Annotated in this window: 49 protein-coding genes and 1 CRISPR repeat array (1 of these 50 running past the window's edge); of the genes, 40 read left to right on the top strand and 9 right to left on the bottom strand. The window is 59.0% G+C overall.

Translation table 11 applies throughout. The annotated features are described in order from the left end of the window. The 17 genes from dksA to lpxC all read left to right on the top strand — a co-directional run. Positions 1-707 carry the 3' portion of an RNA polymerase-binding protein DksA gene (dksA, locus tag ABWQ00_RS11575; RefSeq protein ID WP_353238828.1) on the top strand. Its footprint begins 478 nt before the window's first position, so only the last 707 of its 1,185 coding nucleotides appear in the window; its start codon lies off the left edge, out of view; its stop codon occupies positions 705-707. A gap of 361 nt (positions 708-1,068) precedes the next feature. Continuing rightward, positions 1,069-1,497, top strand: coding sequence for a division/cell wall cluster transcriptional repressor MraZ (gene mraZ, locus ABWQ00_RS11570; RefSeq protein ID WP_353238827.1), 429 nt, complete (start codon positions 1,069-1,071; stop codon positions 1,495-1,497). Between the two features lie 5 nt (positions 1,498-1,502). Further along, on the top strand, positions 1,503-2,432 hold the full coding sequence (rsmH, locus tag ABWQ00_RS11565) for a 16S rRNA (cytosine(1402)-N(4))-methyltransferase RsmH (RefSeq protein ID WP_353238826.1): 930 nt from the start codon (positions 1,503-1,505) through the stop codon (positions 2,430-2,432). Further along, positions 2,429-2,755: a cell division protein FtsL gene (ftsL, locus tag ABWQ00_RS11560; RefSeq protein ID WP_353238825.1), complete on the top strand. Its 327-nt coding sequence runs from the start codon at positions 2,429-2,431 to the stop codon at positions 2,753-2,755. Before rsmH ends, ftsL begins: the two co-directional genes overlap by 4 nt. Further along, positions 2,752-4,491, top strand: coding sequence for a peptidoglycan D,D-transpeptidase FtsI family protein (locus ABWQ00_RS11555; RefSeq protein WP_353238824.1), 1,740 nt, complete (start codon positions 2,752-2,754; stop codon positions 4,489-4,491). The genes ftsL and ABWQ00_RS11555 overlap by 4 nt, the downstream gene beginning before the upstream one ends. Next, positions 4,491-6,035, top strand: a complete 1,545-nt coding sequence (locus tag ABWQ00_RS11550) for a UDP-N-acetylmuramoyl-L-alanyl-D-glutamate--2,6-diaminopimelate ligase (RefSeq protein WP_353238823.1) — start codon at positions 4,491-4,493, stop codon at positions 6,033-6,035. Before ABWQ00_RS11555 ends, ABWQ00_RS11550 begins: the two co-directional genes overlap by 1 nt. Further along, on the top strand, positions 6,032-7,480 hold the full coding sequence (locus tag ABWQ00_RS11545) for a UDP-N-acetylmuramoyl-tripeptide--D-alanyl-D-alanine ligase (RefSeq protein WP_353238822.1): 1,449 nt from the start codon (positions 6,032-6,034) through the stop codon (positions 7,478-7,480). Before ABWQ00_RS11550 ends, ABWQ00_RS11545 begins: the two co-directional genes overlap by 4 nt. Then, positions 7,470-8,648 carry a phospho-N-acetylmuramoyl-pentapeptide-transferase gene (gene mraY, locus ABWQ00_RS11540; protein WP_353238821.1) on the top strand — a complete coding sequence of 393 codons (1,179 nt, stop codon included), beginning with the start codon at positions 7,470-7,472 and terminating at the stop codon, positions 8,646-8,648. The genes ABWQ00_RS11545 and mraY overlap by 11 nt, the downstream gene beginning before the upstream one ends. A gap of 3 nt (positions 8,649-8,651) precedes the next feature. After that, on the top strand, positions 8,652-10,298 hold the full coding sequence (gene murD / locus ABWQ00_RS11535; RefSeq protein WP_353238820.1) for a UDP-N-acetylmuramoyl-L-alanine--D-glutamate ligase: 1,647 nt from the start codon (positions 8,652-8,654) through the stop codon (positions 10,296-10,298). Between the two features lie 8 nt (positions 10,299-10,306). After that, positions 10,307-11,596 carry a putative lipid II flippase FtsW gene (gene ftsW, locus ABWQ00_RS11530; RefSeq protein ID WP_353238819.1) on the top strand — a complete coding sequence of 430 codons (1,290 nt, stop codon included), beginning with the start codon at positions 10,307-10,309 and terminating at the stop codon, positions 11,594-11,596. Beyond that, positions 11,593-12,663 carry an undecaprenyldiphospho-muramoylpentapeptide beta-N-acetylglucosaminyltransferase gene (murG, locus tag ABWQ00_RS11525; protein ID WP_353238818.1) on the top strand — a complete coding sequence of 357 codons (1,071 nt, stop codon included), beginning with the start codon at positions 11,593-11,595 and terminating at the stop codon, positions 12,661-12,663. The genes ftsW and murG overlap by 4 nt, the downstream gene beginning before the upstream one ends. Beyond that, positions 12,660-14,090 (top strand): UDP-N-acetylmuramate--L-alanine ligase, encoded by a 1,431-nt coding sequence (gene murC / locus ABWQ00_RS11520; RefSeq protein ID WP_353238817.1) that lies wholly within the window; start codon positions 12,660-12,662, stop codon positions 14,088-14,090. Before murG ends, murC begins: the two co-directional genes overlap by 4 nt. Then, positions 14,087-15,067, top strand: a complete 981-nt coding sequence (locus tag ABWQ00_RS11515; RefSeq protein ID WP_353238816.1) for a D-alanine--D-alanine ligase — start codon at positions 14,087-14,089, stop codon at positions 15,065-15,067. Before murC ends, ABWQ00_RS11515 begins: the two co-directional genes overlap by 4 nt. Continuing rightward, entirely contained in the window at positions 15,064-15,867 is an 804-nt protein-coding gene (locus ABWQ00_RS11510) for a cell division protein FtsQ/DivIB (RefSeq protein ID WP_353238815.1), read from the top strand. The genes ABWQ00_RS11515 and ABWQ00_RS11510 overlap by 4 nt, the downstream gene beginning before the upstream one ends. 24 nt (positions 15,868-15,891) lie before the next feature. After that, entirely contained in the window at positions 15,892-17,121 is a 1,230-nt protein-coding gene (gene ftsA / locus ABWQ00_RS11505; protein WP_353238814.1) for a cell division protein FtsA, read from the top strand. 145 nt (positions 17,122-17,266) lie between these two features. Next, entirely contained in the window at positions 17,267-18,475 is a 1,209-nt protein-coding gene (gene ftsZ / locus ABWQ00_RS11500; RefSeq protein ID WP_353238813.1) for a cell division protein FtsZ, read from the top strand. A 77-nt stretch (positions 18,476-18,552) separates the two neighbouring features. After that, positions 18,553-19,476 (top strand): UDP-3-O-acyl-N-acetylglucosamine deacetylase, encoded by a 924-nt coding sequence (gene lpxC / locus ABWQ00_RS11495; RefSeq protein ID WP_353238812.1) that lies wholly within the window; start codon positions 18,553-18,555, stop codon positions 19,474-19,476. A 43-nt stretch (positions 19,477-19,519) separates the two neighbouring features. On the opposite strand, the gene ABWQ00_RS11490 is transcribed toward lpxC, so the two are convergent. Beyond that, positions 19,520-20,422: a DMT family transporter gene (locus ABWQ00_RS11490; RefSeq protein WP_353238811.1), complete on the bottom strand. Its 903-nt coding sequence runs from the start codon at positions 20,420-20,422 to the stop codon at positions 19,520-19,522. A gap of 77 nt (positions 20,423-20,499) precedes the next feature. Between ABWQ00_RS11490 and pyrF the strand changes: the two genes are divergently transcribed. After that, positions 20,500-21,342, top strand: a complete 843-nt coding sequence (pyrF, locus tag ABWQ00_RS11485) for an orotidine-5'-phosphate decarboxylase (protein ID WP_353238810.1) — start codon at positions 20,500-20,502, stop codon at positions 21,340-21,342. A 7-nt stretch (positions 21,343-21,349) separates the two neighbouring features. Then, positions 21,350-22,708 carry an MFS transporter gene (locus ABWQ00_RS11480; protein WP_353238809.1) on the top strand — a complete coding sequence of 453 codons (1,359 nt, stop codon included), beginning with the start codon at positions 21,350-21,352 and terminating at the stop codon, positions 22,706-22,708. Between the two features lie 356 nt (positions 22,709-23,064). Here ABWQ00_RS11480 and ABWQ00_RS11475 read toward each other — a convergent pair whose 3' ends face one another. Further along, positions 23,065-24,231, bottom strand: a complete 1,167-nt coding sequence (locus tag ABWQ00_RS11475) for an IS4 family transposase (RefSeq protein ID WP_353238808.1) — start codon at positions 24,229-24,231, stop codon at positions 23,065-23,067. Here ABWQ00_RS11475 and ABWQ00_RS11470 point away from each other — a divergent pair. The 9 genes from ABWQ00_RS11470 to cas2e all read left to right on the top strand — a co-directional run bounded on the left by ABWQ00_RS11470 (position 24,130) and on the right by cas2e (position 33,157). Then, positions 24,130-24,351, top strand: a complete 222-nt coding sequence (locus tag ABWQ00_RS11470) for a hypothetical protein (RefSeq protein ID WP_353238839.1) — start codon at positions 24,130-24,132, stop codon at positions 24,349-24,351. The genes ABWQ00_RS11475 and ABWQ00_RS11470 overlap by 102 nt on opposite strands. A 101-nt stretch (positions 24,352-24,452) precedes the next feature. Further along, a complete protein-coding gene (cas3, locus tag ABWQ00_RS11465; RefSeq protein ID WP_353238807.1) occupies positions 24,453-27,113 on the top strand; it encodes a CRISPR-associated helicase Cas3' in 2,661 nt (886 codons plus the stop codon). Continuing rightward, complete coding sequence (locus tag ABWQ00_RS11460; protein ID WP_353238806.1) at positions 27,110-28,759, top strand: type I-E CRISPR-associated protein Cse1/CasA; 1,650 nt, start codon at positions 27,110-27,112, stop codon at positions 28,757-28,759. Before cas3 ends, ABWQ00_RS11460 begins: the two co-directional genes overlap by 4 nt. Next, a complete protein-coding gene (gene casB / locus ABWQ00_RS11455) occupies positions 28,746-29,291 on the top strand; it encodes a type I-E CRISPR-associated protein Cse2/CasB (protein WP_353238805.1) in 546 nt (181 codons plus the stop codon). Before ABWQ00_RS11460 ends, casB begins: the two co-directional genes overlap by 14 nt. Before the next feature lie 35 nt (positions 29,292-29,326). Beyond that, positions 29,327-30,526, top strand: coding sequence for a type I-E CRISPR-associated protein Cas7/Cse4/CasC (gene cas7e, locus ABWQ00_RS11450; RefSeq protein ID WP_353238804.1), 1,200 nt, complete (start codon positions 29,327-29,329; stop codon positions 30,524-30,526). A 1-nt stretch (position 30,527) separates the two neighbouring features. After that, complete coding sequence (cas5e, locus tag ABWQ00_RS11445; protein ID WP_353238803.1) at positions 30,528-31,262, top strand: type I-E CRISPR-associated protein Cas5/CasD; 735 nt, start codon at positions 30,528-30,530, stop codon at positions 31,260-31,262. Next, a complete protein-coding gene (gene cas6e, locus ABWQ00_RS11440) occupies positions 31,259-31,993 on the top strand; it encodes a type I-E CRISPR-associated protein Cas6/Cse3/CasE (protein ID WP_353238802.1) in 735 nt (244 codons plus the stop codon). Before cas5e ends, cas6e begins: the two co-directional genes overlap by 4 nt. Before the next feature lie 2 nt (positions 31,994-31,995). Then, on the top strand, positions 31,996-32,889 hold the full coding sequence (gene cas1e / locus ABWQ00_RS11435) for a type I-E CRISPR-associated endonuclease Cas1e (protein ID WP_353238837.1): 894 nt from the start codon (positions 31,996-31,998) through the stop codon (positions 32,887-32,889). After that, positions 32,861-33,157, top strand: a complete 297-nt coding sequence (gene cas2e / locus ABWQ00_RS11430) for a type I-E CRISPR-associated endoribonuclease Cas2e (RefSeq protein ID WP_353238801.1) — start codon at positions 32,861-32,863, stop codon at positions 33,155-33,157. The genes cas1e and cas2e overlap by 29 nt, the downstream gene beginning before the upstream one ends. A 68-nt stretch (positions 33,158-33,225) precedes the next feature. After that, positions 33,226-36,183: a CRISPR direct-repeat array (repeat unit 29 nt; unit sequence GGTTCCCCCGCGCATGCGGGGATAGGCCC). Between the two features lie 265 nt (positions 36,184-36,448). On the opposite strand, the gene ABWQ00_RS11425 is transcribed toward cas2e, so the two are convergent. Further along, a complete protein-coding gene (locus ABWQ00_RS11425) occupies positions 36,449-37,627 on the bottom strand; it encodes an acyl-CoA dehydrogenase family protein (RefSeq protein WP_353238800.1) in 1,179 nt (392 codons plus the stop codon). Between the two features lie 229 nt (positions 37,628-37,856). Between ABWQ00_RS11425 and ABWQ00_RS11420 the strand changes: the two genes are divergently transcribed. Then, positions 37,857-38,477 carry a glutathione S-transferase family protein gene (locus tag ABWQ00_RS11420; RefSeq protein WP_353238799.1) on the top strand — a complete coding sequence of 207 codons (621 nt, stop codon included), beginning with the start codon at positions 37,857-37,859 and terminating at the stop codon, positions 38,475-38,477. A 14-nt stretch (positions 38,478-38,491) separates the two neighbouring features. Here the strand turns inward: ABWQ00_RS11420 and ABWQ00_RS11415 are convergent, their stop codons facing one another. Both ABWQ00_RS11415 and ABWQ00_RS11410 read right to left on the bottom strand, forming a co-directional pair. Continuing rightward, a complete protein-coding gene (locus ABWQ00_RS11415) occupies positions 38,492-40,111 on the bottom strand; it encodes a long-chain-fatty-acid--CoA ligase (RefSeq protein WP_353238798.1) in 1,620 nt (539 codons plus the stop codon). A gap of 27 nt (positions 40,112-40,138) precedes the next feature. Continuing rightward, positions 40,139-41,314 carry a serine hydrolase domain-containing protein gene (locus ABWQ00_RS11410; RefSeq protein WP_353238797.1) on the bottom strand — a complete coding sequence of 392 codons (1,176 nt, stop codon included), beginning with the start codon at positions 41,312-41,314 and terminating at the stop codon, positions 40,139-40,141. Between the two features lie 141 nt (positions 41,315-41,455). Here ABWQ00_RS11410 and ABWQ00_RS11405 point away from each other — a divergent pair, with 141 nt between their 5' ends. Both ABWQ00_RS11405 and ABWQ00_RS11400 read left to right on the top strand, forming a co-directional pair. Next, positions 41,456-41,815 carry a MerR family transcriptional regulator gene (locus tag ABWQ00_RS11405; RefSeq protein WP_353238796.1) on the top strand — a complete coding sequence of 120 codons (360 nt, stop codon included), beginning with the start codon at positions 41,456-41,458 and terminating at the stop codon, positions 41,813-41,815. Further along, positions 41,812-42,219, top strand: coding sequence for a PaaI family thioesterase (locus tag ABWQ00_RS11400; protein WP_353238795.1), 408 nt, complete (start codon positions 41,812-41,814; stop codon positions 42,217-42,219). Before ABWQ00_RS11405 ends, ABWQ00_RS11400 begins: the two co-directional genes overlap by 4 nt. Before the next feature lie 24 nt (positions 42,220-42,243). On the opposite strand, the gene ABWQ00_RS11395 is transcribed toward ABWQ00_RS11400, so the two are convergent. Beyond that, positions 42,244-42,642: a glutaredoxin family protein gene (locus tag ABWQ00_RS11395; protein ID WP_353238794.1), complete on the bottom strand. Its 399-nt coding sequence runs from the start codon at positions 42,640-42,642 to the stop codon at positions 42,244-42,246. A gap of 51 nt (positions 42,643-42,693) precedes the next feature. Continuing rightward, entirely contained in the window at positions 42,694-45,633 is a 2,940-nt protein-coding gene (uvrA, locus tag ABWQ00_RS11390) for an excinuclease ABC subunit UvrA (protein WP_353238793.1), read from the bottom strand. Positions 45,634-45,792: 159 nt separating this feature from the next. On the opposite strand from uvrA, the gene ABWQ00_RS11385 reads away from it, so the two are divergent. The 4 genes from ABWQ00_RS11385 (at position 45,793) to ABWQ00_RS11370 (ending at position 50,029) form a co-directional block, all read left to right on the top strand. After that, complete coding sequence (locus tag ABWQ00_RS11385) at positions 45,793-46,980, top strand: MFS transporter (RefSeq protein ID WP_353238836.1); 1,188 nt, start codon at positions 45,793-45,795, stop codon at positions 46,978-46,980. Between the two features lie 67 nt (positions 46,981-47,047). Then, positions 47,048-47,545 carry a single-stranded DNA-binding protein gene (ssb, locus tag ABWQ00_RS11380; RefSeq protein WP_353238792.1) on the top strand — a complete coding sequence of 166 codons (498 nt, stop codon included), beginning with the start codon at positions 47,048-47,050 and terminating at the stop codon, positions 47,543-47,545. A 149-nt stretch (positions 47,546-47,694) separates the two neighbouring features. After that, positions 47,695-49,029: a DUF3422 family protein gene (locus tag ABWQ00_RS11375; RefSeq protein ID WP_353238791.1), complete on the top strand. Its 1,335-nt coding sequence runs from the start codon at positions 47,695-47,697 to the stop codon at positions 49,027-49,029. 4 nt (positions 49,030-49,033) lie between these two features. Continuing rightward, positions 49,034-50,029, top strand: coding sequence for a LysR substrate-binding domain-containing protein (locus ABWQ00_RS11370; RefSeq protein WP_353238790.1), 996 nt, complete (start codon positions 49,034-49,036; stop codon positions 50,027-50,029). Here ABWQ00_RS11370 and ABWQ00_RS11365 read toward each other — a convergent pair. After that, entirely contained in the window at positions 50,019-50,942 is a 924-nt protein-coding gene (locus ABWQ00_RS11365) for a LysR family transcriptional regulator (RefSeq protein WP_296291070.1), read from the bottom strand. The genes ABWQ00_RS11370 and ABWQ00_RS11365 overlap by 11 nt on opposite strands. A gap of 86 nt (positions 50,943-51,028) precedes the next feature. Here ABWQ00_RS11365 and ABWQ00_RS11360 point away from each other — a divergent pair, with 86 nt between their 5' ends. From ABWQ00_RS11360 to tcuB, 5 genes are all read left to right on the top strand, one after another. After that, positions 51,029-52,102, top strand: coding sequence for a 4-oxalomesaconate tautomerase (locus ABWQ00_RS11360; RefSeq protein WP_353238789.1), 1,074 nt, complete (start codon positions 51,029-51,031; stop codon positions 52,100-52,102). A 10-nt stretch (positions 52,103-52,112) separates the two neighbouring features. Further along, positions 52,113-53,075 carry a tripartite tricarboxylate transporter substrate binding protein gene (locus ABWQ00_RS11355; protein WP_353238788.1) on the top strand — a complete coding sequence of 321 codons (963 nt, stop codon included), beginning with the start codon at positions 52,113-52,115 and terminating at the stop codon, positions 53,073-53,075. A 116-nt stretch (positions 53,076-53,191) separates the two neighbouring features. Continuing rightward, on the top strand, positions 53,192-53,947 hold the full coding sequence (locus tag ABWQ00_RS11350) for an SDR family NAD(P)-dependent oxidoreductase (RefSeq protein WP_353238787.1): 756 nt from the start codon (positions 53,192-53,194) through the stop codon (positions 53,945-53,947). Positions 53,948-53,993: 46 nt separating this feature from the next. Continuing rightward, positions 53,994-55,436 carry an FAD-dependent tricarballylate dehydrogenase TcuA gene (gene tcuA / locus ABWQ00_RS11345; RefSeq protein WP_353238786.1) on the top strand — a complete coding sequence of 481 codons (1,443 nt, stop codon included), beginning with the start codon at positions 53,994-53,996 and terminating at the stop codon, positions 55,434-55,436. Then, positions 55,423-56,589 carry a tricarballylate utilization 4Fe-4S protein TcuB gene (gene tcuB / locus ABWQ00_RS11340; protein ID WP_353238785.1) on the top strand — a complete coding sequence of 389 codons (1,167 nt, stop codon included), beginning with the start codon at positions 55,423-55,425 and terminating at the stop codon, positions 56,587-56,589. Before tcuA ends, tcuB begins: the two co-directional genes overlap by 14 nt. A 1-nt stretch (position 56,590) precedes the next feature. On the opposite strand, the gene mnmA is transcribed toward tcuB, so the two are convergent. Further along, the gene (gene mnmA, locus ABWQ00_RS11335; protein ID WP_502908130.1) at positions 56,591-57,607 is read right to left on the bottom strand and encodes a tRNA 2-thiouridine(34) synthase MnmA; all 1,017 of its coding nucleotides are present in this window, start codon (positions 57,605-57,607) and stop codon (positions 56,591-56,593) included. Positions 57,608-57,671: the final 64 nt, after the last annotated feature.

Genomic DNA, 57,671 nt, shown 5'->3' with positions numbered 1-57,671 from the left:
AAAAGTCTTTGCCAGCCCCTCAAGTGAAATCCATGACCGTTCAAACCAGCGAGGCCGCTGCAGCCTCCGTCTCGTCCATTCCTGTCGCCCCGGTGGCGTCCGACCAACCGGTGCGCGCTGCTCGTCCTTCTGCCAGGTTGGCACAAATCACCGTGCCTTCTTTGCCCCCAGCTGTGGCATCCACGGCCGCCAAATCCAGCTTTTTGCCCAGTTCGGCGCCCATCACCCAGAGCGTGCCGTTTGCGCCCATCAAAAAAGACCCCAAACTCGCCAACAATTGGAAATCCAAAAAGGTCGAGGCTTTGACCGATCCAGAGATCTTGGCCATGCCCGATGCCGAGTACATGAATGACATGCAGTTGGCCTATTTCCGCCGCAAACTCGGCATCCTCAAGCAAGACATCCTCAACAGCGCTGGTGCCACCACCGAGCACCTGCGCGAGGACACCGTGGTGGTCCCTGACCCCGCTGATCGCGCCACGATCGAGGAAGAGCATGCTTTGGAACTGCGTACCCGCGACCGTGAGCGCAAATTGCTCAAAAAGATCGAGCAATCGATCCAACGCATCGATGCAGGCGATTACGGTTTTTGCGACGAAACGGGCGAGGCCATCGGCGTTGGTCGCTTGTTGGCCCGACCCACTGCGACCTTGTCTTTAGAGGCCCAGCAGCGCCGTGAGTTGAAGCAAAAAATGTTCGGTGATTGAGGCCAGGCTCCTGCGCGCGCACCGTGCGCTGAAGTCTTGAAAACCCCTTCAATGGGGTTTTTTTACGGCCAGATTTTTTATATCGACAAAACCAGCAAATGATTTGGCTCAAATGACTTTGTTATTTTTTTGGTTTTTATTCCTTGAGACCTTACTTTCATAGCCCGTTGTAAGTGCCTAATTTAGAAGGAAATTTAGTCTAAATCGGCTTGCAATTTGAGCGCTAAGCCTTTGATTTCATTGAAAAAAAACGATCTTCGTCGCTTGAGTTGCTGTGAAATCCTGATACAGTGCAAAAAAGTGCAATTAAGTGGGGAAAAGTGTCTCTGCTGGTACTTTTCAACTGAAAAAGGTCGTTGCTGTGTTTCAAGGGGCTTCATCGCTGAGTCTGGATGCCAAGGGGCGGTTGTCTGTGCCGACCCGGCACCGTGACGTCCTGAGCGCCACGGCGCAAGGGCAGCTGACGATCACCAAGCACCCGCACGGCTGTCTGATGGTATTTCCCCGCCCAGAGTGGGAGAAGTTTCGTGAGCGCATTGCCCAGCTGCCCATGTCGGCCCAGTGGTGGAAGCGCATCTTTTTGGGCAACGCCATGGACGTGGAGATGGATGGCACGGGTCGCGTGCTGATCTCACCTGAGTTGCGCCAAGCTGCTGGCATCTCCAAAGACACCATGCTGCTGGGCATGGGCAACCACTTTGAGTTGTGGGACAAAGCCGCCTACGACACGCAAGAAGCGCAGGCCATGCAAGGCGATATGCCCGATGTGTTCAAAGATTTTTCCTTTTGAGCGCCATGACCGAAACTGTCTTGAGCCACACCACGGTGCTTTTGAATGAGGCGGTGGACGAGTTGCTGCAGTCACCGGCCGGGCCCGATGGTGCTTACGTCGATGCCACCTTTGGCCGTGGCGGTCACACCCGTTTGATTCTTTCTCGCTTGTCCCCAAAGGGGCGTGTGCAGGCCTTTGACAAAGACCTGGAGGCCATCGCCGAAGCGGGGCGTATCCAGGACAAGCGTTTTTCGATCCGCCACGAAGGTTTCTCGAACCTGGGTGAACTGCCAGTTGGCAGTGTGGATGGTGTGCTGATGGACTTGGGCATCAGCTCCCCTCAAATTGACAGCCCCGAGAGGGGTTTTTCTTTTCGTTTTGACGGCCCGCTGGACATGCGCATGGACACCACGCGCGGTCAAAGTGTGGCCGATTGGTTGGCTACCGCAGAGGTGGATCAAATCACGGAGGTGATACGTGACTATGGCGAAGAACGGTTTGCTTTTCAGATTGCAAAGGCGCTTGTGGCTCGCCGACAAGAACGGGGCCCAATTTCAAGCACCACCGATTTGGCCCAGCTCGTGGCTGACGCGGTCAAAACCCGCGAGCCGGGCCAGAACCCTGCAACGCGGACATTTCAGGCTTTTCGGATTTTCATCAACGCAGAGCTTACGGAGCTTGAACAAGCGCTAGAAGCCAGTTTGCACGTCATGTCACCTGGTGCTCGGCTGGTGGTGATCAGTTTTCATTCGCTCGAAGACCGCATCGTCAAGCAATTCATGGCCAAGCATGCCAAAGAAGTGGTGGACCGCCGCGTCCCCTTTGCCGAGCCGGTCAAGATGCGTTTGAAACTGTGCGGTCGGATTCGACCCAGCGAGGCGGAGGTACGCGCCAACCCCCGTTCACGCAGCGCCATCATGCGCATGGCACAGCGTACCGAGGTGCCAGCATGATGCGCTTGAGCATGCTCTTGTTGATCGCTACGGTGGGCAGCGCCTTGTGGCTGGTGCACAGCCATTACGAATCCAGGCGTTTGTTCATGGCGCTGGAATCCGCACGCAAAGAAAACCAGCGCATTGAGGTGGACCTGGACCGCATGGAAGTGGAGCGGCGCGCCCAAACCACGCCCCTGCGCGTGGAGCAAATCGCGCGTCAGCAATTGCAAATGCGCAACGTTTCCCCGGCCATCACGCAGTATGTGACCACAACAGGCGCTGCCAATCCGGCTGTGCCGCTGAAAAACGCTGCCACGGCCACCACTGGAGCTGCCCGATGAGCCGCGGCCGCAGTGTGCAGCTCAGCTCAAGCCCCTTGCTGGCCAGCAAGACGCCGGTTTGGCGCAGCAAACTGATTGTCGCCTTGATGGCCTTGGGGTTCACGGGCCTGGTGGGGCGCGCAGCGCATGTGCAGGTCATTGACAATGACTTTTTCATCCGGCAAGGTGAAGTTCGTTTTGCCCGCACCTTGACCTTGCCCGCCAACCGTGGCCGCGTATTGGACCGCAATGGCGTCCTGCTGGCCTCTAGCGTGCCTGCGCCCAGCATTTGGGCCAACCCGGAAGACTTGGAACGCGATCCGGTCAAACTCCGCCAATTGGCCAAATTGCTGGGCATGGCACCGGCTGAGTTAGAAGACAAGCTCAAGAACGAAGAAAAAACCTTTGTGTGGCTGCGCCGCCAGATGGACGAGTCGGTGGTCAAAGAGATTCGGACACTCAACATCAAGGGTGTGTACGACATCAAGGAGTACAAGCGTCTCTACCCTGAGGGTGAGGCTGCAGCGCACATCGTGGGCTTTACCAACGTCGAAGACAAAGGCCAAGAAGGCGTTGAGCTGATCTTTCAAAAGCAGTTGGCGGGGCAAGCGGGTTCTAGGCGGGTGATCAAGGACCGCTTGGGCCGTGTGGTCGAGGCTGTGGGCGAGACCGTGCCGCCCGTGGATGGCCAAGACCTGCAGCTGAGCATCGACAGCAAAGTGCAGTTTTATGCCTACCAAACCCTGCGCGATGCTGTGGCGCAGCACAAGGCCAAGGCTGGCAGCGTCGTGGTCTTGGATGCACAAACCGGTGAAATCCTAGCCTTGGCCAATTACCCGAGTTATTCTCCCGACAAGCGGGGCAATCTGACGGGTGAGCAGTTGCGCAATCGGGCTTTGACCGACAGCTTTGAGCCTGGATCGACCATGAAGCCCTTCACTGTGGCCTTGGCGCTGCAGCAAGGGCTGGTCAAGCCCGAAACACCGATTCAGACCGCTCCGGGCAAGATCACCATCACCGGCTCCACCATCAGCGATGTCAACCCCTATGGGGTGTTGACGGTCAATGAGGTCATCCAAAAGTCCAGCAACGTGGGCACCGTCAAGATGGCCATGCAATTGCAGCCCCGTGAAATGTGGGAAATGTTTGCAGACCTGGGTTTTGGCCAAAAGCCGCAGCTGCCTTTCCCAGGTGTGGTCAGCGGACGGCTTCGTCCTCACAAGACATGGCGTCCGGTTGAGCAAGCCACCATGAGCTACGGTTACGGCGTTTCCAGCAGTTTGTTCCAGGTGGCCCGTGCCTACACCGTGTTTGCGCGCGATGGCGAAATCGTCCCTGCCACACTCATGAAAACCAACCAGCCCGCAGTGGGCACGCGCGTCTACAGTCCCGAGCATGCCATCGCCATGCGCAAGATGCTGCAAATGGCTTCGGGCCCGGGCGGTACCGGTCAAAAGGCCCAGACCATGGGTTACTCGGTGGGCGGCAAGTCAGGCACCGCACGCAAGCAAGAGGGCAAGGGCTACGCCAGCAAAAAATACAGGGGCTTTTTTGTCGGCATTGCCCCCATTGACCAGCCGCGCATCGTGGTGGCCGTGATGATCGATGAGCCTTCCAATGGGGTTTATTACGGCGGTGCCGTGGCCGCGCCCGTGTTCAGCCAGACGGTGCAGCAAACACTGCGTTTGATGGGCGTGCAGCCTGACATGGCTGTCAAGCCGCAAATTGTGGCCAAAGCGGTGGAGGAGTCGTTCTGATGCAGACCTTGCACAGCGCCTCTCAAGCTGCCTCTTGGTTGCGCTCGCGCGTGACCGGTGCGCTGCGCACCGACAGCCGACAGGTTGAGCCAGGCGATGCGTTCATCGCATGGCCCGGCGCAGTCACCGACGGGCGTCGATTTTTGGCGCAAGCTTTGGCGCAAGGGGCCAGTGCCTGCTTGATGGAAGAAGAGGGTCGCGCCCCTTGGCTGACCTCTTTGAACGGCGAAGTCAGCACCGACAAACTCGCTTGCATGCCCCAGCTCAAGACCCAAACGGGCTGGGTGGCTGACGCCTACTATGAGCAGCCCAGCCATGCTTTACAGGTCTTGGCGGTGACGGGAACCAATGGCAAAACCTCGACCGCTTGGTGGTTGGCGCAGGCCTTGTCCTCTCCTGTTTTGGCGCAGTCCTGTGCCTTGATCGGGACCTTGGGTGTGGGGCGCATTCCCGATTTGGTAAGAACCGGCATGACCACCCCCGATCCGGTGTTGGTGCAGCAGGAATTTCGTGCCATGGCCGATGCCGGTGTCACCCATTGCGCCATCGAGGCTTCGTCCATCGGTTTGGCCGAACACCGACTGAACGGCACACAGATCCGTGTGGCGGTGTTCACCAATTTCACCCAAGACCACTTGGACTACCACGCCGACATGAAGCAGTATTGGTCTGCCAAAGCCGCGCTGTTTTGTTGGCCTGGTTTGCAGGCGGCGGTCATCAACACCGACGATGCACAAGGCGCACTTTTGGCCCATCAATTAGAAGGCAGCTCTTTGGACGTTTGGACGTGTTCGAGGCAAGGAGCTGCTCGTTTGCAAGCACGCGCTTTGCAAAGTGCCGATGGCTTGGCCTTTGAGGTGATTGAAGGCGATGCGGTGCAAACCCTGCGCACCGACTTGATGGGCGACTACAACATCGACAATCTGCTGGGGGTGATCGGCAGTTTGCGTGCTTTGGGATTTGAGTTGGCGCTGGCCGTTCAAGCTTGCGCGCACTTGAGCGCAGTGCCTGGCCGCATGCAAAGGGTTCGGCTTGGTCAAGAGCCATCGCTGCAAGCCTTTCTGGATACAGGCTTGCCCCTTGTGTTGGTGGATTACGCACACACGCCCGATGCCATCGTTCACGCCTTGGCGGCACTGCGGTCCCAGGCGGTCTTGCGCGGTGGCCAATTGTGGTGCGTACTGGGTTGCGGCGGTGACCGTGATGCACTCAAGCGTCCCTTGATGGCGGCAGCTGCAGAGGCAACTGCCGATCAGGTGATGTTGACCAGCGACAACCCCCGAAGTGAATCACCTGAAGCGATTTTGGCGGCCATGGTCGCAGGGCTCAAACATCCGACGCAAGCAGGGGTGCAAGTGGACCGCGCCTTGGCCATTGCGCAAGTGATGGCACAGGCCGCCCCACAAGACGTGGTGCTGGTGGCGGGCAAAGGCCATGAGACCGAACAAGAGATCATGGGCGTGCGTCATCCTTTTTCGGATGTGGCGCATGTTCGCAAGGCTTTGCAGCAACGAGCAGCACAGCTTCAAGGAGTGGCCACATGAACGCGGTTCATATCCCCATGGGCTTGAAGCTGGAGTCGGCCTTGACCTGGTTGAGCCGTGCCCGAGGCGTCAAGCTGCAGTCGGTCGAAGCCGACCGTGTGCACACCGACAGCCGCAGCTTGCGTGCAGGCGATTTATTCGTCGCCTTGCGCGGAGAGCGTTTTGATGGCAACCAGTTCATCGCGCAAGCCAAGTCGCAAGGCGCTGTGGCTGTGCTGTGTGAGGCCTCAGGCGAAGCCGAAGCTGCAGCTCAGGGTTTGCCTGCGTTGGTGGTGCCAGACGCCCGCTTGGCCTTGGGAGAATTGGCGGCGGGTTGGCGCGCACAGTTTGATGTGCCTGTGATCGCGGTGACCGGCAGCAATGGCAAGACCACTGTGACCCAAATGATCTCGGCCATTTTGCGTGCGCATGTGGGTGCTGATGCCTTGTCAACGCAGGGCAACTTGAACAACGACATTGGCGTGCCCTTGACCTTGCTCAATTTGCGCGCTCACCACCGCATGGCGGTGGTGGAGTTGGGCATGAACCACCCAGGCGAGATCGCCTATTTGGCCCAGATGACCCAGCCCACAGTGGCCCTGGTCAACAACGCGCAGCGTGAGCACCAAGAATTCATGGGCACCGTCGAGGCCGTGGCGCTGGAAAACGGTGCAGTCTTGTTGTCCTTGCCCAGCCAGGGGGTGGCCGTCTACCCTGTCGATGAATGCTACACCCCTGTTTGGCAAAACCAGTCGGGCGCACGCTTACAACACACATTCGCCATGGGCCACGGCGATGGGGCTGCGGATGTTCGGGCGGCCGTGGTGGTTTGGCAATCAGGTGCTTGGCAATTCACCCTCAAAACTCCGGTGGGTACAGCCCCCGTCCGTTTGCACATCGCAGGCCGACACAATGTCAAAAATGCCTTGGCGGCGAGTGCTTGCGCTTTGGCCGCTGGCGTGCCACTGGAGGCCGTGGCGCAGGGTTTGCAAGCTTTTGAACCTGTCAAGGGTCGATCCAAGGCTTTGCTGCTTCACACCCCTGCGGGTGAAATCACCTTGGTCGACGACACCTACAACGCCAACCCCGATTCGGTGCGTGCGGCGATCGATGTGTTGACCGAGCTGCCCTCTCCGCGCTTGTTGGTTTTGGGTGACATGGGCGAGGTCGGTGACCAAGGACCTGCATTTCATGCCGAGGTGGGTGCCTATGCTGCCGAATGTGGCATCGAAGCTCTCTACACCTTGGGTGACTTGTGCCTGCATGCAGGCCAAGCTTATGGGACGGCACATCACTTTGACAGCATGGACAGCCTGTTGGCGGCTGTTGCAAGCCACGCTGTGGAATTTCAAAGCATTGTCGTCAAAGGGTCCCGTTTCATGAAGATGGAACGCGTGGTGGAGGCCCTGCAGGCTCTTGCCCATGGACAAGAACACCACAAAAAAGGGGAGGCCCATGCTGCTTAGTTTGGCCCAGTGGCTGCAAAGTTTGTCGCCTGAATGGGGCTTTTTGCGAATTTTCCAATACATCACGTTCCGTGCCGTGATGGCGGCGATGACCGCCTTGCTGATTGGCTTGGCCGCAGGGCCATGGGTCATTCGGCGCTTGACCTCGCTCAAGATCGGTCAACCCATCCGTGGCTATGGCATGGCATCGCATTTGTCCAAAAGCGGTACACCCACCATGGGTGGTGTGCTGATCTTGTTGTCAATCGCCATTGCCACCTTGCTGTGGTTTGACCTGTCCAACCGCTTTGTCTGGATTGTGCTCATCGTCACCTTGGGTTTTGGCGCGATTGGCTGGGTCGATGACTGGCGCAAAGTGGTCAACAAAGACCCGGAGGGCATGCGCTCACGGGAAAAGTATTTCTGGCAATCGGTCCTTGGCTTGTTGGCCGCATTGTGTTTGGTGTTCAGCATTTCTGAAAATTCCAACGAGCGGGTGCTGGACTTGTTTGTCCAGTGGGTCATGTCGGGCTTTGAAGTGAGCTTGCCCCTGAAGGCCGGATTGCAGGTGCCCTTCTTCAAAGAGATCACTTATCCACTGGGCGTGTTGGGCTTTGTGTTGCTGACCTATCTGGTGATTGTGGGTTCAAGCAACGCGGTCAACCTCACGGACGGTTTGGATGGCCTGGCCATCATGCCGGTGGTGATGGTGGGCTCGGCCTTGGGTGTTTTTGCTTATGTGACGGGCAGTTCGGTTTTTTCCAAATACCTGTTTTTCCCGTACATCCCAGGGTCAGGCGAATTGCTGATTTTTTGTGCGGCAATGGCTGGGGCGGGCCTGGCCTTTTTGTGGTTCAACACGCACCCCGCCCAAGTCTTCATGGGGGATGTGGGGGCCTTGGCCTTGGGCGCAGCCTTGGGCACCATCGCTGTCATCGTCCGAGCAGAGATCGTATTGGCCATCATGGGGGGCATCTTTGTGGTGGAGGCCTTGTCGGTGATGGCACAGGTGACCTACTTCAAGTACACCAAGAAAAAATACGGTGAAGGTCGGCGCATCCTGAAGATGGCCCCCTTGCACCACCATTTTGAAAAGAGCGGTTGGAAAGAAACGCAAGTCGTCGTGCGCTTTTGGATCATCACCATGCTCTTGTGTTTGGTCGGCCTGTCGACCCTGAAGCTGAGGTAAGCCATGCAGCTCCAAGGCCAACACGTTCTGATTCTCGGTTTGGGTGCATCCGGCTTGGCGATGGCCCGTTGGTGCGCTCGTGCCGGAGCCGACGTGACCGTGGCCGACACCCGCGCAGCGCCGCCTCAGCTGGCGGCCTTGCAGGCAGAGTGGCCATCGGTGCGCTTTGTGGCAGGACCCTTCTCAGCGGACTTGGTGCAAGGCACATCGGTGCGGGCCGTGTTTTGCAGTCCTGGTTTGGCGCCCGATGTGGTGGCGCCGGTGGTCAATGCCGCGCAAGCCATGGGCCTGTGGCAGGGCGGTGAACTGACGCTGTTTGCGGCGGCTTTGAGCGACCTGCACACCCGTTGTGCCTACCGTCCTCAGGTTTTGGCGATCACCGGCACCAATGGCAAAACCACCGTGACCTCACTGACGGGTCAGTTGGTGGCCCGTGCAGGCAAGTCGGTGCAGGTGGCGGGCAACATTGGCCCCACACTGCTGGACACTTTGACCCAAGCTTTGGCACAGGCTCAAGCCCAAATCGACGCCCAAAACGAAGCCCAAGCACATCAAGAAGAAGCCGAAGTGTCATCGCCAACGCCAGCCGAATCGGGCTCGGATCAGACCGAACCCGTGGCCATCCAGCGTGATCCTTTGGCCGCGGCCCTGCCCGAAGTGTGGGTCTTGGAATTGTCCAGTTTCCAGCTGGACAGCAGCGAGGGCTTTGAGCCCACAGCCGCCACGGTGTTGAATGTGTCGCAAGACCATTTGGACTGGCATGGCGACATGGCGGCCTACGCAGCGGCCAAATCCCGCATTTTTGGTGGCCAAACGATCATGGTGCTGAACCGTGAGGATCCCTTGGTCATGGCCATGCGGCCAACGCCTGTCCGAGCCAAATTGCAAAAACCCATAGAACGCGAATGCCTTCTGTTTGGTGGCGACATGCCCCAGCGGCCTGGTGATTTCGGCATCGAAGTGGCCAACGGCATGACATGGTTGGTGCGTGCACTCGAGGCCGATGAAACGCGCCGCCGTCGCAAGGACCAAGAGGACGATTTGCACATTCAGCGCTTGATCCCTGCGGATGCCTTGCGCATACGGGGTCGGCACAACGCGGTGAATGCGCTGGCCGCCTTGGCCTTGGCCAGCAGTGCGGGGTGCGCTTTGGGCCCCATGTTGTATGGCTTGCGCGAATACCGGGGCGAGCCCCATCGGGTCGAGCCGGTGGCCATCATCGACGGCGTGGAATTTTTTGACGACAGCAAGGGCACCAACGTGGGTGCCACGGTGGCGGCCCTCAAAGGCTTGGGCGCCGAACGCCGGGTCGTGGTTATCTTGGGCGGCGAGGGCAAGGGCCAAGATTTCTTGCCTCTGGCCGATCCGGTTTCCCGCTTTGCACGCGCCGTGGTGCTGATCGGTCGGGACGCACCGCTCATTCGCGCCGCATTGCAAGACACCGAGGTCGAATTGCACGACGCCCCTGACATGCACTTTGCCGTCAATTTGGCTGCCCAGCTGGCCCAAAACGGTGATGCGGTGCTGATGTCGCCCGCATGCGCCAGTTTTGACATGTTTGACCACTACGAGCACCGGGCCCAGGTGTTTGTTCAGGCGGTCAGTGATTTGGCCGAGACGGCTGGCGTGGCCATGGAGTGCGGACTGTGAGCGAAGCCATGTCTTTCACCCAGCGGCTGCAAGCCAGTTTTGCACGCATGGGCAGCGTGTTGACCGGTGGCGCTTTGGGTACTCAGGCGACGTCTCAGCAAGGCTTGCCAGTGAACTTGGGTGCTTACGATTTGGCCTCTCGTGCGCGGGGCCAAGGCTCGCGCATGATGGGGGTTGACCAAACCTTGATCTGGGTGGTCATGGCATTGGTGCTGTGGGGCATGGTCATGGTGTATTCGGCATCGATTGCCATGCCCGATAACCCCCGCTTTTCGCGTTATACCCACACGCACTTTTTGATTCGCCATGTTATGGCCATCACGGTCGGGTGTGTCATGGCTCTGCTGGCCTTCCAGGTGCCCATGGAAACTTGGGAAAAAATGGCCAGACCCTTGTTTGTGTTGTCTTTGATCTTGTTGGCACTGGTGTTGCTGCCCTTCATTGGCAAGGGCGTCAATGGTGCGCGGCGCTGGATTTCTTTTGGGGTGATGAACTTTCAGCCGTCCGAGTTGGCCAAATTGGCGACCATCATTTATGCCGCCAATTACATGGTGCGCAAAATGGATGTCAAAGAAAACTTCTTCAAAGCTGTCTGGCCCATGGGTGCTGCCGTGGGCTTGGCCGGCGTGTTCTTGTTGGCCGAGCCCGACATGGGCGCTTTCTTGGTCATTGCGACGATTGCCATGGGGATCTTGTTCTTGGGCGGCGTCAATGCCCGGATGTTCTTCCTCATCTTGGGTGTTTTGATCCTGGCCTTTGTCATCATGATCGCCGAGTCGCCTTGGCGTCGGGAGAGGATCTTTGCTTACTTGGACCCCTTCAGTGCGCAACATGCTTTGGGCAAAGGCTACCAATTGACGCACTCGCTGATCGCGATTGGGCGTGGCGAAGTGTGGGGTGTGGGCTTAGGCGGCAGCGTGGAAAAGCTGCACTGGCTGCCCGAGGCGCACACCGACTTTTTGCTCGCGGTGATCGGTGAAGAATTTGGCCTGATTGGCGTGTCTTTGGTGATTTTCATGTTCCTCTGGCTCAGCCGCAGGATCATGGTGATTGGCCGCCAGGCCATCGCCCTGGAAAAAGTGTTTTCGGGCTTGGTGGCGCAGGGCGTGGGCATCTGGATTGGCTTTCAGGCCTTCATCAACATGGGTGTGAATTTGGGGGCCTTGCCCACCAAAGGCTTGACCTTGCCCTTCATGAGCTACGGCGGCTCCGCCCTCATGATGAACCTGATAGCCATCGCGGTGGTGCTGCGCATCGATGCGGAAAACAAACAAATGATGCGTGGAGGCCGAGCATGAGCGCCAAGCCCAAAACAGCGCTCGTGATGGCCGGTGGAACGGGTGGCCATATTTTTCCGGGTTTGGCGGTGGCCGAAGCCTTGCGCGATGCAGGCTGGCAAGTGCACTGGATGGGCGCCCCCCACAGCATGGAGCACGATTTGGTGCCTGCGCGCGGTTTTGCGTTCGAGTCGGTGGCGTTTGGCGGCGTGCGCGGCAAAGGCATTCACACCTTGGCTTTGCTGCCGCTGCGTTTGTTGCGTGCTTTTTGGCAAAGTTTGCAGGTGGTGCGCCGCGTGCGCCCCGATGTGGTGCTGGGCTTGGGCGGTTACATCAGTTTTCCGGGGGGCATGATGGCCAGCCTGTGGGGCAAACCCCTGGTCTTGCATGAACAAAATTCTGTACCCGGCATGGCCAACAAAATTTTGTCGCAATTGGCAGACCGTGTTTTCACAGCATTCCCCGGGGTCTTCAAAACCGGACAGTGGGTGGGCAATCCCTTGCGCCGTGCCTTTACCGAACAAGCTTCTCCCGCAGAGCGCTTTGCCAGTCGCAGCGGGCCGCTTCGCCTGTTGGTGGTGGGTGGCAGCTTGGGGGCCAAAGCTTTGAATGACACCGTGCCGCAAGCCTTGGCTTTGCTGCCCTTGACATCGCGTCCGGTCGTGGTCCACCAAAGTGGGGCCAAACAAATCGATGCTTTGCGAGCCAATTACCAAGCTGCAGACGTTGAGGCCGAACTGACCCCTTTCATTGACGACATGGCCAGCGCTTTTGCCGAGGCCGATGTGGTGATTTGCCGCGCAGGTGCCAGCACGGTGACCGAGTTGGCCGCAGTCGGTGCTGCCGCCCTGTTTGTGCCTTTCCCATTTGCCGTGGATGACCACCAAACCGCCAATGCCCAGTTTCTTGTGGCCGCAGGCGGTGGTTGGCTCAAGCCGCAATCCGAGTTGACCGCGCAAGGCTTGGCCGATTGGTTGGGCGGTCTCGACCGTGCGCAGTTGTTGGCCGTGGCCAACAAGGCCTGTACTCAGAAAAAAACGAATGCGACCCGGGAGGTCTTGATGGCTTGTGAGGAGTTGGCAGCATGAAGCACGCCATCCGAAAAATTCACTTCATTGGTGTGGGTGGCTCGGGAATGAGCGGCATCGCCGAGGTGCTGCGCAATTTGGGTTACCAAATTTCAGGTTCTGATTTGTCGGACAGTGCCACTTTGCGCCGTTTGGCTGCTTTGGGCATCCAGACCCATGTGGGGCACAGTGCGGACAACGTGAAAGACGCCGATGCGGTGGTGACCTCCACAGCCGTCAAGTCCGACAACCCCGAAGTTCTGGCCGCGCGAGCGCGCCACATCCCGATCGTGCCGCGTGCGGTCATGTTGGCCGAACTCATGCGCATGAAGCAAGGTGTGGCCATCGCGGGTACCCACGGCAAAACCACCACCACCAGTTTGGTGGCCAGTGTGTTGGCCGAAGCCGGTCTGGACCCGACCTTTGTGATCGGCGGTCGCCTCAACAGCGCCGGAGCCAACGCCAAACTGGGTACGGGCGAGTACATCGTGGTCGAGGCAGATGAGTCCGATGCCTCCTTTTTGAATTTATTGCCCGTGATGGCGGTGGTGACCAACATCGACGCCGATCACATGGAAACCTATGGCCATGATCTGGCCAAACTCAAGGCGGCTTTTGTTGAGTTTTTGCACCGCATGCCTTTTTACGGAACGGCCATCGTCTGCTCCGATGACCCGGGCGTGAAGTCCATCATGGGCGACATCGCGCGCCCCGTGACGACTTATGGCTTGCGCGAAGGCGCGCAAGTGCGGGCCTTGAATGTGCGGGCCGACAACGGGCAAATGTATTTCACCGTGCAACGCCGCAACGGTGTCACCCTGCCTGACTTGCCCATCGTGCTGAATTTGCCGGGTGAGCACAATGTGCTCAATGCCTTGGCGGCCATTTCGGTGGCGGTGGAGTTGGGTGTTGATGACTCGGCTGTGCAAAGCGCTTTGGCCCAATTCAAGGGTGTGGGCAGACGCTTTCAGCGCTATGGGGATGTGGCCACTGCGGATGGCAAAGGTTGTTTCACGGTCATCGATGATTACGGCCACCACCCGGTTGAAATGGCGGCCACACTGGCTGCAGCGCGCGGGGCGTTTCCGGGCCGACGCTTGGTCTTGGCTTTTCAGCCGCACCGTTTCAGCCGTACCCGAGATTGCTTCGAAGACTTCGTCAAAGTCATCAGCCAAGGCTGTGACAGTGTTTTGTTGTCAGAGGTCTATGCCGCAGGCGAAGCCCCGATCGTGGCGGCAGATGGCCGCTCCTTGGCGCGTGCCTTGCGGGTGGCGGGACCACTTGAGCCCGTGTTCGTGGCTCAAATTGCCGACATGCCCCAGATGGTGATGGCCAATGCCCGCGATGGCGATGTGCTTATTTGTATGGGGGCGGGCTCGATCGGTGCTACGCCAGCCCAAGTGGTGGCGTTGGCGGGTTCGGTGGCATCGCAGGGGGCACCAGCATGAGCGGCTTTAACCTTTCATCGGCTGCGCAGCTGGGTAAAGTGGCCGTCTTGATGGGCGGGCGCTCAGCAGAGCGTGAGGTGTCTCTCATGTCGGGCCGGGGCGTGCTCAAGGCGTTGTTGGACAGCGGTGTGGATGCCCATGCTTTTGACACTGCCGAGCGCGATGTGATGACTTTGCGCCAAGAAGGTTTTGAGCGCTGCTTCATCGCACTGCATGGCCGATTTGGCGAAGACGGCACCGTTCAAGGGGCCTTGGAGTTGATGGGCATACCTTACACCGGCTCGGGTGTGATGGCCTCCAGCATGGCCATGGACAAGGTCATGACCAAACGTGTCTGGCAGGCCGAAGGTTTGCCCACGCCACGCCATGTCTTGGTGCATCCATCACAGATTGACACCGTGTCGGGTGAAGCCCTGATAGCGGCCTTGGGTTTGCCCATGATCGTCAAGCCAGCCAAAGAAGGTTCATCCATCGGCGTGAGCAAGGTCACCCAAGCGGCCGATTTGACCGCTGCATTGCGTGCAGCCGCCGCTTGCGACAGCGATGTCTTGTGCGAGCAATGTATCGTGGGTGACGAGGTGACCTGTCCCGTGTTGGGTGAAGGCAGCCAAGCCCAGGCTTTGCCGATGATCCGGATCGTGGCCCCCGACGGCAACTACGACTACCAAAACAAATACTTCACAGACGACACGCAGTACTTGGTGCCTTGCGGATTGCCCGAAACAGAAATAGCGGTCATCGAAGCCTTGGTCATCCAAGCCTACCAAGTCCTGGGCTGCAGGGGCTGGGGCCGCATCGACGTGATGATCGACGCGGCCACGCGCCAAGCCTATTTGCTGGAAATCAACACCTCCCCGGGCATGACGGGTCACTCCTTGGTGCCCATGTCAGCGTGTGCTGCAGGCATGTCCTACGAGGCTTTGTGCTGCCACTTGTTGGCCCACGCCAGCCTGGACTACAAGGGGGCTGCCCAGTGAGCACAAGCCTGCCTTTGCCCACCGATGTTCGGCTCATGAACCTGGCGGCGAGTTTGCTGTCGCTGGTGTTCGTTGTCCTGAGCTTGGGCGGTGCGGCTTGGTGGGTGTTGCGTCATCCGGCTTTTGCCATCCAATCGATCACGGTGCAAGGCGAGGTGGTTCGCAGCCACGCGGCGAGTTTTCGCAACCATGTGATGCCCCAGTTGAACGGGAATTTTTTCACCCTCAATCTGGCCCAGGCGCAGCAGGCGTTTCAGTCGGTTCCTTGGGTGCGTGAGGCGGTGGTGCACCGCGTCTTTCCAGGGCAGCTGCGCACGGTGGTGGTGGAGCATCAGCCATTGGCCACGTGGGGCGAAGAGGGTGGCAATTTCATGGTCAACGAGCAGGGACAAGTGTTTGAGGCGCCCGTGGAAGACGTGGACATTGAAAAATTGCCGCGCATGCAAGGACCTGACGGCAGCTCTGTGTTGGTCACGCGCATGTACCGGGTCATGAGCCCCTTGTTTGAAATCCTGGACTTCAGACTGGAAAAAATCGAACTCACGGCCCGAGGCAGTTGGCGGGTGTGGACCGACAGCGGTGCACTCATTGAGTTGGGTCGGGGGTCTGAAACAGAGTTGATGCAGCGGGTTGATTTGCTCTTGCGGACACTGCCCCAAGTCACGGGACGCTACAACCGGACACCCATGGCTTTGCTGGGGGCTGACCTCAGGCACAAAGACGGTTATGCCTTGCGCTTGCGGGGTGTGAGCACGCTGACTGACAACGATAGAAACAGTCTTGATGGGTCAAGACGATGACATTTAACGGAAACGGTGATTGACATGGCAAAAGAGTACAAAGATCTGGTCATTGGTTTGGACATCGGCACCTCCAAAGTCATGGCGGTGGTGGCCGAGGTCATGCCCGACGGTCAACTCAAGATCGCAGGCCTTGGGATAGCACCGGGCAACGGCCTGAAGCGGGGTGTGGTGGTCAACATCGACGCCACGGTGCAAAGCATTCAGCAGGCCTTGAAAGAGGCCGAGTTGATGGCCGATTGCAAAATCACCCGGGTCAATTGCGGCATCACGGGCAGCCACATACGTGGCATCAACTCCAGTGGCATGGTGGCCATCAAGGACAAGGAAGTGTCCCAAGCCGACCTGGCCCGTGTGATGGAGACGGCCCGCGCCATCAACATCTCCAGCGACCAGCGTTTGCTGCTGGTGGCGCCACAAGAATTTGTGATCGACGGGCAAGAGGTCAAAGAGCCCATTGGTATGAGTGGCATGCGCCTTGAAGCCAAGGTGCACATCGTGACCGGAGCGCAAAGTGCCGCAGAAAACATCATCAAATGCGTGCGCCGCTGCGGTTTGGAAGTCGACCAGTTGCTGCTCAACCCGCAATCGTCCAGTTTGGCCGTGCTGTCCGAAGACGAGCGTGAGCTGGGGGTGGTCTGTGTTGACATTGGTGCGGGCACGACCGATGTGGCGATTTTTGCCAATGGCTCGATTCGCCATACAGCGGTGATCCCGATCGCGGGTGACTTGATCACCAGCGACATCGCCATGGCTTTGCGCACACCGACCAAAGATGCCGAAGACATCAAGGTTGAAAGTGGCTACGCCAAGCAGCTGCTGGCCGACCCCAATGCACAGGTCGAGGTGCCTGGCTTGGGTGACCGGGGTCCTCGCATGCTCAGCCGTCAGGCTTTGGCCGGGGTCATTGAGCCACGCATCGAAGAAATCTTCTCTCTGGTGCATCAAGTGATCCGGGAGTCAGGCTACGAAGAAGTCTTGTCTTCGGGCATCGTCTTGACTGGTGGCAGCGCAGTGATGCCCGGCATGATCGAACTGGGTGAAGACATCTTCCTCAAGCCTGTGCGCAGGGGGCTGCCCAAATACGCGGGGGGCTTGGCCGACATGGTCAGCCAGCCGCGAGCAGCCACCGTGATGGGTTTGCTCGAAGAGGCGCGCTTGGCGCGTTTGCGTGGCTACAAGGTCACGCAAAAGAAAAGCTCTGTGAACAACGCATTCGGGCGTTTCAAAGACTTCATTGTGGGGACCTTCTGATGCGCTGGAACCCTGCATTCGCGATCCGTGGCAGCCCTCTATGGTCCAGGCCTTGTCGATGTTGACAGGCCTTCAACCTCATTTCCCAAGATTTTTAAAAACACGTTTACAAATTCCGGCAACTGCAGATATTTAGGAGAGCACCATGACCATTGAAATGATCCAAACCGAAGAGTTCAACCAAGGCACCCAGATCAAGGTGATCGGCGTGGGCGGCGGCGGCGGCAATGCCGTTGAGCACATGATCGTCAGCGAGGTTCAAGGCGTTGAGTTCATTTGCGCCAACACCGATGCGCAAGCTTTGGCACGCAGCGCTGCGCACCGCTTTGTGCAACTGGGTCAAACCGGTCTTGGCGCTGGCAGCAAGCCCGACAAAGGCCGTGAAGCCGCAGAAGCGGCAGAGGCCGAAATTCGTGCCGCCATCGAAGGCGCGCACATGTTGTTCATCACGGCCGGCATGGGCGGTGGCACCGGCACCGGCGCTGCCCCCGTGATTGCCAAGATCGCCAAGGACATGGGCATTTTGACCGTGGGCGTGGTGACCAAGCCGTTTGACTTTGAGGGCAAGCGCCGCATGACCAATGCCGATGAAGGCATGCGTGAGTTGGAGGCCAATGTGGATTCTTTGATCGTGGTGTTGAACGAAAAGCTGCTGGAATTGCCCGGCGGTGAAGACATGTCCCAAGACGAGGCCTTCTCGCATGCCAACGATGTGCTGAAAAACGCCGTCGGCGGCATTGCCGAAATCATCAATGTCCCTGGCCATGTGAACGTTGACTTCGAAGACGTGCGCACGGTCATGGGCGAACCTGGCAAAGCCATGATGGGCACGGCAGCGGCCAGCGGTCCCGACCGCGCCCGCATTGCAGCTGAGCAAGCGGTGGCTTGCCCCTTGCTGGAAGGTGTGGACCTCAAAGGTGCACGAGGCGTCTTGGTCTTGATCAGCGCGGCCAAGGGCTCCTTGAAATTGTCAGAGTCCAAACAAGCCATGAACACCATCCGTGACTGCGCCTCTGAAGAAGCCCATGTCATCTACGGCACAGCTTACGACGAAAGCCTGGGTGACCAGATTCGCGTCACTGTGGTGGCCACGGGGTTGACCAAGTCCGGTGCAGTGCGTCCAGAGCTCAAGGTGCTGCGCACTGGTACCGACAACGTGCCCTTCATGATGGGGGGTCAAGAGGCGGTGTCTGCACCTTTGAATTCGGCTGCCAGCCTGGGTGGCAGTGGCATCAGCACGCCGGCCATCTGGCGCAGCAACCGCACCCATGCGGCAGCGCGTGTGGACGGCATGGCCAATGCGGGCATGGACGACATCGAGATCCCAGCTTTCTTGCGCAAGCAGGCTGACTGATTGCCGTTTTGGCCATGGCCATAACGCACCCAAGGCCAGTCGGGCAACTCTGCCCGTCTGGCCTTTAAAATTGCCCCATGCTTGCACAACGCACTCTCAAAACCTTGACCCAGGCCGTCGGCGTGGGTTTGCACAGCGGTCAGCGGGTTGAATTGACCTTGCGCCCCGCCGCGCCTGATACCGGCATTGTGTTTCGCCGGGTCGATTTGCCTGAACCGGTGGATATTCCCGTGCGGGCCGAATCCGTCACCGATACCCGTTTGGCCTCAACCATCTCGGTGGGCCAAGCCAAGGTTTTCACGGTGGAACACCTGATGTCGGCCTGTGCAGGGCTGGGCATCGACAACCTGTATGTCGACATCACGGCCGAAGAAGTCCCCATTCTGGATGGCTCGGCCTCATCGTTTGTTTTTTTGCTGCAAAGCGCCGGTATCGTGGAGCAAAACGCGCCCAAGCGGTTCTTGCGTGTGCTCAAGACGGTAGAGGTCAGCGAGGGCGAGGGCAGCAACATCAAATGGGCCAAATTGGAGCCCTATCATGGCTACAAACTCAGCTTCGAGATCGACTTTCGGCACCCAGCGGTAGATTCGACCGGCCAGCAAGTGGTGTTTGACATGTCGGAAGGTGTTTACGCGCGCGACATTGCCCGCGCGCGCACGTTTGGCTTCACCAAAGACGTGGAGATGATGCGCGCCAATGGCTTGGCCTTGGGCGGCGGCTTGGACAACGCCATCGTCATGGACGACTACAAGGTCCTCAATGCCGATGGATTGCGTTATGACGACGAGTTCGTTAAGCACAAAATCCTTGACGCCATGGGTGACCTTTACATCGTAGGCAAGCCCTTGCTGGCCGCCTACAGCGCCTTCCGCTCGGGCCATGCCATGAACAACCTGTTGTTGCGTGAGTTGCTGTCGCAGCCAGATGCCTATGAGGTGGTGACTTTTGACAAAGCCAGTCAGGCTCCCAAGGGCTTTGCGGCTCTGCAACCGGCCTGGTGAGCCTTGAAACAGCGGGTGATAGCCCGCTCAAGCACCTGCAAGCTCAAGCACCCGTTACATCAAGTTTGGCGGGCTTTTTGGGCCAAAGCACGCAGGCAATCGAGGCGACCATCAAGGCCACTGCAGCCCAGTCTTGCCAGTGCAAGACCTCACCCAGCCACACCGCACCACTGAACACGCCCAGCACCGGGATCAGCATCACGCTCAAAGTAGAGGCCACGGGCTGCAAACTGCGCGCCAGATAAAACCAAGCGGCATGTGCAAAGCCAAACACCAGCACCGCGTTGAACACAATCGCAAACCAGTTGGACGGCGTAGGCACCACCCATTGATCTGATTCAAACACCAACGCCAACATCGTCATCACCCCGGTGGTCATCAAAGTCATCCAAAAAGAGATGGCCAAAGTCGGCACCGGCATGGGGGTGCGGCGCAGCATTTGTGTGCCCAGTGCCCAGGTGCTGGCGGCTGCCAAAGCCAACAGCACGCCCGTGGGCCTGCCACTCAAATTGGACAGTTCATGCCACAGCAGCAGCACCACGCCCAAGCTGGCAGCCGCCACGCCAGCCCAAGAGCGTTTGGCCAGTTGATCACCAAAAAACCAAGCCCCCAGCAAGGCGGAAAACATGGGCATGGTGTAACCCAAAATCGCAGCGCGACCGCTCGACAAAGACTGCACCGCGATGATGATCAAGGCGTGCCAAATGAACATGTTGAACACCGCCAGCACCAGCAACTCTCGCCAATGCGCACGGGGAATTCGAAACGGCACCTTCATGGCCACCAGTGCCAAGCCCAAAACAGGCGTGCCCAGCCATAGGCACAGGCTGCGAAATGTCAGGGGTGGAAAGCCGGTGACCCCCAACTTCATGATGGGCCAGTTGATGCCCCACACCAGGGTGAGCAAAACCAGCAGGGTCCATTGTGTGGGCGTGAGTTTGTGCATGCTCTGCATCTTAGACGGCCCTGTGTCCCACTGCTGTCACCCAACCAGCTTCATGGCGCCCCCTTAAAATCACCCGCATGACCTTTTTAGACATGCTGCGCGCCGCCGAGCGCCAAAACGGCTCCATGCTCTGCGTGGGCCTGGACCCAGAACCCACCAAGTTTCCAGACCGTTACAAAGGCGACGCCAACAAAATCTACGACTTTTGCGCCGCCATCGTGGACGCCACGGCCGACCTGGTCAGCAGCTATAAGCCCCAAATCGCCTACTTTGCCGCGCACCGAGCCGAAGGCCAGCTCGAACGCCTGATGGAGCACATGCGGCGCGTCGCTCCGCACGTGCCCATCATCCTCGATGCCAAACGCGGTGACATTGGCAGCACCGCCGAGCAATACGCCAAGGAAGCCTTTGAGCGCTATGGTGCAGACGCCGTGACCCTGTCACCCTTCATGGGCTGGGACTCGGTCGCCCCCTACCTCAAGTACGAAGGCAAAGGCGCTTTCTTGTTGTGCCGCACCTCCAACCCCGGCGGTGACGACCTGCAAAACCAGCGCCTGGCCTCTGTCGAAGGCCAACCCCGGCTGTACGAGCATGTGGCCCGTTTGGCCCAAGGCCCTTGGAACCTGAATGGCCAGCTGGGGTTGGTGGTGGGTGCCACGTATCCGGCCGAGATTGAGCGCGTGCGCGCACTCGCCCCGACTGTGCCCTTGCTGATCCCCGGAGTGGGTGCCCAAGGCGGCGACGCCGTGGCCACCGTCAAGGCCGGCTGGCGCGCCCATGCCGATGGCTCGAGTGCGGGGGCCATCATTGTTAACTCATCGCGCGCCGTGCTGTATGCGTCAAGTGGAGACGACTTTGCCCAAGCGGCCCGTCAAGTGGCCATGAGCACGCGCAACACGCTGGAGGCGGCCAAGGCCTGATGCCCTGATGAGCGCTGCCACACCGTCAGCGCCGAACGGCATGCCTTGGATGGCCCTGCTGTCGCTGCTGATCGCTGTTTTTCTCGGTTCGCTCGATCAGTCGGTGGCCAACACCGCCTTGCCCGCCATTGGTGAGGCCTTGCAAAGCACGCCGGCCGAATCGGTCTGGGTGGTTCATGCCTACCAGTTGGCGGTGGTGGCGGTGCTGCTGCCCTTGGCCGCTTTGGGTGACCGTTGGGGCCCACGCAAAGTGTTTTTGCTGGGCATCGTGCTCTTCAATCTGGCGGCACTGGCCAGTGCCAGTGCCACGCAGCTGGAGTGGCTGGCCTTTTTCCGCGCCATTCAGGGCGTGGGCGCGGCCGGGGTGATGAGCGTCAACCTGGCCTTGATTCAGAACATTTACCCCCCGGAAAAGTTAGGACGAGGCGCGGGCATGAACGCTTTGATCGTGGGCCTGGGTTACAGCCTGGGGCCTACAGTGGCTTCGCTCTTGCTGGCCGTGTTGCCTTGGCCCTGGTTGTTTGGCTTGCAGGCTCCGCTGGGCCTGGTCGGGCTCATGTTGGCGTGGCGTTACTTGCCCCGCACCGCACCTGCCAAGATCGATGCGCCCTATGACCGTGTGCTGGCGCTGCTGGCGGCCGTTTGTTTTGCATCGCTGGTGTTCACGCTCAGTGCCGTGGCGCAGCAAAAAGGCTTGGCTGTGGTGCTGGCCGCACTGGGTCAGATGCTGGGCAGCGGCGGCTGGCTGTTGCTGCGTCAGCGAGGCCAAGCAGCGCCGGTGCTGCCTGTGGACCTGATGCGCCGGCCTTTGTTCAGCCTGTCGGTCTTCACCTCGTTCAGCGCTTTCACGACACAAGGCCTCGCGTTTGTGGCTTTGCCCTTCTTTTTTCAACAGCAGCTGGATCGCCCCCCCTTGGAAACCGGGGTGCTCATGTCCGTTTGGGCCCTGGTGGTGGCCTTGATGGCGCCTGTGGCAGGCAGCTTGTCCGACCGTTATCCACCTGCGATTTTGGGGGGTGTAGGGCTGGGCATTCTGAGCTTGGGCATGGCCGGTTTGGGCTTGTCTGGGGTGGCGGTTTCATTCGGTGTCATGGCCTTGTGCATGGCGCTGTGCGGTGTAGGTTTCGGGCTGTTTCAGTCGCCGAATCTCCGCGCCATCATGGCCAGTGCACCCGCCCACCGCACCAGCGGTGCCAGTGGCATGGTCGCATTGGCGCGGTTGATCGGACAGGCCAGCGGAGCGGCCTTGGTGGCCTTGTGCTTCAACCTGTTCGGACCGCAGGGCGCAGGCCATGCGGTGATGCTGGGCGCACTCACAGCAGGCATAGGCGCTGTGCTGAGCATGGCCCGGTTGCGCGCTAGATAGGGCGCGAGCCGGGGTTCTCCTCAATGAATTGACGTAACGCAGCGTCAATGCGCCTTTGCCAGCAATTACCAATGGCTTTGAAATGGTTTAGCTCCACTGGCTGATCACATCAACCATGCCATTTCCTGGCGTGCTGATCACTCCATCAGGTCATCCACGAATGAATTCGAGCATTCTGAAGCGCCTTTCACCGAAATCCTTGCGTGTGTCTCCGTTGATCGGAGCTGATACCCAATCGACAAACATCATCAAAGGGAAATGCAATGCGCACTCGACTTCATGGCGGAGACTTTTGGATGGGTCCTAGCTGATGTCTATAGAAATCCAATGTGACCACAGTAGTGTCCCAACGTTTTTCAGAGGAGAGAGAGCTGTTGAGGCTCAAATTCCGAATGTTTGTCGGGGTCGATTGGTGTAAGTAGTTGATTTATTGGGGTTGTTTCAAACATGGTCAAGCTCAGGATTTGTAGGATTTCATGAAGACTGTTGGGCAGATGCAAGCGTTTCTTGGCAATGGCGATCAGCACGTAAGTGCCGACCGCGATCCAGATTTGCGTCTTGACCGCGTTCTCGTTGGTGCCATAAAACGTCTTGATTCGCAGGTGCTGCTTGATCCATTTGAAAAACAATTCGACCTGCCAGCGCTGGCGGTACAACGCTGCAATCAACTCGGGTTTGAGGGCGAAGTTGTTGGTCAAAAACGTGATGCGCTTGCCAGTGTCGTCCTTGACCACCACACGTCGCAGCGAGGCGGGATAGTGTTGGCTGGAATAAAAGATGGTCAGCACACCTGTTTGATCGCACACGATGTTCGAGTTGGCCCGGTCTACGGGGTTGGAGTAGCGCCGCTTGAATTTGGTATTGGACTTGGCGCGGGTGACGAAGAAGGCGTTGGCCTGATGGATCACAAACAGTCGCTGGAAATCCAAGTAGCCACGATCGAGCAGGTAATAGGCACCAGGCTCGATGTCCAGCAAGTCCAAGGTGTTGACCTCGTGGGTCTTGCCATCGCTGATGTGAATGAAAGTGGGTATGGAGCCGCGCAGGTCCAACAGGGTGTGCAATTTGATAGCCGCCTTGTGCGCGCGAAACGGTGCCCACGGATAAACCGAAAGGCACAGATCTATCGTCGTGGCATCGAAAGCGTAAACGGTTGCATCCAAGTCGATCGCCATCGGCTCTTTGGCATACAAGGGACGCGCCATGGCGATCAGGTGTTGCGCGAAGTCGGCGTAGATTTGCCAAGGCCGGGTTGCATTGGCGTTGGACAAGGTGTTGCGAGAAACTGTCTTGCAGCGCAGACCCATGTGATACAGCCGCTTGGCTTGAGCACGCAAATTGACCTCGATGTCGCGCAAAGACTCGCGGTAGGTCAACTGAGCAAAGGCCATGGTCAAGAACTGGTCCATGCAGGTGAAATCTTGAACCTTGTGATCGCCTCGGTGCTTGGCAACGCAGCGGCGAAACGTGCTCAGCGGCAAGAACGCCATGAGTTGAGAAAAAACAAGCTTGCCTTGGTTCATTGCGGTCCTTTGCGTGCGAACGCAAAAGACCATAAGTCATGGAATCGAAGTTCAAATCGAGACCAGACTGAAATGATGAAAAACCAAGGTAAATCATTAACTTACGAAGCCCTGATGTGAAAACGTTGGGACACTACTGATGTGACCACATAAATAAAAATAGCCAATTTTTTTAGCGGCTCAAAATATGAGCTACAAAGCATTTATTCTTGGTGTTAATCATGAAACAAATAAATGCTTGGGGAAAACTGAATCAACAAGGGGGTAGTCACCCTTTGACAGCGCACATGCTCGATGTTGCCGCTTGTTTTTGGGCCATCGCGCAAACACGCGGAGTGCGCCGCGCCTTGGCCCGTGTTGCAGGGCGCGAGTTAACCGACGTGGACATGATGCGATTAACGGTATTGGCCTTTTTGCATGATGTGGGCAAAGCCAATTCAGGATTTCAGGCCAAGTGGTGGCGCGTTAAATCTCAAGCATTGCCACCAGGTTGGCCCTTTCCTGCGGGTCATACCCACGAAGCCTTGTGTATCTTTGGTCGTGAAAATTTGTTGACTCAATTGCCAGTCGATCAAATGGAAGTTTGGGGGTCAGCCTGTTTGAGCCTTTGGCGCGCTTCAATCAGCCATCATGGCAAACCAGTAGAAGAGTCTGGTGCGATGGACTCTCAATTCATCTGGAGTCGGGTGGTCAGTGATGGTCAAGTGGTGTACGACCCGCAGGCCACTCTGAAAGATATAGGTCAATGCGCAAAAAAATGGTTTCCTCTTGCATTTGAAAGTGGACCAACCTTGCCTAACAGTGCTGAATTTACGCATTTGTTTGCGGGTTTGGTGCAGTTTGCGGATTGGCTTGGTTCCGATACAGATTTTTTCCCTTTTGCCGTAGACGGTGAAGACCGCAATCAATGGGTCTGGCAATGTGCCCGTGAGGCGGTCAAAACCATAGGCTTTGATGCAGCTGTTTCGCGTGAAGCCCTGCCGTGTGTGCTCGACTTTGCGAAGACCTTCAAAGGGCAAGACTCAGCAGCCATAACAGCCCGCCCCATACAGTCCAAGATGGCTGAATCCGACTTGGGGCCGCTGCTGATCCTGGAGTCAGAAACGGGGAGCGGAAAAACAGAAGCGGCTCTATGGCGTTTCGCAAAGCTCTTCCAAGCAGGGCAAGTGGATGGCTTGTATTTCGCATTGCCCACACGCGTGGCCGCGACCCAGCTTTACAGCCGCACGCTGCAATTTGCCACCAACCTGTGGGCCGGCACAGGGCAAGAGCCGCCGTTGGTGGTGCGTGCGTTGTCAGGCTACGAAAGCGCAGATGGGAACGAGGTTAAAAAGTTGCCGGACTTCAAAGTGCTGTGGGCAGACCACCCGGACGAGCAAAAAGCCCACACCCGCTGGGCTGCTGAATCGAGTAAGCGCTATCTGGCCGCACCGCTGGCGGTGGGCACCATCGACCAAGCACTGCTGGGGGCTTTGCAAGTGCGGCATGCGCACATGCGCCACAGTTTGCTCTCACGCAGCCTGTTGGTGGTCGATGAAGTTCATGCTTCTGATGCTTACATGGCCACACTGTTGGCGCATTTGCTCAAGGCACATTTGAATGCAGGTGGTCACGCTCTATTGTTGTCGGCCACATTGGGCTCCAGCGCACGCCACCGCTACCAGCGGCTCATATCGCCCAATGCGCCCATGCCCACATTGGCACAAGCTATTGACTTGCCTTATCCCGCACTGACCGATGGCGCCACCATCAACGGCTTGCCCGACTCTGGCCGAAGCAAGCGCGTGCATTGGCAAGTCAAAGACTGCATAGAAGATCCAGAAGTCATTGCCGCCTTGGCCATAGAAGCTGCGAAGCAAGGGGCCAAAGTGCTGGTCATTCGCAACACCGTGCCCACGGCATTGACCACATTTCGGGCCATCGAAAGCATGGCCCAGCAACACGGTTTGCAAGAAGCATTGTTCAACCTCAATGGTATTGCTACGGTGCACCACAGCCGCTACAGCCGCGAAGACCGCCCCATGCTGGATAAAGCAGTTGAGCAGCAAATTGGCAAGGCACGAGTCAAGCCACTGCAAGCCTGCATCGTGGTGGGCACACAAACGCTAGAGCAAAGCCTGGACATTGACGCGGACTTGCTCATCACCGACCTGTGCCCTATGGACGTGCTGTTGCAACGCGTGGGCCGTTTGCACCGACATGATCGTGCGCCTGATGAGCGCCCAGAACATTACAGGCAAGCCCAAGCCGTGGTGCTGGTGCCAGCAGGACACAGTCTGGAAGGTTGCCTTAAAAAATCGCGCTACGGCTTAGGGCGGTTTCACAACGGCGGCGGTATTTACATGGACATGCGCATTTTGGAGGCTACTCGGCGGCTCATCAGTGGTGCAGACAGTCACCTCATTCCACAAGACAACCGCGAGTTGGTGGAACGATCGACGCACCCCGAGGTGTTGGCTGAATTGGAAAAAGAATTGGGACTGGATTGGGCATCACATGGGCAAGACGTAGATGGTGAATTGCAAGCCAAAAAAGGCGTAGCTGCGATCCATCGATTGCCCTTTGATAAAAAATTTGAAGATGAAGCAGGCAACACACTGGTGTTTTTGGATGGCGAGCAAAAGGTCACGAGCCGTCTCGGTGCCACCGATTACCTATTGACCTTTGATCCACCGCAGCCAGGGCCATTTGGTTTCGCGGTACAGCGCCTGCCGATGCGACACCACATGTGGCCCAAAGGTGAGTCGCCAGATACACAGCCACTTATCCAGTCAACGACAACCGATGGCAGCGTCACCTTCACCCTTGGCGCAACCGCCTACCGCTACAGCCGCTTAGGACTGGAGCGAATCACCGAAAACACGAACGGAGCAAACCCATGACCAAAGAAGTCAGCGAGTCTGATGCTGAACAAAAATTGTTCGGCAATTTGCTTGATGAGCGACTGCTGCATTACAGGCGAACCGATACGGGTGAACGCATCGCGACGACTTTGCCCGAATTGTTCGTGGCCATGGCGCAAGACCATGTGCGTGACTTCCCTGCGGTGCGCCCTCACCAACGTCACCCATGGCATGCATTTTTGGTCCAGCTGGCTGCCATAGCTTTGCACCGTGCCGAACGTACAGAGCCTTTTGCGACGGCTACCGAATGGCGTGCAGCGTTGCTTGCGCTTACGCCAGATGACCCAGATGGTGCGGCTTGGTGTTTGGTGAGTCCGGTCAATAGGCCTGCATTCATGCAAGCTGCGGAACCAAGTGGAAGCATCGGTAGCTGGAAAAATTGCTTGGTTGCAGCAGACGAGTTGGACATGCTGGTGACTTCAAAGAATCATGACTTGAAAGCGGCTCGGATGTTGTGCAGCACAGCCGAAGAGTGGGTATATGCATTGCTCAGTTTGCAAACACAAGAGGGTTTTTTGGGGGCGGGAAATTACGGTGCTTCGCGCATGAATGGCGGCTTTGCTAGCAGATGCGGTGTCGGTGTGCATCCAAATCAGCGTTGGGGTGGTCGCTGGTTACGTGATGTTGCTGCCGTAGCTGGTGCCCGTGATGCACTTGTTGAATCGTTTGGATTCTCGAAAGCACGAGGTCACACCTTAGTTTGGTTGACGTCTTGGGACGGCAACGACAGTTTGTCATTTTCAAGTCTTGACCCCTTTTATATCGAAATTTGTCGCCGCGTCCGATGCATCAACGCAGTCGATAGTATTCGCGCATTTGTCACAGGCAGCAAAGCACCAAGAATTGCAGCCAAGGAACTTAACGGCGTCACTGGTGACCCGTGGATGCCCGTGGATGGTTCTGCAGCCAAGGCCTTGACGATTGGTGGTCGTGGCTTTGACTACAAGCTGGCAGCTGAGCTTTTGTTGGGTTCAAAGTTCACCAAGCCGATTGCACAAAACTGGTTGCCCAGCGATGACACCGAAGGGGTCTACCTCCTTGCTCAAGGGGTGGCCAGAGGTCAGGGAAAGACGGAGGGTTACCACGAGCGGCGTATTCCTGTTTCCAGAACCATCCGTAAAGCCTTCTTGGCCCAAAGCACAGATGAGCTTGCCAAACTTTCAGAAAGCCGCATAGCTGTCATTGCCGAGGTAAGAAAAATGCTCTGGGCTGCTTTAGCGGTTTTGTTCGGAAATGGCGCAAAGGATGACAGTGGCAAAGACAAGGATGCCAGTGATGCGGTGAAAGAGCGTGCCAGTCTTTTTGCACAGCCATTTGAGGCGAAATGCGATGCACAGTTCTTCTCTGAACTCATCGAAGAAATTGAGGCTGCTGATCGCGAGGCTGTTCGTAATCAATGGTTGTTGACACTGGCTGTGAGAGCTGAGGCGGTCTTGCAAACCGCATTTACTGCAGGTCCGCGCAGCGGACAGCTACGTTATAGAGCGCAATCTTCAGCGCTGGGGCGCTTACATGGACTAATGCGCAGCGACAAGAGCAAATTGCCTGCCCTTGCCCAGGCCCTGAAATCCAAAAAACAGAACTCATCCACACCATCTGACAAGGAGACCCATGAGCACGCTTGAACTACCAGAAGTCGATACACAGCAGGCAGAGCCTGTTGCTGGTCACCCCATTGGCAAGCTCGCAGGCTTTATTGCACACGCCGACCCTGGAACCCGTGCTGCGCTGGCACGGCTGGATCCAGAAGCCATGCGCCCACATCAGATTGCAGCACTGTCTCGTGCGCTGATTCAGGCTGGTTTGTCGCCAGAAACTTGGCAACCAAGCACTTGGAAGCGCTGGGCCTTGGTGGCCCATGGCATGGCACTCGCAGGCCATGACGGCAAGGGGCGAATTGGCAGTCAACTGGCCACTGCGGGTGTTGCTGGGGCCCGTGTCACCAAGCTCTTGGTGTCACGCGGCGATGCTTTCTTGCAAATCGTCCCGCGTTTGTTGCGTTTGCTGGCAAGCAAACAGGTCAAGCCCAACTGGTATGACCTGAGCAAACTCATTCACAAAAACGATGCCAAGGAAGCAGCAGATCAAGAAGAGGCAGAGGCTCTTCGACTGCGAATTGCCGGCGACTATTTCAGTGCCATCGCTCGCGGCAACTAATCAACTCTTTATCTATTTCAAGAAGGACACTCATCATGACAACATTGCCCCGTTTCATTCAAATTCACACGCTGCACAACTACCCCGCTGCGCTGCTCAACCGGGATGACGCCGGTTTGGCCAAGCGTTTGCCCTATGGAAACGCTATCCGTACACGTATCTCGTCGCAGTGTCTGAAGCGTCACTGGCGCGTGGCGGATGACGTATTCTCTTTGTCGAGCTTGGGCGTGCCGATGGCCATTCGGTCGCGTGAGCTGCCCCGGCAAATGCGCGACATGATGATTGCGCAAGGCATGAATGAAGCCTTGGCGCAGGCGGCCATTGAGGGCATGCGCAATGCCGGATTTTTGGACAAAGCGGGCAAAAGCCCCCAAGGCGAAGATGCACTGAGCACAGGTCAGGCTGTTTTGCTTGGCACAGCCGAACGCGACTACCTGATTGGAAAATGCGTGGCGCTTGGGAAAGAGCACACCGAGGCTAAAGCCCTGAAAGAGTCGGTGGCCGCGTGGTTGAAGGAAAAAGATGAAAAGAAAAATATCGAAGCGATGAAGTTGGGCAGTGGTTTGGAGTCGGCTCTTTTTGGTCGCATGGTGACATCGGATGTGCTCACCAGTCGCGATGCCGCTGTGTATGTGGCCCATGCGTTCACGGTGCATGAGGCACAGGTGGAAAACGATTACTTCACGGTGGTCGATGACCTGTTGCGCGATGCTGGCGAGCAAAGCTCTGCTGGCATCTTCGACACCGAACTCGCCTCGGGCCTGTACTACGGCTATGTGGTGGTGGATGTGCCGCAATTGGTGGCCAACCTCGAAGGCGTGAAGATTGAAGATTGCTTCAAGGTAGGGGCCGATCAGCGCGAACTGGCAGCCAAGGTGGTGCACCATTTGCTGCATTTGATCGCGACGGTCAGCCCCGGTGCCAAGCGCGGCAGCACTGCGCCATTTGAATGGGCCAAGCTGATGCTGGTGGAGGCGGGTGATTGGCAGCCGCGCAGCCTTGCGGGGGCATTCCAAAATGCACTGAACACCGATGGCGACAAAATTCGCGAGCGTGCAGTGGGGCAGTTGGCGGACGAGTTGCAGCGCCTGGACGCAGCTTATGGTGCGCCCAGCGAACGCCGATTTTTGAGTGTGGACGATTGCCAAGTGCCTGGTGCGGAGCGTTTGCCTTTGGCCAGTCTGACCCAGTGGGTGCAAGACCGCATCGTGAGCGGCGCTGCGCAAGGTGCCTGAGATGGCGCGGCATTTGTTGATACGACTGCAAGCGCCTTTGATAGCGTTTGGCGGAGAGACCATAGACAACTTCGGCGTGATTCGTGACTTTCCGGCTTTGTCGATGGTGACGGGCTTGATGGCCAACGCCTTGGGCTGGGACCGTGGCGATGACACCCTGCACAACCACTTGCAAGAGCGCATGGTGATGGGTGCAAGGTTGGATGCTGATGGCGAGCGACTGGTGGATTTTCAGACCGCACAACTGCAAGCCAATGAAAAAGGCTGGACCACACGGGGTGTGGCGGAGGAGCGTGCAGGTGGCGCTGGCACTTATGCCGGTCCGCATTTGCGTTACCGCCACTACCACGCAGACATGAACGTCCTGGTTGCCCTGCGCTTGCAGCCCGCCGAAGAGTCTCCCACCTTGGACGAATTGGCGGCTGCACTGGACAAGCCCGCTCGTCCTTTGTTTGTGGGCCGCAAGAACTGTTTGCCCACAGACCGTCTGATGGCGGGCTGGGTCGAGGCCGACAACATTTTGAGCGCCTTACAACTGGCGCAGCCCGCTTTGTCACACAACGCCCGTGCTCAGTGGCCAGACGGAGAAGGCCGTTTGCCAGATCAGCAAGACAGAACGCTGGACGTGTGCGACGAGCGCAATTGGACCAGCGGTGTGCACGGCGGATGGCGCCCTCTGAGGGAGGGGCTGTTGCGTTTTACGTCCCACGCCATCACAGAGCAGGGGGTCGCATGAGCCAAGACTTTCACTTAATCCACCTGCGCCCCAACCTCAACCGCCTGTTGCCTTGGGCGCAAAGACAGGGCTTGGTGCCAGACCATGGACAGGGCGATTTGGGCTACGCCTTCCATGCGGCGCTCAGGGCTGCATTTGCAGATTTGGCTCCGCAGCCGTTCAGCTTCCGTTCTGGCCAAGGGTTGTTGGCATACACCTCGCAGGCCGAAGCCATGCGCTTGGCGGTGGCAATGGCCACGCCCGAAGTGGCCGACATGCTGGGCCTAGACGCCACGCCGCACTCTTCCGGTTTGTTGATTCGTCCATTCCCCACAAATTGGAAGGTCGGGCAGCTGTTGTCGTTCGAGGTGCGCGTGCGGCCCGTGGTGCGCAAAGAAGACAAAGAGCTGGATGCTTTTTTGTCGACCGCGCAGCGCATGCCTGATGTGGTTCTTTCGCGAGAAGCTGTCTACGCCGATTGGCTCAAGCGACAGTTCGGGGAGGTTGCTACTTTGCATGAAGTGCGCATGACCGAGTTCAGTCTCAGCACTGTTGTGCGCCGTGCTGCACCTCAAGCCGAAGGTGGTCGCCCGAAGCGGCCAGTGCAAGGTCCAGATGCCGTTTTCACGGGAACATTGCAAGTGCACGACAGTGCTGCATTTGCAGGATTTCTGGCACGAGGCATTGGGCGGCATCGCGCGTTTGGTTTTGGCATGCTCTTGCTGAAACCTGCTGCTGCAACTTGGGACTGAGTGTGCTGAAAGGGCGCTTGGGGCTCGAAACAGCGCGTGTTCCGCATGCGGACCGGCATGGTTTGATTTGGCTAGAGCGTGGCGAGTTGTGCGTCGTTAGTGGATGTCTGCACTTTGCGCGTGGCAAAGACACATTGACACCCAAGGTCGATCAAATCCCCCACCAAGCTGTGTCGATGATTTTGCTGGGGCCGGGGAGCAGTGTCACGCACGATGCTCTGCGTTTGCTGGCGCGGCACGGCACCTTGATGGCCGCCGTGGGTGTGGACGGTGTGCGCAGTTACACCGCCCCACCCATGATGCCGGACAGGTCAGACGTTGCCCGAAGGCAAGCTGAACTATGGGGTAACCCCAGACGGCGCATCAGTGTGGCCCGCCACATGTATGCGCTGCGCTTGGGCGAAGTGTTGCCGCATCGCGACTTGGATACCTTGCGTGGCATTGAAGGCAGTCGGGTCAAAGCGACCTACCGTTTGATGGCAGAAAAGTTCGGTATTCAGTGGAATGGCAGACGCTTTGACCGTGCCAACCCCGAGGCAGATGATTTACCCAACCAAGCCATCAATCACGCCGCGACGGCGGTGCAAGCTGCTGCGGCCATTGCCGTTCAAGCGGTTGCGGCGATTCCTCAGCTTGGGTTTATTCACGAAGATTCAGGTCAAGCTTTTGTGTTGGACATTGCTGACCTGTATCGCGACCACATCACTTTGGCGATAGCGTTCACAGCAGTAAAGCAAAGCGAAAAAAGCGGCGAAGCAATGGACCGTGTGGTTCGTCGTGAAGCAGCCAGGGTTTTTCGAAAAGAGTCGGTCATACCAACCATGATTGACCGCATCAAACAAGTACTACGCATGGACGAGGTGGCGCATGGCGCTGGTGACGATAGTGACCCGTGATGTGGCCGACCGATTTCGCGGTTTTTTGGCATCTGTGATGTTGGAGGTGGCCCCGTGTACTTATGTGAGTCCGCGTATGAGCAAAGGTGTGCGCGAGCGTGTTTGGCGCGTCATGACGGAATGGCATGCGACAGAGCCTCGGGGCAGCATCGTCATGATTTGGCGTGAAAGAGAGGCGACAGGAGGCGTCGGCTTGGCGCATTTGGGGGCGCCCGCCCAAACTTTGATTGAAATAGATGGCATGTGGATCGCCCGTGCTGGTACTTGAGTTTTGTTCTTTAAAAATTGGATGGAAACAGTGAAATTTGTATCTAGATCAACAACTTATGATCTAGAGGTTCCCCCGCGCATGCGGGGATAGGCCGCCGCAGAGGCCAGCGCATTAAATGACTGGGCCGGTTCCCCCGCGCATGCGGGGATAGGCCCCGGACAATTTGACGCAACCCGAGCGGCCGAAGGGTTCCCCCGCGCATGCGGGGATAGGCCCGCCCCGGCCATGCCAGCAGCGGGCACCACCGAGGTTCCCCCGCGCATGCGGGGATAGGCCCGTAATACTGATCGGCGATGAATGGATGACCATGGTTCCCCCGCGCATGCGGGGATAGGCCCTGTGCAGGCATTGCTTGGGCGTGGTGTTCGGCGGTTCCCCCGCGCATGCGGGGATAGGCCCTTGGGCAGCAACATTCATCGGCTGCATTTTGAGGTTCCCCCGCGCATGCGGGGATAGGCCCGGCCATGGAAAAAGCGCCGTGACTGCCCAGGTGGTTCCCCCGCGCATGCGGGGATAGGCCCAGCACCAATTACTACCTGATGAAGCTGACCGCGGTTCCCCCGCGCATGCGGGGATAGGCCCACGCACGAGCTGGCACTGCCACAATCTGACGGGGTTCCCCCGCGCATGCGGGGATAGGCCCCAAGGGAAAACACCTAGTAAAAAATTCATGTAGGTTCCCCCGCGCATGCGGGGATAGGCCCTTGGCCAAGGTGGTGGCGGGCGAGGATGACTAGGTTCCCCCGCGCATGCGGGGATAGGCCCCAAAAAAGCAGCATAGAGGCGTGCGCAGCCAAGGTTCCCCCGCGCATGCGGGGATAGGCCCTGGCCAACCGTTTCAACGTGGCCGACCGAAGCGGTTCCCCCGCGCATGCGGGGATAGGCCCCGGCACCGTCGATGTGTACGGTCAAATGCCCAGGTTCCCCCGCGCATGCGGGGATAGGCCCCTGTGGTTTGAGCGTGAAAGTCAGCAGTACATGGTTCCCCCGCGCATGCGGGGATAGGCCCCCGCCCCACCGTGGCCGACTATCACGCCGGACGGTTCCCCCGCGCATGCGGGGATAGGCCCCGAAAATTTGACGCCGGGAAACGCGGCCTTGAGGTTCCCCCGCGCATGCGGGGATAGGCCCTGTCCAACGACTGAAATGTGCTTTGACGGCCAGGTTCCCCCGCGCATGCGGGGATAGGCCCCATGCCCAGCACGGTGCAGGGCAGCAACACCAGGTTCCCCCGCGCATGCGGGGATAGGCCCTCACAGACGAAACAAAAGCGCGCGTCCTTAGCGGTTCCCCCGCGCATGCGGGGATAGGCCCCCTGAAAGCCGCCCTGTCCCTTGTGGATGTTCGGTTCCCCCGCGCATGCGGGGATAGGCCCTTCACGGGGCCAGACGGCCAGGTAATGGCAGGGGTTCCCCCGCGCATGCGGGGATAGGCCCCCCGGTGTCGGCTGCAAACGCGGCCGCCAGGTGGTTCCCCCGCGCATGCGGGGATAGGCCCCCGCCAAATGTCAGGGTCCACTATTTGATCCCGGTTCCCCCGCGCATGCGGGGATAGGCCCCTCGGGCGCTTTGGGCGTTTTGCACTTCGCACGGTTCCCCCGCGCATGCGGGGATAGGCCCCCCTAGGAAAAAACCTTGTGGAGTTGGAATTAGGTTCCCCCGCGCATGCGGGGATAGGCCCCCGCAGGAAGGTGGGTGAGGTCATGAGCGCCAGGTTCCCCCGCGCATGCGGGGATAGGCCCACGGCGGACCAGTTGCCGGACTTGCTGGCGATGGTTCCCCCGCGCATGCGGGGATAGGCCCTCGCGGCCCTGGCATTGGCCGCGCCCGAAAGGGGTTCCCCCGCGCATGCGGGGATAGGCCCCATGAGTACAGTCATTCACGCAGACGGCATTAGGTTCCCCCGCGCATGCGGGGATAGGCCCGCCTCATTACAGCCCTGAAAAAGTGACTTCGGGGTTCCCCCGCGCATGCGGGGATAGGCCCCTTTTCATGATCGGAGTGCGCGGTGGGCCTGTGGTTCCCCCGCGCATGCGGGGATAGGCCCAGTTAGCCATGCACCTGGGCATTAGCAAGCTGGGTTCCCCCGCGCATGCGGGGATAGGCCCCTGGTTGACTACGAGCAGGGCAATGGCATGGAGGTTCCCCCGCGCATGCGGGGATAGGCCCACAGCCGACAAGCTGCGCGATTACTTGCTGAGGTTCCCCCGCGCATGCGGGGATAGGCCCCGTAGCCGCGCACAGCAACAGCCACGAACACGGGTTCCCCCGCGCATGCGGGGATAGGCCCATTCAGACGATGTTGCCTGCCCTGTACGGCAAGGTTCCCCCGCGCATGCGGGGATAGGCCCAATTGTTCAAGTTTCATGTGTTCCCCCTTGCTGGTTCCCCCGCGCATGCGGGGATAGGCCCAATGGACAGCATCATCAAGCATTGGTGCTTTTGGTTCCCCCGCGCATGCGGGGATAGGCCCATGCGTAAGGCTGAGATTTGGGAGATTTGGGAGGTTCCCCCGCGCATGCGGGGATAGGCCCACATGAAGACCGTAATTGAAGTGGCGCGGGAGGGTTCCCCCGCGCATGCGGGGATAGGCCCCCGATCAAACCCGCCAGCTTCCATGCAGTCGCGGTTCCCCCGCGCATGCGGGGATAGGCCCTTGCCGGAGAAATAGCAAAGGGTGCGCTCAGGGGTTCCCCCGCGCATGCGGGGATAGGCCCGTGGCGGTGAGTTTATTGAGTCCGAGTTGCAGGGTTCCCTCGCGCATGCGGGGATAGGCCCTGATGGATGATCTTTGGCCAGTCAGTTGGATCGGTTCCCCCGCGCATGCGGGGATAGGCCCACATGACACAAGACGAAATCATCAATGCGTGGGGTTCCCCCGCGCATGCGGGGATAGGCCCCGAGCCCGCCACATGAGAGTCATCCCCCCCCCCATGGTTCCCCCGCGCACGCGGGGATAGGCCTATGAAAACGGGGTCGTTTTTTTGTGATCACTGGTTCCCCCGCGCATGCGGGGACGGACAAAATTTGATGTCGATTTTAGAAAAGAACAGCAAGTTCTGCGATGGTCATATAGCGCGCTGCATTAAAGGCAAAAAACAAAAGGCCCGCAGGCCTTTGTTTAAATTTTGAATTTCAAAATTTTTGCGAGATTCCGTTACCACTGCGGGTTTACAGACCTGTATTGCTGCAGGCGGCTGGTTCGTTTACTCACTCGCTCTCGAACCGTCTTTGCAAGGAGTTTAGCAAACGAAGACCAGTTTTAGCCTAGCGATGTTTGTACAGACGCTCACACCTTCGATGCCTGCTGCGCCTTGTAAACCAGCTTGCGTGCCATGCTCCAGCGGTGCACTTCGCTGGGGCCGTCGTACACCCGGAAAGCGCGCATGTCCAAGAAGATGCGCATGACCGGCGTTTCGGCCGTCACGCCTTGCCCGCCCAAAATCTGCACGCAGCGGTCCACCACGCGCCATTCGGCTTCGGAGCAAGCCACTTTGGCGCGGCTCGATTCAAAGCCGCCTTTGTGGCCTTGGTCGAGCAGCCAGGCGGTGTGCCAGATGTGCAGCCGGGCGGTGTGCAGGTCGATGTCGTTGTCGGCCAGCATGAAGCCCACGCCTTCGTGTTCGGCCAGCGGCTTGCCAAAGGCTTGGCGGCGGCTGGCGTAATCCAGCGCAATGTCGTGCGCGCGGCGAGCCTGCCCCAGCCAGCGCATGCAATGCGTCAGGCGTGCAGGTGCCAGCCGAATTTGCGCGTAGCGAAAACCTTGGCCCACTTCGCCCAAAACATCGCTGGCGGGCACGCGCAAATTGTCAAAACGCAACACGCCGTGACCGCCGGTGAAGCAGTTGTCCATCGCGTCCATGCTGCGTTCGTGCACGATGCCGGGCTTGTCCATGTCGGTCAAGAACATGGTGGCGGCGCCATCTTCCATGCGGGCCATGACGATGGCGTAGTCGGCCCCTTCGGCCCCGGTGATGAACCATTTGACGCCCTTGATCAGGTAGTCATCGCCATCGCGCACCGCGATGGTTTTGAGCATCGATGGATCGGCACCCGCGCCGGGTGCGGGTTCGGTCATGGCAAAGCACGAGCGCGTGAGGCCCGCCACTTGGGGGCGCAGCCAGCGTTCTTTTTGCGCGGGGGAGGCCACTGCTTCCATGAGGTGGATGTTGCCTTCGTCAGGGGCGTGGATGTTGAGCGCCGTGGGGCCCAAGTTGGAATAACCGGCTTCTTCGAACACCACCGCTTTGGCGGTGTGGCTCAGGCCCAGGCCGCCCATCTCTTTGGACGCGTGGGGCGTAAGCAAGCCCGCGGCGCGAGCGCGCGCCACCAGTTCTTCGCGCAGTTCTTTGGACGGGCCGTGCGGGCCATGGCGCGGGTCGCCTTCAAGGGGGATCACTTGTTCGACAATGAACTGCCGCGTGCGGTCACGCAGGGCTGCAATGTCCGGTGGGATGTCGAAGTTCATGGGCTCAAAGCCTTATGAAGAATGGTGAATAAAACGGTCATTCAAGGATTGGAAGGCTTGGCGCTACGGTGTACTGTTCGGCCTGTGACTTGCTGTCGCCCGTGTGTCTGCGGCGACAGCTTTGAAGCAGGCTTGTCATCTTCGGGGCATGCCTGAAATCCAGCGGGTGCTAGTCTCTGCGAAACAATGAGCAAACGGGCTCATGCCCTCGCTAAATCAAGGACACACCATGAAGCTTTACACCGCCCACCGTGCGCCCAGTCCCCGACGGGTGTTGATGTTTTTGGTCGAGAAGAACATCACCGGCATCGAGATGTTGAACATGGACCTGAACGGTGGTGAGCACCGCACACCCGAATACCTGGCCAAGAGTCCGCTGGCCAAGGTGCCTGCTCTGGAGCTGGATGATGGCCGCGTGATCACCGAGACGCGGGCGATCTGCACCTTGCTGGAGGGCCGCTTTCCTGAGCCCAACCTGATGGGCGTGGACGGCGACGAGCGCGGCTTTATTGAGATGGCCGACCGGCAGGTGGAGTTGTATTTGCTGGGCGGCATTGCCAACGCGATCCGCCACAGCCACCCTGGCTTGGCGACCCTGGAAAAACCTCAGTTTCCTGAGTTTGGCCGCTCGCAGGCCGAGAAGGTGCGCGAGGTGGCGCGGGGTTTTGACCAGCGCCTGCAAAGCCAAGCCTTCATCGCGGGTGAGCGTTTCACCATCGCCGACATCACCGCGTTTTGCGCGCTGGAGTTTGCTCGGGGCTTGATGAAGTTCGTGCCCGGCGATGAGGGTATGCCGGCCCTGCAGGCCTGGCGCGACCGCATGAACGAGCGGCCCAGCGCCAAGGTTTGATGGGCTGGGCTTGATCAGCTGAACACGCCGCCGTAGTCCTTGCGCAGGTCGTTCTTTTGCACCTTGCCGGTGCCGCCCACGGGCAGCGATTCGAGGAAGACCACATCGTCGGGCACCCACCACTTGGCGACTTTGGTGGTGAGGAAGTCGAGGATCTCTTGTTTCTCAAGCGACTGCCCCGGCTTGCGCACGATGAACAGCAGCGGGCGTTCGTCCCATTTGGGGTGCTTGACGCCAATGACGGCAGCCATGGCCACAGCCGGGTGACCGATGGCGGCGTTTTCCAGATCGATCGAGCTGATCCATTCGCCACCGGTTTTGATCACGTCCTTGGTACGGTCGCGGATTTGCATGGTGCCTTGTGCATCGATGGTGGCGATGTCACCCGTGGGGAACCAGCCGTCGATCAAAGCAGTTTTGTCGGCCTTGAAGTAGCGCTCCACGATCCACTGGCCGCGGACCATCAGCTCGCCTTGGGATGTGCCGTCGCGGGGTAAGGTCACGCCGTTTTCATCGACCACTTTGATCTCGATGCCCGAGACAGCACGGCCTTGCTTGGCCACGATGGCGTGTTGTTCGGCGGCGGTTTTGAGGCGGTCGGTGCGGGTCAGCAAGCTCATGGTGGCCACGGCGGTGGTCTCGGTCATGCCCCAGCCGTGACGCACTTCCACGCCATAGACATCGACGAATTTAGCGATCAGCGCCATGGGCATGGCCGAGCCGCCCACGCAGGTGCGTTTCATGTGGGCAAAGCGCAGCTTGTTTTGCTCAACGTGCTGGATCAGGCCCATCCAGATGGTGGGCACGCCCGCGCTGATGGTGACCTGCTCGTTGTCCATCAGCTCGAACAAGCTGGGGCCGTCGAGCTTGGGGCCGGGCAAGACCAGCTTGGTGCCCGCAATGAGGGCGGCATAGGGGATGCACCAAGCGTTGATGTGGAACATGGGCACCACGGGCAAGATGGTTTCTTGGGTGGACAGGCCCAGCACATCGGGCATGCAGCCGGTGGTCGCGTTCATGACGATGGCGCGGTGCGAATACAGCACGCCCTTCGGGTTGCCGGTGGTGCCCGAGGTGTAGCACAGGGCTGCGCCGGTGTTTTCATCCAGCTCTGGCCAAGCAAAGCTGGTGGGGTGCGCTGCGATCAGGTCTTCGTAGTTCAGCACGCTCACGCCCTCGATGGCGGGCGTGTTGGCCGCGTCGGCAAGGCACACCCAGGCGCGAACTTGGGGGCAATGCGCCGCAATGCCTTTGACCAACGGCGCGAAGGTGGCATCGAACAACACCACTTCGTCTTCGGCGTGGTTGATCACATAGATGAGTTGCTGCGGGTGCAGGCGCGGGTTGCAGGTGTGCATGACCATGCCGCTGCCAGACACCGCGTAATACGCCTCCAGGTGGCGGTGGTTGTTCCAGGCGATCGAGCCGATGGCGCTGCCCGCTTTCAGGCCCATCTGAGCCAAAGCCTTGGCCAGTTGGCGCGCACGTTGGGCAGCCTGGGCAAAGGTGCTGCGGTGCAAGGGGCCATGCGTCTCGCGCGAGACGATTTCTTGCTCACCAAACTGCGCAGCGGCGTGTTCGAGGATGCCCGAAATCAGCAGTGGGCGGTTCATCATGAGGCCGGGTTGAGGCATGGGTTTGTCTCCAGGGTTTTGAATTTTTTACAGCAGCGCCGCGTACACCAGGTCGCGGAACAGGGGCCGATAGTAATCCCTTTGGTTGGGGGCCTGAATCATCAGCATGGCATACATGTCGAGCGCCGGGTCGATGAAAAACGTGGTGCCCGCGATGCCGCCCCAGTAATACAGGCCCACCGAACCGGGCACGGGCGACAGACCCACATGGGTGCGCACCGCAAAGCCCAAACCAAAGCCGTGCCCGGGGGGCAGCAGGGTGCCGTCAGATGGCATGCTGCCCAGGTGGTCTGCGGTCATGAAGTCCACTGTGTGTGGTCCCAGCAGGCGCACACCGTTCAGCTCGCCCCGGTTGCGCAAGAACTGCAAAAAGTGGGTGTAGTCCATCGCTGTGGACATGAGGCCGCCGCCACCGCCTTCCATGGCGGGCACTTGACGGGGCTCGAGCACTTTCATGGGTATACCGCCATCGGGGTCGTGTGCAAAGGGCTCGGCAATGCGGTGCTGCTGTGCGGGCGGCACGGCAAAGCCGGTGTCCACCATGCCCAGCGGACCGAAGATTTCCGCTTGAAGGAAAGCGCCCAGTCCTTGACCGCTGATCACTTCGACCAGCCGCCCCAACACATCGGTGGCGCGGCTGTAGGCCCACACGGTGCCGGGCTGGAACTGCAGTGGCACTGCGGCCAGCGTTTGAGAAAACTCGGCATTGCTGCGCTCGCGTGAGGCGATCTTCACTTCCCCGTATTGGCGCTGCACCGATGAATCACCCAAAAATTCATAGGTCAGCCCTGCCGTGTGGCGCAGCAGGTCTTGCACTGTGGCGGCTTGCCGCACAGGTTCCAGACCGTGGGCCGTCGACACTTTCTGATTGGCATATTCAGGCAACCAACGGCTGACCGGGTCGCTCAAGAGCAACAGTCCACGCTCGACCAGCATCATCACCGCCACCGACACGACCGGCTTGGTCATGGAATAGATGCGGAAGATGCTGTCGGTTGTCATGGGCGTCCCCGTGGCCGGGTCTTGCTGGCCCACGGCCTCGAACAAGGCGATCTGCCCGCGCCGGGCGATCATGGCCACGGCACCGGGCAATCGGCCGCTGGCCACTTCGCGGCGCAGTACATCCATCAGGCGCTGGGTGCGCTCGGGGCACAGGCCCACGTCAGCAGGGTGGGCGTGGGACAGGGCGGGGTGTGAGGTCATTGGATGCTCCTGATGAAAGGTGTTTTGTACACCAGCACGGGTTGTCAGGGTAACTCCTGAGGTGCAGGGGGCTTCTTGCTTGTCACCCAGGTGTCAAAGGTCCGAACCTTCGCGCAGTGCGAGCCTTGCTAGACTGATTTCATGCGCATTTCTGAACTCTCTGCCAAGACCCGGGTGTCGGTGCACCGCTTGAGGCGCTACGAGGCTGAAGGCCTCATTGACAGTCGGCGATTGCCCAATGGTTACCGCGAGTACGACGAGAAAACCGTGAAGCACGTTATCTTCATCGCCATGTCTCGGGAGATGGGTTTCTCGCTGCCCTTCATTGCCGAGTATTTGCCGCGCTTCAAAGCGGGCAAGCTGTCAGCGCAAGACATGATTGCGGCGATCTTGGCGCGTGTGGCCGAGATTGACCAGTTCATCCACGAGCAACAAGCACTGCGCCAAAAACTGATGGACCACATCGGGTGGTTCACAACCCAAGCCAGGAGAAAACCATGAGTCCACTGGAAATGCTGAAAAAAATCAACGCCATGGCCGAATTCAACCGCTGGTGCGGCATTGAGGTGACAGTGGCCGAACCCGGTTTTGTGGAAATCCAGATGCCCTGGCGGCCCGAAGTCGGGCAGTACTCGGGTTTCTTGCATGCGGGTTTGATCGGCACCTTGATCGACACCGCTTGCGGCTTTGCAGCCGGGACCGTGGCGGGACCGAATTTATTGGCCGCCAACTTTTCGGTCAACTGCTTGCGCCCCGCGGTGGGGCAAAAATTCATTGCCCGCGCCAGGGTGGTCAAACCGGGCAAAGCGCAGGTGTTCACCAGCTGCGATTTGTTTGCGGTGGATGCAGAGGGCGAGAAGCTGGTGGCGAACGGTCAGACTTTGCTGACGGTGATCTCCGCCTGACCGGTTCGGCGCAGCCGATGGTCCTCAAGCTGCAGGTGCTGCAAATCGTTCACGCAAATACGCCACGATTTCGGTCGAGTCTTGCAACCAACGGGTTTGACCATCAGCTTCGGTGATCTTCAGGCACGGTACCTTGGTCGCGCCACTGCCTTGTAGCAATTCATTCCGGTGGGTTGCATGGTGCTGGGCATCGCGCTTTTCGATGGGCAGCGACAAGCGGCGCATTTCCTGGCGCACCTTGATGCAAAACGGGCAGGTGCTGAATTGGTACAGGGCCATGCTTTGGCACTGCTGGTCCACGCGGGCTTGCGCCGCAGCTTCGCGCACCACGCCAGCGGGTTGTGTCAGGCGCTCTTTGAGCAGCATGACGGGGCCAAGAACAACCCGAAGGGTTCTGAAGAAAGCACGGATGGCGGTTTTCATAAAGGTTTGAAGTTTCAATAGCGATGAATAAAGAGGTGAGGCGCAGAGCTTTTAAAGCAAACGCGCCAAATAGCGGCCCGTGAAGCTCGCTTTGTTTTTCGCCAGTTGCTCTGGCGTGCCTTCGCCCAGTAGCGTGCCACCACCTGCGCCGCCCTCTGGCCCCATGTCGATCAGCCAGTCGGCGGTTTTGATCACGTCGAGGTTGTGTTCGATGATGACGATGGTGTTGCCCGCATCGCGCAACTGGTGCAGCACTTTGAGCAGCAGGGCAATGTCTGCAAAGTGCAGTCCGGTGGTGGGCTCGTCCAGGATGTAGAGCGTGCGTCCGGTGTCCCGCTTGGACAGCTCCAGCGCGAGCTTGACGCGCTGCGCCTCGCCGCCTGAGAGCGTGGTGGCGCTTTGGCCCAGGCGGATGTAGGTCAGGCCGACATCCAACAAGGTTTGCAGCTTGCGAGCAATGTTGGGCACGGCGCTGAAGAACTGGTGCGCAGCTTCCACCGTCATGTTCAAAATCTGCGCGATGTTGTGGCCCTTGTATTGCACTTCGAGGGTTTCGCGGTTGTAGCGCATGCCGTGGCACACGTCGCAGGGCACATACACATCGGGCAAAAAGTGCATCTCCACCTTCACCATGCCGTCGCCCTGGCAGGCCTCGCAGCGGCCCCCGCCCGACGATGCACTCACGTTGAAGCTGAAACGTCCTGGGCCATAGCCGCGCTCGCGTGCAGCGGGTACCTCGGCCATCAACTCGCGGATGTGGGTGAACAGGCCGGTGTAGGTGGCGGGGTTGCTGCGCGGGGTACGGCCAATGGGCGACTGGTCCACGTTGATGACCTTGTCGAAATGCGCCAACCCATGGATCTCTTCATGGGGGGCGGCATCGCCCTGGGCGCGGTGGATCTGGTGCGCGGCGGCGGTGTACAGCGTGTCATTCACCAAGGTGGACTTGCCCGAGCCCGACACGCCAGTCACGCAGGTGAGCAGACCCACGGGGAACTTCACATTCACGTTTTTCAGATTGTTGCCGCTGGCCCCGATGATCTCGATGAAGTCTTTGCCCGGTTTGTGGCGTTTGGGGATCTCGATCTTTTTTCGGCCCGACATGTATTGCCCGGTGACCGATTCGGGTGCGGCCAAGATGTCGGCACAAGTGCCTTGCGCCATCACGCGCCCACCATGCACGCCCGCGCCCGGCCCCATGTCGATGACGTGGTCGGCCACGCGGATCATGTCTTCGTCGTGCTCGACCACCAGCACGCTGTTGCCGATGTCGCGCAGGTGTTGCAGCGTGCCGATCAGGCGGTCGTTGTCGCGCTGGTGCAAGCCGATGCTGGGTTCGTCCAGCACGTACATCACGCCCGTCAGCCCTGAGCCGATCTGGCTGGCCAGGCGGATGCGCTGCGATTCGCCACCACTCAGGGTGTCAGCGCTGCGGTCCAGGCTCAAATAATTCAGGCCCACGTCGTTCAAAAACTTCAAACGCAGCGCGATTTCGCGCACCACCTTGTCGGCGATCTCGGCCTTGGCCCCATGCATTTTCAGGCCCTGAAAATACTGCTGAGACTCGCCCAAGGTGATGTGGCTGATCTCGTAAATGGCGCGGGCTTGCTCACCTTCGCCGATGCGCACATGACGGGCTTCGCGGCGCAAGCGGGTGCCTTGGCAATCGATGCAGGCCTGCAGGTTGCGGTAGCGGGCCAGGTCTTCGCGCACCACGGCGGAGTCGGTCTCGCGGTAGCGCCGCGTCATGTTGGGGATGATCCCTTCGAACGGGTGTTTCTTGCTTATTTTTTTGCCTTGCGAGGCCCCCGACTCCATCACGTAGCTGAACTTGATCTCTTCCTCGCCAGAGCCGTGCAGCAAGACCTGCTGATGAATGGGCGCGAGTTTTTCAAACGGGGTTTCGATGTCGAACTGGTAATGCTTGGCTAGGCTTTCGAGCATGCTGAAGTAAAAGCCATTGCGTCGGTCCCAGCCCTTGATGGCGCCGCTGGCCAAACTGAGCGAAGGGAAGGCAACGACCCGCTCTGGGTCAAAAAATGCCATGCTGCCAATGCCGTCGCAGGTCGGGCATGCGCCCATGGGCGAGTTGAACGAGAACAGCCTGGGCTCCAGCTCGCTGATGGAATAGGTGCACACCGGGCAGGAGAACTTGGCGTTGAACAGGTGCTCTTTACCCGTGTCGATTTCCAGGGCCACCGCGCGGTGCTCGGCCAGGTGCAGCGCGGCCTCAAAGCTTTCGGCCAAGCGTTGGCGCAGGGCGTCGCGCGCTTTGGGGTCTTGTTCAGAGCGGACCTTGATGCGGTCCACCACCACGTCGATGTTGTGTTTCTCGGTTTTTTTGAGCGTGGGCAGGTCTTCCACTTCCACCGTCTGGCCGTTGATGCGAAAGCGCACATAGCCCAGCGCCTGCATCTGTTCGAAGACTTTTTCAAACTCGCCTTTTTTTTCGCGCGCAATGGGCGCGAGGATCATGAGTTTGGTGTCTTCGGGCAGGACCAGCACGGCATCCACCATTTGGCTCACGGTCTGCGCCTGCAGGGGCAGGTTGTGGTCGGGGCAATACGGCGTGCCGGCACGGGCGTAGAGCAAGCGCAGGTAGTCGTGGATCTCGGTCACGGTGCCCACGGTGGAGCGGGGGTTGTGGCTGGTGGCTTTTTGCTCAATGGAAATCGCAGGCGACAGGCCCTCAATCAGGTCCACATCGGGCTTGTCCATCAGCTGCAAAAACTGCCGGGCATAGGCCGACAGGCTTTCCACATAGCGGCGCTGGCCTTCGGCATACAGCGTGTCAAAAGCCAGGCTGGACTTGCCCGAGCCCGACAGCCCGGTGATCACCACCAGCTGGTTGCGCGGAATGTCCAGGTCGATGTTCTTGAGGTTGTGGGTGCGCGCCCCGCGCACGCTGATGTGGGTCTGCCGCAGCGCCGAGGCCAAATACAGCGCCCGGTCAGGTTCTTCGGGCAAGAGAGGGGAATCGACAAGGTTCACAGTGGGCGGCCAAATCAGCAAAACCTTCGATTATCCCCGTTGGCGCAGTCATGGGCTCGGGCTGGTGCTGATCAGGGACAATGGCGCTTGTACTTTTTGCCCTTTGCCCTTTTTGTCGTGGCCGACCCTTTGCAACTCCATTTTTCAGACCCTTTGAACATGACCGCCACCGAGCGGCGCGCCAGCGCCTCGCTGGCCAGCATTTTTGCGCTTCGCATGCTGGGTTTGTTTCTGGTTTTGCCGGTTTTTGTCCTGGAAGCGCGCCGCTACCCCGGCGGTGAGGACCCGGTGTGGCTGGGTCTGGCCATGGGCATTTATGGCTTGACGCAAGGCCTGTTGCAGTTGCCGTTTGGCATGGCGTCTGACCGTTTTGGGCGCAAGCGGGTCATTGTGCTGGGCCTGCTGATTTTTGCCTTGGGCAGCTTTTGGGCGGCGGCGGCCAGCGACTTGATGGGCCTGTTGCTGGGGCGCAGCTTGCAGGGCGCTGGGGCTGTGTCGGCCGCTGTCACGGCTTTGCTGGCCGACTTGACGCGTGACGAGGTGCGCACCAAGGCCATGGCCTTGGTGGGCGGCAGCATCGGCTTGGTGTTCGCATTGTCATTGGTGCTGTCGCCCTTGCTGACGGGCATGATCGGTTTGTCCGGCTTGTTTGGGCTGACGGGCGTGCTGGCCCTGGTGGGAGTGGTCGTGGTCGTTTGGAGCGTACCGCCTGCACCCGAGCCGGTGATGGGGGAAGGGCGTGGGCGATTGCGCGATGTGCTGGCCCATGCCGACCTGATGCGCCTGAATGTGGGCGTGTTTGTCTTGCATGCGGTGCAGTTGGCCATGTGGGTTTCGGTGCCAGCTTTGTTGGTGCAAGCGGGATTGCAGGCGCCGCACCACTGGCAGGTGTATTTGCCAGCTGTATGTTTGTCCTTTTTGTTTTTGGCTGTGGTGTTTGCCATGGAGCGGCGCGGGCACCTGAAAAAGGTGTTTCTGGTCTCGATTGGTCTGATCCTGCTGGTGCAGGCTGGTTTGCTGCTCCAGTCGGTGGGCACCACCAGCCTGGGGGCTTTGACGGTCTTGTTGCTCGTGTTTTTCTGTGGTTTTAATGCGCTGGAAGCCACCCAGCCCAGTTTGGCGTCGCGCATGGCGCCCCGGGCCATGCGCGGCACGGCCATGGGGGTCTACAACACGCTGCAGTCCTTGGGCTTTTTTGTCGGGGGATTGTCGGGCGGCTGGTTGGTCAAGTCCTGGGGCAGCCCGGCCCTGTTTTTGTGCTGCGGTGTGGCCATGCTGGCTTGGTTGCTGATGGCCTGGCCCATGCAAACCCCGGGCCGAAGCGCAGCAGTCGGGCAAGCGGCCTGAGCGCGGGGCCAGTCCACGGAGTGGGCGGGGAATGGCCTCATAATTCAGACATCATCGAGGAGTTTTCATGGCATCCGTCAACAAAGTCATCATCGTCGGCAACCTGGGTGCCGACCCCGAAACCCGTTACTTGCCCTCGGGCGATGCGGTCACCAGCATCCGCGTGGCCACCACCGACCGCTACAAAGACAAGCAAACCGGCGAGATGAAAGAGGCCACCGAGTGGCACAGCATCAGCTTTTTCGCCAAGCTGGCTGAAATCGCGGGCCAGTACCTGCGCAAAGGCAGTCAGGTGTATGTCGAGGGCAGCCTGCGCACCCGCAAGTACACCGACAAAAATGGCGTTGAAAAATACGCCACCGACATCCGTGCCGACAGCATGCAAATGTTGGGCAGCCGCCAAGGCATGGGCGGCCCGTCAGAGGATGGCGGCAGCGGTGGTGGCTATGCCCCGCGCCAAGCCGCACCGGCCCGGCCAGCCGCTGCAACGGCCAGCCGCCCTGCAGCCGCCGCCAAGCCTGCCGCCAGCAACTTTGACGACATGGACGACGACATCCCGTTCTGAAGAACACCGTTTTATCGGCGTCCATCCCCCAACCCGTGGCCAAACCCACGGTTTTTTCTTTCAGCAGCGCATGAGGATTCGCCGGCTGCTTGCTGAGACTTCTCTTAGCGTCCACAGCGCGTGGCTGTAAGCTCGGTCAGAATAGTCTCATGAACGAAATCACCTCCCGGTTCTTGCCGCCAGAAGACGCCCAAAGGCGTGAGTTGCACAACGAGGTGCATGCGCGTCCGCCTGCCCGGGTGCGTTTGCCAGCCCTTATCGTGTATGTGGCGCTGCTCAACGAGGGCGTCACGCGGGAGCAAGAGTGGGCGCATTTGCGGCTTTTACCCGGTCATGCCGATTTGGGTTTGGACCAATTGCAGGGCAACTTTTTGCGTTTGCGCTGCGACCACTTCACCGTCAAATGGGAGCGGCACACCGAGTTCACCCGTTACTCCATCGTCCAAAATTTACCGCCGAATGCGCAATGGGGCGCCGACTTGCCGGAGTTGGCGCCGCATGTGGCCGTTGGCACCGACTGGCTGCGCGCCTTGCCGGGTCAAACCATGACGGCCATTGCGCTGGGCATGTTGTCGGCCGACATCGAGTCCCCCCATTTGATCGCCAAGGCCCAAAGCTGGTTGGGTGAGGGAACGGTTTTGGCCTCTCGCATGGGCAACACGGCCGAGGGCCTTTCCCATTCGTGCATCCTGACCCATTTCCGAATTGGTGAAGATGGTTTCGAGCGGATGTTGGTGGTGGCGCCAGAGGACACCAGCGAGGCCAGAGCCGGACGAGTTTCGCAGCGCTTGCTCGAGTTGGAAACCTACCGTTTGATGGCTTTGCGTGGCTTGCCTGTGGCCAAAAATCTGTCGGCCATGTTGTCTTCAGCGGAAGCGCAATTGGCCGACATCACCGGCTTGCTGGAACGCAAGGGCGAGACCGATCAGGCCTTGTTGGACTTGTTGGTGTCTTTGGCTGCGCGCATTGAGCGTGCCACTGCTGAGCATGGGTTCAGGTTTTCTGCGACACGCGCTTACGACACCTTGGTCAGCCAACGTTTGACGGAGCTGCGCGAGCGCCCCATCTCAGGCACGCAAACCTTGGGCGAGTTCATGCAGCGGCGTTTGTCGCCCGCCATGGCCACGGTGAATGCCACAGAAAAGCGTTTGGCGTCATTGGCCGAGCGGGTCTCGCGCACCAGCGCCCTGTTGCGCACCCGGGTGGACATTGCCACAGAGGCGCAAAACCAAGTTTTGCTCGAAAAACTCACCCGCGGTCAAGAGCTGCAGCTGCGCTTGCAAGTCACGGTGGAGGGGCTGTCCATGGCCGCCATCACTTATTACGTGGTGAGCTTGCTGCTTTATGCCTTCAAGGGCTTGAATGCCTATGGTCTGCCATTCAATCCTGAAATGTCAGTGGCTTTGCTGCTGCCTTTGGTGTTGTGGAGCGTTTGGCGCAGCCGCCAAAAAATCCAAGAGAAACTGCACCGATCGGACACCTGACCCCATGGAGTTGCGACAACTGCGGTATTTTGTGCGGGTGGTGGAGATGGGCAGCATCAGCCGTGCCGCTTTGGATCTGAACCTGGTGCAGTCGGCCCTGAGCCAGCAAATCACCCGACTCGAAGGAGAGCTCAGCACACGTTTGTTGCAGCGCACCCCACAGGGCGTGACGCCCACCGAGGCGGGGGTGGCGTTTTTCCGGGAGGCGCAGTTGACCTTGCGTCACGCCGAGCAGGCCATTCGCGCTGCCCAGCAGGCCCGTCTTTCGGGGACGGTGAGCGTGGGTCTGGCACCGACCACAGCGGCAGTGCTGGGTTTGCCGCTGATGCAGGCCATGCGTGAACGTTACCCGGATGTTCGTCTGCACATGGTCGAAAGCCTCTCGGGGCATTTGTCGGCCATGCTCAATGCCCGGCAACTCGATTTGGCTGTTTTGTTTGACTTGCCGATGGCAGGCGGCCAATCCTTGCAGGCAGCCAGGCGCTGGAGTGTTTTACCGCTGATTGAGGAAGATATTTTTCTCATTTCTGCACGATTGACCCGAGCTAAAAAATTTCCTCAAAGCCTGCGCATGTCTCAGCTGTGTGATGAGCCGCTGATTTTGCCGACGGGGCCGCATGGCTTGCGCAGTGGCCTGAATGCGGCATTTTCTCGGGCCAAAGTGGATCCCCGTGTGATCATGGAGATGGACTCCTTGGCCATGCTGATGGATGCCGTGAGCGCAGGCCTGGGCTCTACCCTGCAACCTTGGGCGGCTGTAGCGCGCATGCAAGGCGCTACCGAGAGCCTGTGCATGACACGCATCACCGATGATCAAGTCAAGCGTGTGAATTTTTTATGCGGTTTGTCGGACGATGAGTTGTCGCCAGCAGCCTTGGCGACCCGCGTGGTCATGGCCGATTGTGTGCGCTCTTTGGTTCGGTCTGGCGTCTGGTTGGGGGCGAGCCTGAGTGTTCCAGCGTCCAATATGGAGATGGGTCATTCAAGCATTAAGTTTTGACCACTGACTTGCGGCGGCTTCCGGGACGCAAGCCGAGCAGCAACTCATAAAGCTTTTCGGCCGCTGGTGTGAAGCTGCGGCCCTTGCGGCGAATCAGTCCAATACGCCTTGTGATGATGGGGTCAAACAAAGGCACGCTCGCCAATACCGGGTGATCTGCGCTGGGCATGGCCAATGACGGCACCGCAGCAACACCCATGCCCGCTTCGACCAAACCCAACAAGGTCGTGACATGCTGGGCTTCGTAAATACTTTGTGGTCTTTGATCTGCCGAGGCCAAGGCCAAATCGAGCAGCATGCGGTTGCCCGATGATTTGGAAACAGACATGAAGTCGTATTGCCCCAGTTCTTGCCAACTGACCTTTCTCTTTTTGGCCAGAGGGTGATCTTTTCTGCAGGCGGCGACAAAGCGCTCTTCCAGAATGCTGCGAAATTCAATCCCAGGTTCGTCGTTGCCCATGAAGTTGACCCCGAAGTCGGCTTCGCCACTGGCAACAACCGAAAGGACCTCATTGGCGCTGGCGTCGTGGACTTTGATTCGGATGCGTGGAAACCTGGCGTGGTAAGTGCGCAGCACTTGCGGTAAGAAGTAATAAACAGCAGAGGGTACGCAGGCGACGGTGACTTCGCCCATTCGCGCTCCTCCGACTTCTTGAATGCCTAGCAAGGTCTCATCGAGGTCGTCAAGCAATAGGCGCACCTTGCGTGCGAAGTCTCTTCCAACCCCCGTCAGACTCATGCTGCGCGTGCTTCTGTCGATCAATTTCACGCCCAGAGCGTTTTCGAGTTTGTCGATTCGTCGGCTGAAGGCCGGTTGCGAAATGTGGACGGCTTCAGCTGCTTTTCGAAAGTTGCCCAGTTCGGCTGCGGCAGAAAAGGCCTGCAGGTCATGTAAATCGAAGTTGATGTTCATGTTGAATTCAGTCTTGTTTTTTTTGCATCAATACTTTTTAAAAATGCAATTCACAAAATTCTATACAGATCGCATCATCGGCACCCATGACTACTTCATTGCCTTGCGTCCTGATGCGTTCAGGAACTTCACGCGGCCCTTTCTTCCTTCGTGATTGGTTACCCAAAGACGATCACTTGAGAGATCGTGTTTTGCAAAGTGCCATTGGTGCGGCCGATGCTTCGCAGATCAACGGACTCGGTGGCGGCTCTACCCTGACCAGCAAGGTCGCGATGGTGTCAAGATCATCGCGCGTGGACTGCGATGTGGATTACCTGTTTGCGCAGGTGGGGCCCAACGGGGTCGATACCCGCCCCAATTGCGGAAACATGTTGGCGGGCGTGGCGCCGTTTGCAGTCGAACAAGGTTTGATTGCGGCCGCAGATGGCATGACTTCGGTGCGTGTGCACAACGTCAATACCGGGGCGCGCATTGATGTGCAAATTCTCACACCCAAGGGCCGGGTGGTTTATGACGGCAACATCAGCATGGATGGGGTGGCTGGCACAGCTGCGCCGGTTTACCTGAGTTTTCTGGACGCATGGGGCGCTGTGACTGGGCAGCTTTTTCCTACCGGTGAGCGCATCAATGTGATCGATGGTGTGGAAGTCACTTGCATCGATGCAGCGATGCCCATGGTCTTGATGAATGCCCGGAGCTTGGGCGTCACGGGCACTGAGAGCGCTTCTGAGCTCGATGCGATGCCTGATCTGTTGGCCCGCATGGAGCGCATTCGCCTGCAAGCCGGTCGACTCATGGGCTTGGGCGATGTCTCTGCCAGTGTGATGCCCAAACCTGTGCTGGTCAGTCCAAGTCAAGACCCCATGGCGATCGTGTCGCGCTATTTCACGCCTTGGCAGTGCCATACCGCCCATGCCGTCACAGGCGCCATCGGTGTGGTGACTGCTTTCGCCTTACCCGGCACGGTGGCCAGTAGGACCGTCTGCCTTGAGGGCGAACAAATTTTCAAAGTGGTGCACCCCTCGGGTGTGATTCAGATTGCTGCAGAGGTCCGGGAGCAAACAGGTCAGCTGCAAGTGGTCCGTGCATCCGTGGTTCGTACGGTTCGAAAAATCATGGAAGGAACTTTGCAGCTTCCAGCCGATTTGGTTTTTTCTTAAGGAGTTTTTCATGCATCCGCGCAATTTCAAAAAGATATTGACCGCCTTGGTTTGGAGTTCATCGGTATTGGCTTACGCATACCCTGACAGAACGGTCACCCTTGTTGTGCCGACAGCTGCAGGGGGCGGTAACGACGCCATGGCGCGCGTCATTGCCCAAAAAATGGCTCCCTTGCTGGGGCAATCAGTGATCGTTGAGAACAAGGCAGGTGCCAATGGTTCCATTGCGACTGAGTTTGTGGCTCGCGCATCAGCAGATGGTCACACCGTACTTTTTGGCTATGTCGCGACCCATGCGATGAACCCGGCTTTGCAGAAGTTGCGTTACGACCCGGTCGGTGATTTCGAGCCTGTGGGCCTGGTCGGGTATTCGCCCACCTTGATGGTGGTCACCCCCCAATTGAAGGCCGCAGATGCCAAGACTGTTTTGGCGTCCATTCAGGCGCAGGACGGCAAACTGAGTTATGCCTCGGCGGGCAACGGCACGGCGCCTCATTTTGCCGCTGAACTCTACAAGCTCAACATGAAAGCTTCCTGGATGCATGTGCCCTACAAGGGCTCTGCACCCGCGGTCAACGACACGGTTGCAGGTCACACGCACATCATGTTCCCCAGCCTTTTCACAGCCTTGCCGCACGTCAAGTCCGGGAAGTTGCACCCGGTTGGGATTGCTGGCAGTCGCCGTTCCCCTGCTTTGCCAGGGGTTCCAACCCTGAAAGAGCTGGGAGTCCCCGGGGTAGATGTGACGCAGTGGTATGCCTTGTTTGTGCCGGCTAAAACGCCCAAAGCGGTGGTCGACAGACTCAATGCGGCACTCAATCAAGTGCTCACCGACAAGGATACGGTCGCGCGCATTGAGGCACAGGGTGCCGATGTCCAAACCAGCACGCCCGAAGAGCTGAAAACGCTGGTTCGCGATGACTTGGCCAAGTGGAGGCGGGTGGTTCAACAGGCCAAACTCTCGGCGGATTGATCCCATCCATAAGTCAATTGCCATCACTTTTCATGATACCCCCATCCTTTGGTGCCGGTGCACAGCCCAGTGTCCAGGGAATACATTTGAACGTTGATTTTCAAATGGGAGTTTTCATGGACTTGCAACTCAAAAATAAAACCGCTCTTGTGACGGGAGCCAGCGTGGGTATTGGGCGTGGCATTGCCAAAGCCTTGGCCGCTGAGAGTGTGCGTGTGGCGGTGTCTGCACGGCGTGTGGACAAATTGCGCGAGCTTGCGGACGAGATCGTGGCCGCTGGCGGGCATGCGCCGGTGATCATCGAATCGGACCTGTACGCCGAAGATGCGGCCAAACGCTTGGCAGAGGCGGCTTTGGCGGGTTTGGGCAGTGTGGACATTTTGGTGAACAACGCTGGCGGCTCGCGCAGTTTCAAGGAGTTGCATGTGAGCGAAGAGGCTTGGCAAGAAGCCATCACCTTGAACTTTCACCGTCCGCGCCAGGTGGCCGATGCCCTGATTGACCAGATGATTGAACGCAAGTGGGGCCGCATCATCAACATCACTGGCAAGAGTGAACCTGAGCACACCAACGGTGCGTTTTGCGCCAAAGCGGGCATGCACAGCTGGGCCAAAGGTTTGTCGCGCATGGTGGGCAAGCACGGGGTCACCGTGAATTGTGTGCCACCAGGGCGTATCCATTCCGAGCAAATTTTTCGCAACTACACGCCTGAATACCGCCAGTGGCAGTGCGACAACGAGATCCCGATGGGGCGTTATGGCGAGCCGGAAGACATGGCCAACCTGGTCACTTTCTTGGCTTCGCCTTTGGCCAGCTACATCACGGGTGCGGTGATCCCTGTGGACGGTGGTTTACGCAAGTACCAGTTCTGATCTGACCTGGGCTGCGCGCCCTTTGCCCTGTGCCCTGAAAGTGTTTATGACGGTCGATGTTTTGGTGATTGGTGGCGGCAACGCTGCCCTGTGTGCGGCGCTCATGGCCCGTGAGGCCGGTGCCAGCGTGATGCTGCTCGAATCGGCGCCGCGCGAGTGGCGCGGTGGCAATTCAGGTCATACACGCAATTTGCGCTGCATGCACGATGCGCCGCAAGACGTGTTGGTCGACGCCTATCCGGAAGAAGAGTTCTGGCAAGACCTGCTCAAGGTCACTGGGGGCTTGACGGACGAGCGTTTGGCGCGTTTGGCGATCCGCCATTCGGCGACCTGCAGGCCCTGGATGGTCAAGCATGGCGTGCGCTTTCAGCCGTCGTTGTCCGGGGCTTTGCACACGGCGCGCACCAACGCGTTCTTCATGGGCGGTGGCAAGGCCTTGGTCAATGCTTTTTACCGCAGCGCTGAAAAGCTGGGGGTGCAGATCCACTACAACGCCGAGGTGGATACCGTCGAATTGGACGAGGGCCGCTTTGTGGCCGCATCGGTCATGCACAAGCAGGCCGATGGCAGTGTGCGGCGCGAACGCGTTGAAGCCCGCGCTTGCGTGCTGGCGGCCGGGGGCTTTGAGTCCAACCGCGAATGGCTGCGTGAGGCTTGGGGCCAAAACGAGCGCGGTGAGTACCCTGCCGATCAATTTTTGATCCGGGGCACGCGGTACAACCAAGGCGTTTTGCTCAAACACATGCTGGAGCAAGGCGCTGACCGCATTGGCGACCCGACGCAGGCGCACATGGTCGCCATCGATGCGCGTGCACCCTTGTACGACGGTGGCATTTGCACCCGCATCGACTGTGTGTCATTGGGCGTGGTGGTCAACCGCGAGGCCCGGCGTTTTTACGACGAGGGTGAAGATTTTTGGCCCAAGCGCTATGCGATCTGGGGCCGTTTGGTGGCGCAGCAGCCAGGGCAGGTGGCGTATGCCATCATCGACGCCAAGGCGGTGGGCCGTTTCATGCCGCCGGTGTTTGAAGGCACCCAAGCGGACAGCCTGCCTGAGTTGGCCCGCAAGCTGGGCCTGGATGAGGCCACGTTCATGCAATCCCTGAACGATTACAACGCCGCTTGCCGCGAAGGCACGTTTGACCACACGGCACTGGACGATTGCCACACCGAAGGGGTCACGCCCGCCAAAACCCACTGGGCCAGGCCGTTGGACATTGCGCCTTATTACGCTTACGCCGTCAGGCCCGGCGTGACTTTCACCTATTTGGGATTGAAAACCGATGAGACCACCGCTGTGCGCTTCAACAACCAGCCCAGCCCCAACCTGTTTGTGGCGGGCGAAATGATGGCGGGCAACGTGCTGGGCAAGGGCTACACCGCAGGGGTAGGCATGACGATTGGCACCGCCTTTGGTCGCATCGCGGGCGAGCAGGCAGCCAAAGCGGTCATGGCCCAGAAGAAAGGAGCTTCCCATGCAAACGCTTGAAGCCCTGACCCAGGATGCCCGTGCCTTGGCGCGTGGCGAGTTGACCGCGCCTGAAGCCGAAGTGGCTCGCCAAATGCAAATTTGCAATGGCTGCCGGTATTGCGAGGGCTTTTGTGCGGTGTTTCCGGCCATGACGCGACGCTTGGAATTCGGCAAGGCCGACATCCACTACATGGCCAATTTGTGCCACAACTGCGGCGCGTGTTTGCACGCTTGCCAGTACGCACCACCGCACGATTTCGCCATCAATGTGCCCAAGGCCATGGCCCAGGTGCGCGGCCAAACCTATGCCGACTACGCCTGGCCACCTGCCTTGGGCAGTTTGTACCAACGCAACGGCTTGACCTTGTCGGTGGCGCTTGCTTTGGGTTTGGCTTTGTTTTTGGCTCTGGCCATGCTGCGCCAAGGCACACTGTGGGGCGCACCCGTGACCGGTGGTTTTTATGCGGTATTCCCCCATAACCTGATGGTGAGCCTGTTCGCGCCCATCTTTTTGTTTGCGGTGCTGGCGCTGGCACTGGGGGTGATGCGCTTTTGGCGTGACGTGACGCCTGCCACCAGTGGGGCCGACCTGACGCCGCCTGCTGCGGCCGAAGCGGCGCACGACGCTTTGCGCCTGAAGTACTTGGACGGTGGACACGGCGAGGGTTGCCACAACGAAGACGACGCTTGGACACACGAGCGCAGGCGTTACCACCACCTGACCTTTTACGGTTTCATGCTGTGCTTTGCCGCCACCAGCGTGGCCACGCTGTACCACTACGTGTTGGACTGGCCCGCACCCTATGACCTGACAACTTTGCCCAAGTTGCTCGGCGTCATCGGTGGGGTGAGCCTGGCGGTGGGCACGGCTGGTTTGTGGCGCTTGAACCTGCGTCGGCACCCGGACCACGGCGATGCCGCGCAAAAGCCCATGGACCGGGGTTTCATCGCCTTGTTGTTCTTGGTCAGCGTGACCGGCTTGTTGCTGTGGTTGTTGGGCCAAACAGCGGCCATGCCTTTGATGTTGGCGGTGCATCTGGGTTCGGTGATGGCTTTGTTCCTCACATTGCCCTACGGCAAGTTTGCCCACGGTGTTTTCCGCACAGCGGCTTTGCTGCGCTTTGCGGTTGAAAAGCGCCAACCCAACCGCTTGGGGCTGGGCGGGGAGTAAGTCAGGCCGTTGGCTGGGGGCAGGCGCTGGCCGAGTGGATCACGCCGCCGCCTATGCAGACATCGCCGTCGTATATAACGGCGCTTTGGCCTGGCGTGACAGCCCATTGGGGATCGCTGAACGAAAGTTCAAAGCCCGATGACCCATCGGGTGTGCTGAGCGCTTGCAGGCTGCAAGGTGCATCCGTTTGCCGGTAGCGGGTTTTGGCGGCGTAGGATCCGGCCGCAGGGGCGTGGCCTGCGCACCAGCTCACATCTGTGGCTTGCAGCTGGGGTGACAGCAACCAGGGGTGGTCGTGGCCTTGCACCACCCACAAGGTGTTGTTCGAGATGTCCTTGCGGGCCACAAACCAAGGCGTGTGTTCACCTGCGCCCCGCAAACCTTGCGCTTGCAGTGCCTTCATTTCTGCGCCTTTGGCCTTGATGCCGCCTATCCCTAAGCCCTGGCGTTGTCCCAAGGTGTAAAAGCTCAGCCCCACATGCTTTCCGATCGTGCGCCCTGTTGGGTCTTTGATGGGACCGGGTTCTTTGGAGATGTAGCGGTTCAAAAACTCACGAAACGGCCGCTCGCCGATGAAGCAGATGCCCGTAGAGTCTTTCTTTTTGGCGTTGGGCAGACCGATCTCTTCGGCGATGCGGCGCACCTCAGTCTTGTGCAGTTCTCCCACCGGAAAAAGGGTTTTGCTCAATTGCGCTTGGTTCAGGCGGTGCAGGAAATAGCTTTGGTCTTTGCTGGGGTCCAGGCCCTTGAGCAGTTCAAACAGGCCGCTGGCCGTGTTTTGCCGCACACGGGCGTAGTGGCCAGTGGCGATTTTTTCAGCCCCCACACGCATGGCGTGGTCCAAAAACGATTTGAATTTGATCTCGGCATTGCACAGGATGTCCGGGTTGGGCGTGCGTCCGGCTTGGTATTCGCGCACAAACTCCGAAAACACCCGGTCTTTGTAATCGGCCGCTACTTGGATGACACTATTCGATTCTTGGTCGGGCGACGACCTCGAACCGGCGCCCGCTCCCAGTTGGTCCAAGTGGAGACGTGCATTTGTGTGTGGGATTGGCCAGAGAGTTGACCTCAACGGAGCA

This window comes from Limnohabitans sp. (assembly GCF_040400975.1).
GTDB lineage: Bacteria > Pseudomonadota > Gammaproteobacteria > Burkholderiales > Burkholderiaceae_C > Limnohabitans_A.
The sequence above is the reverse complement of the archived record's forward strand: the minus strand, read 5'-3'. Positions and strand labels throughout refer to the sequence as shown.

Coding starts and splice junctions, on each gene's coding strand:
- ABWQ00_RS11370 (WP_353238790.1), top strand. CDS start 49,034: ATGGAGTTGCGACAACTGCGGTATTTTGTGCGGGTGGTGGAGATGGGC.
- murC (WP_353238817.1), top strand. CDS start 12,660: ATGAAGCACGCCATCCGAAAAATTCACTTCATTGGTGTGGGTGGCTCG.
- ABWQ00_RS11360 (WP_353238789.1), top strand. CDS start 51,029: ATGACTACTTCATTGCCTTGCGTCCTGATGCGTTCAGGAACTTCACGC.
- ABWQ00_RS11475 (WP_353238808.1), bottom strand. CDS start 24,231: ATGAACCAAGGCAAGCTTGTTTTTTCTCAACTCATGGCGTTCTTGCCG.
- lpxC (WP_353238812.1), top strand. CDS start 18,553: ATGCTTGCACAACGCACTCTCAAAACCTTGACCCAGGCCGTCGGCGTG.
- ABWQ00_RS11480 (WP_353238809.1), top strand. CDS start 21,350: ATGAGCGCTGCCACACCGTCAGCGCCGAACGGCATGCCTTGGATGGCC.
- ABWQ00_RS11555 (WP_353238824.1), top strand. CDS start 2,752: ATGAGCCGCGGCCGCAGTGTGCAGCTCAGCTCAAGCCCCTTGCTGGCC.
- tcuA (WP_353238786.1), top strand. CDS start 53,994: ATGACGGTCGATGTTTTGGTGATTGGTGGCGGCAACGCTGCCCTGTGT.
- rsmH (WP_353238826.1), top strand. CDS start 1,503: ATGACCGAAACTGTCTTGAGCCACACCACGGTGCTTTTGAATGAGGCG.
- ABWQ00_RS11425 (WP_353238800.1), bottom strand. CDS start 37,627: ATGAACTTCGACATCCCACCGGACATTGCAGCCCTGCGTGACCGCACG.
- ABWQ00_RS11460 (WP_353238806.1), top strand. CDS start 27,110: ATGACCAAAGAAGTCAGCGAGTCTGATGCTGAACAAAAATTGTTCGGC.
- mraY (WP_353238821.1), top strand. CDS start 7,470: ATGCTGCTTAGTTTGGCCCAGTGGCTGCAAAGTTTGTCGCCTGAATGG.
- ftsL (WP_353238825.1), top strand. CDS start 2,429: ATGATGCGCTTGAGCATGCTCTTGTTGATCGCTACGGTGGGCAGCGCC.
- ABWQ00_RS11355 (WP_353238788.1), top strand. CDS start 52,113: ATGCATCCGCGCAATTTCAAAAAGATATTGACCGCCTTGGTTTGGAGT.
- ABWQ00_RS11400 (WP_353238795.1), top strand. CDS start 41,812: ATGAGTCCACTGGAAATGCTGAAAAAAATCAACGCCATGGCCGAATTC.
- cas3 (WP_353238807.1), top strand. CDS start 24,453: ATGAAACAAATAAATGCTTGGGGAAAACTGAATCAACAAGGGGGTAGT.
- cas6e (WP_353238802.1), top strand. CDS start 31,259: ATGAGCCAAGACTTTCACTTAATCCACCTGCGCCCCAACCTCAACCGC.
- ftsZ (WP_353238813.1), top strand. CDS start 17,267: ATGACCATTGAAATGATCCAAACCGAAGAGTTCAACCAAGGCACCCAG.
- ABWQ00_RS11350 (WP_353238787.1), top strand. CDS start 53,192: ATGGACTTGCAACTCAAAAATAAAACCGCTCTTGTGACGGGAGCCAGC.
- ABWQ00_RS11410 (WP_353238797.1), bottom strand. CDS start 41,314: ATGACCTCACACCCCGCCCTGTCCCACGCCCACCCTGCTGACGTGGGC.
- ABWQ00_RS11490 (WP_353238811.1), bottom strand. CDS start 20,422: ATGCACAAACTCACGCCCACACAATGGACCCTGCTGGTTTTGCTCACC.
- ABWQ00_RS11545 (WP_353238822.1), top strand. CDS start 6,032: ATGAACGCGGTTCATATCCCCATGGGCTTGAAGCTGGAGTCGGCCTTG.
- casB (WP_353238805.1), top strand. CDS start 28,746: ATGAGCACGCTTGAACTACCAGAAGTCGATACACAGCAGGCAGAGCCT.
- tcuB (WP_353238785.1), top strand. CDS start 55,423: ATGCAAACGCTTGAAGCCCTGACCCAGGATGCCCGTGCCTTGGCGCGT.
- ABWQ00_RS11420 (WP_353238799.1), top strand. CDS start 37,857: ATGAAGCTTTACACCGCCCACCGTGCGCCCAGTCCCCGACGGGTGTTG.
- pyrF (WP_353238810.1), top strand. CDS start 20,500: ATGACCTTTTTAGACATGCTGCGCGCCGCCGAGCGCCAAAACGGCTCC.
- murD (WP_353238820.1), top strand. CDS start 8,652: ATGCAGCTCCAAGGCCAACACGTTCTGATTCTCGGTTTGGGTGCATCC.
- ABWQ00_RS11405 (WP_353238796.1), top strand. CDS start 41,456: ATGCGCATTTCTGAACTCTCTGCCAAGACCCGGGTGTCGGTGCACCGC.
- ABWQ00_RS11395 (WP_353238794.1), bottom strand. CDS start 42,642: ATGAAAACCGCCATCCGTGCTTTCTTCAGAACCCTTCGGGTTGTTCTT.
- murG (WP_353238818.1), top strand. CDS start 11,593: ATGAGCGCCAAGCCCAAAACAGCGCTCGTGATGGCCGGTGGAACGGGT.
- ftsW (WP_353238819.1), top strand. CDS start 10,307: ATGTCTTTCACCCAGCGGCTGCAAGCCAGTTTTGCACGCATGGGCAGC.
- ABWQ00_RS11415 (WP_353238798.1), bottom strand. CDS start 40,111: ATGCCTCAACCCGGCCTCATGATGAACCGCCCACTGCTGATTTCGGGC.
- cas5e (WP_353238803.1), top strand. CDS start 30,528: ATGGCGCGGCATTTGTTGATACGACTGCAAGCGCCTTTGATAGCGTTT.
- ABWQ00_RS11385 (WP_353238836.1), top strand. CDS start 45,793: ATGACCGCCACCGAGCGGCGCGCCAGCGCCTCGCTGGCCAGCATTTTT.
- ABWQ00_RS11365 (WP_296291070.1), bottom strand. CDS start 50,942: ATGAACATCAACTTCGATTTACATGACCTGCAGGCCTTTTCTGCCGCA.
- ftsA (WP_353238814.1), top strand. CDS start 15,892: ATGGCAAAAGAGTACAAAGATCTGGTCATTGGTTTGGACATCGGCACC.
- ABWQ00_RS11550 (WP_353238823.1), top strand. CDS start 4,491: ATGCAGACCTTGCACAGCGCCTCTCAAGCTGCCTCTTGGTTGCGCTCG.
- ABWQ00_RS11515 (WP_353238816.1), top strand. CDS start 14,087: ATGAGCGGCTTTAACCTTTCATCGGCTGCGCAGCTGGGTAAAGTGGCC.
- cas2e (WP_353238801.1), top strand. CDS start 32,861: ATGGCGCTGGTGACGATAGTGACCCGTGATGTGGCCGACCGATTTCGC.
- ABWQ00_RS11375 (WP_353238791.1), top strand. CDS start 47,695: ATGAACGAAATCACCTCCCGGTTCTTGCCGCCAGAAGACGCCCAAAGG.
- ssb (WP_353238792.1), top strand. CDS start 47,048: ATGGCATCCGTCAACAAAGTCATCATCGTCGGCAACCTGGGTGCCGAC.
- cas7e (WP_353238804.1), top strand. CDS start 29,327: ATGACAACATTGCCCCGTTTCATTCAAATTCACACGCTGCACAACTAC.